Raw genomic sequence first — 56,762 nt, 5'->3', positions numbered from 1 at the left:
CAGCTCCACGCACTGGGCCGTCGGATTGGACGGGAAGCCAAGAATCATCATCTTCGGCTTTGGATAACTTTCGCGAATTGCCCGCTCCAGTTCATTGAAGAAATCCACCCCTTCCACCAGCGGCACCGAACGTACCTGGGCGCCGGCTATCACCGCGCCGTAGATATGGATCGGATAGCTGGGATTCGGCACCAGAACCGTATCACCATGATCAAGCGTCGCCAGCATCAGGTGCGCCAGCCCTTCTTTAGAGCCGATAGTAACAATCGCTTCGCTCTCCGGGTTGATATCCACCTGATAGCGATCCTGGTACCAGCGGGAAATGGCGCGGCGCAGACGTGGGATTCCGCGCGATGTGGAATAGCCATGGGTGTCCGGGCGCTGGGCCACGGTGCACAATTTTTCCACGATATGCGGCGGCGTCGGGCCGTCCGGGTTCCCCATACTGAAGTCAATAATATCTTCGCCGCGACGACGGGCGGCCATTTTCAGCTCGGCGGTAATGTTGAATACATACGGGGGAAGACGATCGATACGCGCAAAACGACGTACAGGACTGAAGTCAGCCATAGATTCCTCGAAGTAACGTAAGCGCCCGGACCGTCCGAGCGACGCTGCCACTGATGTGGCGTTGTTGAAAACATAACCTGGAAAATTTTGTGCTGTCGAGAGGGTTTTAAAAATATTTTATCTGAAATACAAAACGGGAAGTTTCATTCGAAACATATCTCTGTTTAAAATTCACAAAACGGCATAAATTAACAACAGCAAAACAAACCAATAACCTACCCCCTGATGGAGCATCTGACTATGTCCCTGCAAATCAACAACCTGCCCGACGCCATCCGCAGCATAAAACAGCAATTACGCGGCAATCTTCCTCAATACCGGGAAATTTTTGCGCAACTGGATGCCGACATCCGCCGACAGATCGCCATCCTGCACGACGAGCAGGCGCGTGGAGAAAGCCCGGTACCGCAAATTCACGCCGACGACATCCTTGAGCAGCGCATCAGCGAAGCGCAAAAAGCGCGGATTCGCCAGCGCGGCTGCTGCGTAATCAAAGGGGTTTTTCCTGGTGCGCAGGCCAGCCGCTGGAATGATGAAATAGGTCGCTATCTGGAGGAAAACGATTTTGTTGGTAAGTTGCAGAACGCCGCGGAAGATAACTACTTCGGCACCCTGGCCGCCAACAAACCGCAGATTTACGGCATTTACTGGTCGAAACCGCAGGTCGAGGCACGCCAGCACCAGCGGATGAAGGCCGCCCAGGTGTTTCTGAACAGCCTGTGGAAGACTGAGAGCCAGGGCAAACAGCACTTCGACCCCACCAGGGTCGTCACCTATGCCGACCGGACCCGCCGTCGCCCCCCGCGCTCCGGCTCTCTCGGGCTTTCACCCCATGTCGATAGCGGATCGGTTGAGCGCTGGCTGGATGAAAATTTCCGCCACGTCTACCGCCATGTCTTCAACGGCCAGTGGCAGCAGTACGATCCTTTCGACGCCGAAGCGCGTACCGAGGTGCAGGAGATAGCCTCGCCGGCGGTATGCTCAATGTTCCGCACCTTTCAGGGCTGGACCGCCCTGACGCCCCAGCGTAGCAACGCCGGTACACTGACGCTGCTGCCGGTGGCAAACGCCATGGCGTGGATTCTGCTGCGCGCCCTGCAGGACGACGTGCCGGAAGACGCCCTCTGCGATGCGCAGCCCGGGCGAGCGCTGTCCATTAACAAGCAGTGGCATCCCCTTTTGCTTACCGGGATTTCCTCAATTCCTGATATGGAGCCGGGCGACACCGTTTTCTGGCACTGCGATGTCATTCATGCAGTGGAAAATGAGCATAACGGTGAATTTGACAGTAACGTAATGTATATCGCCGCCGCGCCCTGGTGTGCCAAAAACGCCGCCTACCTGCAGCGCCAGTGGCCGGCATTTATCGACGGCAAGTCACCGCCGGACTTCGCGGCTGACGACTTTGAAGTTGATTTTCGTGGACGCGCCACAGAAAGTGATTTAACCGCGCAGGGAAAAGAACAGTTACAGGGCTAGCTAGCCCACGGGTTTGCCGGACACGAAAAAGATCCCCGCGCCAGCAGACTACTGTGAACCGGGGGTTAACTGGCGCGCGGGCGCTATCACAAAGCCCGCGCGCCGGAGCATTACAGTATCTGTCCCAGGGTCTGGCGCAGATGAGCGCCCGCCCCCAGCAGTCCAGGCTGATCGTGGGTGATCAGATACACCGGAATATCCTGCACATAAGCCCTGAAGCGCCCTTTATCTTCAAAACCGCCGCGGAAACCGGAAGCGGTAAAGAATTCCATAAAGCGCGGCACAATCCCGCCGGCAATATACACCCCGCCGAAGGTGCCCAGCGTCAGCGCCAGATTGCCGCCAAAACGCCCCATAATCACACAGAACAGCGACAGCGCCCGGCGGCAGTCAATACAACTGTCGGCCAGCGCGCGTTCGGTGACGTCTTTTGGCTGCAGATTTTCCGGCAGCCGGCCGTCGGCTTTAACGATCGCCCGGTACAGATTGACCAGCCCCGGACCAGAGAGGATGCGCTCGGCGGAAACATGACCCAGTTCGCCGCGCAGTTGTTCAAGAATGATGCCCTCTTCTTCGCTGTTGGGCGCAAAATCGACGTGCCCGCCCTCTCCGGGCAGACTGACCCAGCGCTTATCCACATGCACCAGATGCGCGACCCCCAGCCCGGTACCCGCGCCGTAAACCGCCACCGGCTTTCCGGCCACCGGCTGCGCGCCGCCGAACTGCACCAGGTGTTGCGGTTTCAGCATCGGGATCGCCATGGAAACCGCCGTGAAGTCATTAATGATTTCGAGGTGAGAAAATCCCAGGTTGCGTTTCATTTCGGCAATTGAAAACGCCCAGGTATGGTTAGTCATCGCCACCCAATCGCCGGTGATCGGGCAGGCAATCGCAATACAGCCATCGGTTACCCCGACAGACTGCTCTTCCAGATAGACCTGAATCACCGCCTCCAGGCTGGGATAGTCCAGGCCTGAATAGGTCTTCGCCCGGGAAATTTCCCCACTGTTAATGTCGCAGAGCGCCAGCCGCGCATTGGTTCCCCCGACATCACCTACCAAAGCAAATTTGGTCATTCTTCAACGGCTCCACTAAAGTCAAAACAAAACTACGCAACACTGTAGAATCAACCACCGGTAACAACAACGACCATCTCCCGTACAGGGTACAAAGGTTGAGAACGATCACATTTTTAGTTTAACGTTTCAGCACCCGTTGCAAAGCGCCTTCGCGCAGTCCGACTATCATCGGCAAATCGCAACGGGACACCAAAAGGACGTAACGCTATGCTCCATCCACGAGCCCGAATGATGTTGATGCTTGCCGTACCCGCAGTACTGATTGGCGCCGCCTCCAGTCTGATAATGTTGCTGGTGATGAAGCTGGCTACGGTGCTGCAACACATACTGTGGATCAACATGCCGGGCCGACTGGGGATTACCGGCGATTCCCCACTGTGGATCATCGCCATCCTGACGCTAACCGGCGTGGCGGTGGGGTTAGTGATTCGTCACTTTCCCGGCCACGGCGGCCCGGATCCGGCGACCGAACCGCTGATCGGCAGCGCCGTTCCGCTGTCCACCCTGCCGGGGCTGACGCTGGCGCTGATTCTGGGGCTGGCCGGCGGCGTCAGCCTGGGGCCGGAGCATCCGATCATGGCGCTGAATATTGCTCTGGCGGTAGCGCTGGGGGCCAGAGCCGTACCCGGCGTCAGCAAGCTGGACTGGACCATTCTGGCCTCCGCCGGCACCATCGGCGCGCTGTTCGGCACCCCGGTCGCCGCGGCGCTGATCTTTTCCCAGACCCTGAGCGGTAACGACGATGTCCCGCTCTGGGATCGTCTGTTCGCGCCGCTGATGGCCGCCGCCGCGGGGGCGATGACCACCGGGTTATTTATTCATCCGCATTTTTCCCTGCCGGTCGCGAACTACCCGCAGATGCACGTCGTGGATATCCTCAGCGGCGGCATCGTGGCGATAATGGCGATTGCGCTGGGTATGGTGGCGGTATGGTGTTTACCCAGACTGCACAGGCTACTGCACCAGCTCAAACATCCGGTACTGATTCTGGGCGCGGGGGGATTTACGCTGGGTCTGCTGGGGGTTGTCGGCGGCCCGGTCACCCTGTTTAAAGGGCTGGATGAGATGCAGCAGATGGCCCACAGCCAGATCTGGGGCGCCCCGGAATATCTGCGCTTCGCGCTGGTGAAACTGGCGGCGCTGGTAGTGGCCGCCGCCTGCGGCTTTCGCGGCGGACGTATCTTCCCGGCGGTCTTCGTCGGCGCCGCTCTCGGCCTGATGCTGCACGCCCACGTGCCGGCGGTCCCGGCAGCGATTACCATTTCCTGCGCGGTTCTCGGTATGGTACTGGTCGTCACCCGCGACGCCTGGCTAAGTCTGTTTATGGCGGCAGCGGTGGTGCCCAACCTCAACCTGCTGCCGCTGTTGTGTATTGTCATGCTGCCCGCCTGGCTGCTGCTGGCGGGCAAACCGCTAATGACCGCCCGCCGCAGCCGCCACGACTAACCGGAAAGCCTGCCGCTATTGCGCTGCTCCAGAGAGCGGGTCACCGCCGCCAGCAGCGCCGGAACATCGTCCCGGGGCAACATCACCTCCACCAGCGAGAGGGATAACGGGGCTTCCAGCCGCGCCAGCACCTCCCGCAGTTGTACCGTCTGGCTGACGCGCCAGCTGCGCGACTGCCCGCAAACCTGCATCGCCCGGGCCAGCGCGGTCCAGTCCCAGCCGGCAATATCGTTATAGCGCTGATTGGGGCCGTGAATAGCCCGTTCCACGGTGTAGCCGCCGTTATTCAGCAGCAGAATCACTGGCTTCAGGCCATCACGCAGCATCGATCCCAGCTCCTGGGCGGTCAGTTGCGCCGCGCCATCGCCGACAATCAGCACCACACGCCGATCCGGGCAGGCGGTCTGGGCCCCAAAAGCGGCCGGCAGCGTGAAACCGATGGATCCCCACAGAGGCTGAACAATAAATCGGCTATCCACGGGAAGACGCAGCGCCGCGGCGCCAAACGCCGCCGTCCCCTGGTCGGCCAGCACAATATCGCCAGGACGCAGAAAACGCTGAACCTAGCGCCAGAAACTTGTCTGGCAGAGCGCCCCGCTGGCAGGCTGCGGGGATTCCGGCGGCGCTAATCTGTCCGGCACCGCCTGTAGCCGTGGCTTACAAAGCTGGCGCACAATGGCCAGCGCCGTGGCGGCGGGAAACTCGCTGAACCAGCGATCGCCGATGCGCGTGGCATGGGGCTGGATCTCAATCGTGCGCTGCTCCGGTAACTGCTGGCTGAAGCCGGCGGTAATGGTGTCAGTAAATTTAACGCCGACGCAAATCACCACATCAGCCTCTTCAATGCACGCCCGAACCCGCGGTTCACTGGCGGCGCCGCTGTATGTGCCGACAAAACCGGGCGCCGTCTCGTCAAACAGCCCTTTCCCCATCAGCAGAGTGGCGTGTGGAAATGGCGTCTCCTGTACCCACTGCTGTAACGCATCCTGTAATCCGAAGCGCAGCGCCAGAAAGTCCGCCAGTAGCGCGATATTGGTCCCCTGAGCGAGTTTCTGGCGCGCACAGTCGCGGAAAGCCTCGCACAGCGCATCAGAGACCTGCGGCGGTGCGCTGGTGATAACGTTTTCAGGGGCCACGGCCGGCAACGCCGCGACATCGCCAGGCAGCATCAGATACCCGGGACGCCGCTCGCGCATCATCAATGTCAGCACGCGATCGATTTCCGCACAGGCATTGTCCGCCGTAAGCCGGGCGCTGGCGACGCACAGATGGGCGCTCATATGCGCGAAATGGCGAAAATCGCCGTCCCCCAGCGTATGGTGCATCACATCGCCGCGCTGCTGCGCCGTCAGGCAGGGGGCGCCGACAATATGCAATACCGGGACATATTCGGCATAACTGCCGGCAATACCGTTCAGGGCGCTCAGTTCGCCGACGCCAAATGTAGTCAACAGCGCCCCGGCGCCCTGACAGCGCGCATAGCCGTCGGCAGCATAGGCGCGTTCAGTTCATTAGCGCAGCCAACCCAGGTCAATGAAGGGTGATCAATAACGTGGTCGAGAAACTGGAGGTTGTAATCGCCAGGTACCCCAAACAGATGTCCGATACCGCAGCCTGCCAGCCTGTCCAGCAAATAATCCGCAACCGAATATGAGGCGTTCATAGCCCACTCCTGCCCATGAATACACTCTTTGAGTATTGAAGAGCGGCGATCGCTGTCCAGGATATATCGCCGTCTGGCCCGGAAAGCATAATTTACAGAGATGAGCACGGCACTTTACAGCCTTGACGCCGTGTGTAAACGTATACATTCCTCATCAGCAATAAATAAAAGGTCACGTTCATGGTTTACCAGGCAGATCCCGCCCGCTACCAGCAGATGGAGTATCGCCGCTGCGGCCACAGCGGTCTGAAGCTCCCCGCTATCTCGCTGGGGTTATGGCATAACTTTGGCGATACCAGCGCGCCGGATACCGGCCGCCAGTTGGTACGTCGGGCCTTCGATCTGGGCATTACCCATTTTGACCTGGCCAATAACTACGGGCCGCCGCCGGGCGCCGCGGAGCATCTCTACGGACGCCTGCTGCGCGAGGATCTCCATCCGTGGCGCGATGAGCTGATTATTTCCAGCAAGGCCGGTTATACCATGTGGGAGGGGCCCTATGGCGACTGGGGATCGCGCAAATACCTGATCGCCAGCCTCGACCAAAGCCTTAAGCGTCTGGGCCTTGAGTATGTGGATATTTTCTATCACCACCGTCCGGATCCTGATACTCCGCTACAGGAAACCATGGCGGCGCTGGATCATGTTGTGCGCCAGGGAAAAGCCCTGTATGTCGGGCTCTCCAACTATCCGGCGGCGCTGGCGGATCGGGCGACAGAGATACTTAATCAGCTCGGCACTCCCTGCCTTATCCACCAGCCGAAATACTCGATGTTTGAACGCCAGCCGGAACAGGGTCTGCTGGAGCTGCTGGCGCAAAAAGGGGTCGGGAGCATCGCATTTTCACCTCTGGCGGGAGGCCAGTTGACGGACCGCTATCTGAACGGCATTCCGGCCGATTCACGCGCCGCCAGCGCCAGTCGTTTCCTCAACCCGGAGCAAATCACCGCGGAAAAACTGGTTAAGGTACGACATCTCAATGCGCTGGCGCAGCGGCGCGGCCAGAAGTTGTCCCAAATGGCGCTGGCCTGGGTGATGCGTGACGATCGCGTGACATCGGTACTGATTGGCGCCAGCAAAACCAGCCAGTTGGACGATGCCGTCGGCATGCTGGCTAACCGCCAGTTCAGCGCCGAAGAGCGGGCCGCGATCGAGGCGATACTCGCCGATTAGTCTTTAGCAAAAAATGCGGTCAGCCGCAGATTAAGAGTCGCCCCAATCAACCGAATGTTTACGGTTCCGTAATATTACCGTAACAGGCCGCAACTGGCTGAGAAAGGAAGGAGAGGGGTATGCTCAGGTCTTTGATTCTTGCCGCCGCGCTGACGGCGCTGGCGCCGCTGGCCGCGACAGCCGGGGAGATCACCCTGCTGCCGTCCATTAAATTACAGATTGGCGATCGTGATAATTATGGCAACTACTGGGATGGCGGTCGCTGGCGCGATCGCGACTACTGGCAGCGTAATTATCAGTGGCGCGGCGATCGCTGGTGGCGGCACGATAATGGCTGGCACCGCGGCTGGGATAAAAAAGGCAAAGCCTGGGAGCGCGGATACCGGGCTGGCTGGAATGACCGCGACGATCGACGCGGCCCCGGGCGCGGACACGGGCGTGGCGGTCACCACCGCTAAGCCACGGCCGAACACCGTTCAGGCGCAAAAAGCCGACATATTTGTCGGCTTTTTTGTCGCTATTGACCGGCCCTGAATTTCACGGCCATGCCGCGCCAGCACGGCTCTTCAGGGTTCCAGGGTAACGGCCCGCGCAGCCCGGGGAATTTGCGGCGCGCCTACGGATATCACCCAATCAACGAGCCTATCAGTAACCAGCCGTTCAGCGCGACCACCAGCGCCACAATCCCCCAGCCGGCCTGCTTCACCAGTCGGGTATTGACCAGATCCCCCATTAACTGGCGGTTACTGGTAAATATCAGCAGCGGTACCAGCGCCAGCGCAATCCCGAAACTGAGCAGCACCTGGCTCATCACCAGAATCCGCGTCGGATCCATCCCCATCAGAATAACAATAAACGAAGGCAGCATCGTGATTGCGCGCCGCAGCCATAACGGAATGTAAAAACGCACAAAGCCCTGCATTACCACCTGCCCCGCCAGCGTCCCTACCACCGTGGAAGAGAGCCCGGCGGCCACCAGACTCAGGCCAAAAATGGTCGCCGCCGCATGGCTGAGCAGCGGTTCCAGCGTCAGATAAGCCTGATCGAGATCGGTGATGCCGGTATGTCCGGAGAAATGAAACGCCGCGGCGGCGGTAGCCATCATCGCCAGGTTGACAAACCCGGCAATGGTCATGGCGATCGCCACATCCCATTTTGTCGCAGCATAGCGCTCTTTCTGACTACCGCCGTGCAGATGTTGAGTCAGCGATGAGTGCAGATAAATCACGTGCGGCATGATAGTGGCGCCCAATACCCCGGCGGCGAGAAACACCGCCTGAGACGATGGCAGCGAAGGGATAGCAATCCCTCTGGCAAGCGCCGCCAGCTGCGGCCGGGAGAACACCAGTTCAACAATATAGGCGGCAGCCACAAACAGCAGCAGCCCGCCGATCACTTTTTCCAGTGGCTTTTGCCCGCGGCTCTGCAACATCAGAATCAAATATGTCGCAATCCCGGTCAGCACCGCGCCTTCCAGCAGCGACACGCCGAGGATCAATTTGAACCCAATCGCGGCGCCGATAAACTCCGCCAGATCGGTGGCCATGGCGATGATTTCCGCCTGAATCCAGTACAGCCATACCACCGGACGCGGGTAATGGTCGCGAATCTGCTCGGCAAGATTTTTCCCGGTGGCAATCCCCAGCTTCGCCGACAGCACCTGGATCATCATCGCCATCAGATTGGCCCACACCACCACCCACAGCAGCTGATAGCCAAAACTGGCGCCGGCCTGAATATTGGTGGCGAAGTTACCCGGATCGATATAGCCAATGGCGGCGACAAACGCCGGCCCCATCAGCGCCAGCCTGAGTTTACGCGCCGTCCGGCCCTGATTCTCGCCAACGCGACTGTTGGTCATTTTTCGCCTCAACAAATATAGCCTTTGCTATGTTTCATGCTAGCAAAATAGCCCGGTCTGGCAAGTTTGCCGCCTGCGGAAGTAGTGATTTCTCTGATAGCCTGAGTCAATGGCTGAAAAGGAAGGATGGCCAGAGGCTGAATTTATGCTGCGCGCCAGGAAAATCAATGTTGCACCCTGACGCATTTTATTAACCTTTACTATCTTTAATTAACATATCAGAAATGTATTGCCGATCACTATTTTGTCATTCAGTCACAGGACATCCCTATAGTGTGCATTTGATCTCGTTTTCTTATTGCTTGTTACATAGAATGTGCAACGAAATTCCATATGCCTCAAATTTGGAGCAAACATGTCCCGCGTCCTGCACTTTGTGTTAGCGCTCGCTGTTGTTGCGCTGCTCGCGCTTCTGGTCAGTCATGACCGTAAGCAAATACGGATCCGTTATGTGATTCAACTACTGGTCATTGAAGTTCTGCTGGCCTGGTTTTTCCTGCATTCCGAAGTTGGCCTCGGCTTTGTGCGCGGCTTCTCCGAAATGTTCGAGAAACTCCTCGGCTTCGCTAACGAAGGGACAAACTTTGTTTTCGGGAAAATGAACGATGAAGGTCTGGCCTTCTTCTTCCTGAAAGTATTGTGCCCCATAATCTTTATTTCCGCGCTGATCGGTATTCTGCAACATATTCGCATATTGCCAATAGTGATACGGTTTATCGGTACTGTGCTGTCGAAAATTAACGGCATGGGTAAACTGGAATCTTTTAACGCGGTTAGCTCGCTGATTCTGGGGCAGTCTGAAAACTTTATCGCCTATAAAGATATTCTCGGCAAGATGTCCCGCAACCGGATGTACACCATGTCGGCGACGGCGATGTCCACGGTCTCAATGTCCATCGTTGGCGCCTATATGACCATGCTGCAACCGAAGTATGTGGTTGCCGCCCTGGTGCTCAACATGTTCAGTACCTTTATCGTCCTGTCGCTGATTAACCCCTATCGCGTGGAACAGAGCGAAGAAAACCTGCAAATGACCAACCTGCACGAAGGCCAGAGCTTCTTTGAAATGCTCGGTGAATACATACTGGCGGGTTTCAAAGTGGCGATTATCGTTGCGGCGATGCTGATCGGCTTTATCGCGCTGATTGCCGGACTGAATGCCCTGTTTGCCGCGGTACTGGGCATCTCCTTCCAGGGTATTCTCGGCTACATATTCTACCCCATTGCCTGGGTGATGGGCGTACCGGCCAGCGAAGCGCTGCAGGTGGGCAGCATTATGGCGACCAAGCTGGTATCCAATGAGTTTGTGGCGATGATGGATCTGCAGAAAATAGCCGGCACGCTATCGCCGCGCGCCGAAGGCATCCTGTCGGTATTCCTGGTCTCCTTTGCCAACTTCTCATCGATCGGCATTATCGCCGGGGCAATCAAGGGCCTCAATGAAGAACAGGGCAACGTGGTTTCCCGCTTTGGTCTGAAACTGCTGTACGGCTCCACGCTGGTAAGCGTACTGTCGGCGTCGATTGCCGCTCTGGTACTGTAATTTCCCTGATAAAAACCGCAGCTTGCTGCGGTTTTTTTGTGCCCGCGCGTCAGGCGTCCAGCTGTTCGGTAAGCGGCTGTGGCCGGCCAATCAGGTAACCCTGCAGGTATTCCACTCCCAGCGACAACAAAATATCGCGCTGCTGCTGCGTTTCCACATACTCAGCCACCACCGACAGCGACTGCGCCTGAGCCAGTTCACAAATCGATTTGACGATCATAGCATCGAGGTTATTGGGGCCGATATCGCGCACGAAACAGCCGTCAATTTTGATGATATCGGCCTGGAGATTCTTCAGACGCGCATAGTTGGCATACCCGGTGCCAAAGTCATCAATCGCAATCCGCAGCCCGCTTTCGCGCAGTTGGTTAATGTTAGCGATGATCACCCCTTCGTCAGAAAACGCCTGCGCCTCCGTGACTTCAATGACAACGCTACACGGCGATACCCCTGCCGAACGGAACAGCGCGACAATATCGCCGGCAATATCTTTCTGCATCAGGGTATAGGGCATCAGATTGACAGAAAAACGCGCCTGTTCGCGGGTCGCCGGATGCCGGCTCAGCCAGGCGACCAGCTTTTCCAGCACCGCCATGTCAAAACGCACGCTCATGTTAAATTCGGCCACTACCGGTATAAATTTGTCCGGCGTAATGGTTTCATTCTCCACGTTCAAACGCGACAGGACTTCGTAATACCCTTCCCCATGACGATTATGAATCGGCTGCACATACAGTTGCAGTCCCTGCTCTTCCTGCAGCGCCTGCTTCACTTTATGCAGCATAAGCACCCGCTCGGTAGTCTGGCCGGTAACCAGCGCCTGGCGGTGATCGAGACTGAGCACGCGATTATTGGTGGCCTGCTCCGCCAGATAGCTTAACTGACCGAGCATCCGCTGTAGTTCATCCGGATCATAGTGGGAGACCACGCCCCAGGAAGCGCTGTATTCAATTTCCAGCACTGACTTGTGCCAGCTGATTTTGCGGCTGTTAAGCAAATTCACCATATGCGTCAGACGGCTTTCAGCCTCCGGACCGCGCAGGTAGAGCAATAATTCACATCCGGGTAACTGGAAAACAGTCTCGCCTTCGTGCAGTAGCGGGCGCAGTTCACTGGTGATCACCCGTTTGCAATGCACCCGCATCATCATGCCGTAATGGCGGCTTAAAAACTCCAGATTGCCCATGCGCAGGCAGCACAGGGTGCCGGTCTGATATTCCTGCAAATGGTTTTCCAACGCCCTGAGGTTCGGCAAACCGGTGAGCGGATCAGTCAACGCCTGGGAATAATAGACCCGGTGCGCCCATTCGCTCTTGTGGTACATCAGCGCCATATACAGCATGCATACTGTGAAAGAGATAAATACCGACAAAGTAAACGACAGCGCCATGCCGGTGCGCACACCAAACAGATAACCTTCGTTCCAGGTCAATAAAAACCAGGCGGCAATCGCCCAGCTAAAACTGATCATTCGCTGGCCGAGATGACGTATCCCGTGGGTAAAAAAGATAAAAATCAGCGGCACCAGATAACTGGAGATCAACAACGTACGGGTGGGGATACAAAACAACCCGACAATCCCCGCCAGCGCCGCTATCCAGCCAAGGGTATAAAGCCGCCGCCCCGGCAATAAATAAGGATTTTTACAGCGCCACCACAGCGCCCGGGCAAAACGGGGACTTAACGCCACCCGCAGCGGATAATAAAACAGGTTGGTAAAGATTAACGATGCGGCAATCAGATTAAGAACATCAATAATATTATAGAGTAATGAAGCATGACCAAAATAGACGGCGACCGGGGCTGGAAAGTCAATATAGCGGCCGGCCAAAAACATACTGGCTTTCATCAGACACGGCGCCGCGAAACACAGCCAGAATATCCTGATGCCCAGACCATCATTAGGCAACGCATAGCGCCAGCGCGATCCGAGAATGAAACGCACTATCGCGCTACACAGCAGCAGCGGCGCCGCAATGCACAGCATAAACACCATGATTTGCAGCGCGCTTAATGTGAAATGCATGCTCAACAGCACAAACAGTGAAATCACCAGCGGTAGCGCGGCAATCCGCCCGAAGACCAGAATCATCGCCACCATAAAGCTCAGGGGCAGCCAGGCAAGATAGAGCGTCTGGCCATCGAGCACTATTTTCGGGGAAAGAATGCGAACCAGCGGCATAAACACCAAAAATAACGCTAATGCGACAGCGAATTTTCTTATCTTATGGGCGTGACTGGTCATTAGCGTAGAATAGTTACCTTTGGTGATTTTATCGTCTGAATCATAAGTTCATTTTAATATATAAGCAAGGTAACTGAACCGTAAAACGATATATCTTACTCACCGGGGAATAAAAAAATAAATCTATACAAATGAAGGTAAAGAGTTAGCGCAGAAGAAAATAGAATGTGAATGAAAAGCCGGGGTTGTAAAGCAAATTCCCGACGAATAATAACCCCGCCGAAAAACAAAAACCCCCGCCGTAGCGAGGGTCTGAATTGGTGGAGCTAAGCGGGATCGAACCGCTGACCTCTTGCATGCCATGCAAGCGCTCTCCCAGCTGAGCTATAGCCCCTTTGACGCTGACTGTTCACTTTCCAAATCTGATGGGATGAAATTTGGTGGAGCTAAGCGGGATCGAACCGCTGACCTCTTGCATGCCATGCAAGCGCTCTCCCAGCTGAGCTATAGCCCCGTGTGAACATCTTGTCGTGTTGACGGGCGGCATAATATGAATTCCCACCCCCGGTGTCAACGGCAAATTTATTGTTATCAATCAACCGCTGAAAAAGCCAGCAAATCTGCGGCCTGCGCTCAATTTTCAACTGTAGATAGTTAAACCCGCCATGAGTTAAAGTAAGATGTTAAAGCTACAACAACCACTATCAGAAGCTGTTAACAAGGGATTTGCTGTGTTCAAGGAAAGAATGACGCCGGATGAGCTGGCCGCTATGACGGGTTTTAGTCGCCAGACCATCAACAAATGGGTGCGTAAAGAACAGTGGATAACCTCCCCTCGCCCTGGCGTTCAGGGCGGTAAAGCGCGACTGATCCACGTCGACGAACGGGTGCGGCACTTTATTCTCAGCGCCCAGCGAATGGCGGAACCCGGCGGCGCCACCTGGTTTACCAGCGAGACGCCGCTGGAGAACCTGCTGGTGACCTCGCTCAAAGAGATGACGCCCATGGAGCAGAAGCAGCTAACCTCACTGCTGCTGCGTGAAGGAATATCCGGCTTACTGACCCGTCTGGGAATCAGAAAATAACGCCCTGAGAATCATCACAATGCGATTAAAATCGAAAATGACCCCCGCGGAACTCGCCAGAGCCACCGGTTATACGCCGCAGACGATAAATAAGTGGGCGCGAAAATATGCCTGGAAGACATCGCCCCTGTCTGGAGTAAAAGGAGGACGGGCGCTGATTATCCATATTGATGAGCCGGTACGAGATTTCTTTCTTAACACCCGGCCAGCGAAGCGAACCATTCAGAATGCGGCGGCGGAACCCACTGTAAATTACCTCAATGAATATGACCGCCTTGAGCAGCAGTTTATGGATATTCTCAACATTCTCACCGAACAGCAGAGAAAAAAGCTGCTGGAGTTTTTGTTGCGTGAAGGAGCCCACGGCCTGCTCAGCCGTCTGGACATTCAGGCATAAAAAAGCCACCCGCTTCAGGTGGCCTGTAAGATGGCGGCTCAGCCGCGCGCATTACCGCTGGCGCGCGCGGCAAACTCAACCGGCGGCCATCGGTATCATTCACTACGGTTACTGTTGAGCTTCGCGATCGGCAATAAACGCCAGCGCCTGGTTAATGCGCGCAATGCTCCGGCTCTTGCCAATAGCGTGCACCGTAACATCCAGCCCCGGAGACTGCCCGGCGCCGGTTACCGCCACGCGCAATGGCATCCCTACCTTGCCCATACCCACTTCCAGCTCGTCCGCCGTCGCCTGAATCGCCTGATGGACATTCTCCGCCGTCCAGTCGCCAATGGCATTGAGCTTGTCGCGCACCACTTCCAGCGGCTGACGGGCTACCGGACGCAGATGTTTCTTCGCCGCGTCGGCGTCAAACTCACTGAAGTCTTCATAGAAATAGCGGCAGGTCTGGGCCATCTCTTTGAGCGTTTTGCAACGTTCGCCGAGCAGTTTCACCAGTTCCGCCAGTTGCGGGCCATTGCGGGTGTCGATACCTTCCTGCTCAATATGCCATTGCAGGTGGGTAGCCACATATTCTGGCGCCAGGGCGTTAATATAGTGATGATTCAGCCACAGTAATTTGTCAGTGTTGAACGCGCTGGCGGATTTACTGACCGCATTCAGAGAAAAGTACTGCTTCATCTCATCAATCGAAAAGATCTCCTGATCGCCGTGGGACCAGCCCAGTCGCACCAGGTAGTTAAGCAGCGCTTCCGGCAGATAACCATCGTCACGGTACTGCATTACGCTCACCGCGCCATGGCGCTTGGACAGCTTTTTACCGTCGTCGCCGTTGATCATCGAAACATGGGCATACACCGGTACCGGCGCATTCAGCGCTTTAAGGATATTGATCTGGCGCGGCGTGTTGTTGATATGGTCTTCGCCGCGGATCACATGTGTGATTTCCATATCCCAGTCGTCCACCACCACGCAGAAATTGTAGGTCGGTGAACCATCGGTACGACGAATAATTAAGTCATCCAGTTCCTGGTTGCTGAATTCGATCGGCCCGCGAATCTGATCGTCAAACACCACCGATCCTTCCTGCGGATTGGCGAAACGCACGACGCAGGGTTCATCGGCGGCGTGATGGCTATGATCGTGGCGGCAGCGCCCGTCATAGCGCGGTTTTTCCCCGTTCGCCATCTGCTCTTCGCGCAGTTGCTCCAGGCGCTCTTTCGAGCAGTAACATTTATACGCGCTACCCGCCTCCAGCATCTGATCAATGACCGCGTTATAACGATCGAAGCGTTTGGTCTGGAAGTAAGGACCCTCATCCCAGTTCAGGCTCAGCCAGTTCATGCCATCCATGATCGCGTCAATCGCCTGCTGGGTGGAGCGCTCGAGATCGGTGTCCTCAATACGCAGCACAAACTCACCGCCATGATTACGGGCAAACAGCCAGGAATAGAGCGCGGTACGCGCGCCACCAACGTGCAGATACCCTGTCGGGCTCGGTGCAAAGCGGGTTTTGATTTTCATTAAACGGCCTTATTACATAAAGGTGCCGGAAACCGGCAAATGCCTGGGAATATACGCTAACTCCGACGAACTGCGGGGCCACAAAACCCGGAAGCTCAGGCAGCGCGACCACCAGCCGGAACCGGTAACGCCATCGCGCCAGCCCCGTGAAGTCTGACGAGTATAAAAGTGGCCAACATTCTACCACTGTGGGGCAATTCCTCAATTGTTGATACCAGTATCACACCACCAGAATCCCCATTCTGATGGCAAATCAAACAGTCATAAGGGGTTTACGATCGTTTTGCCTAATTTTACGACGAACAAACAAAAACTTTGGAAAATGCGTTGACTCATTTTCAAGTCTCCCTATAATGCGACTCCACACAGCGGGGGTGATTAGCTCAGCCGGGAGAGCACCTCCCTTACAAGGAGGGGGTCGGCGGTTCGATCCCGTCATCACCCACCAGACTACTGAATGTAGTTTCCGCCGTGTAGACCAGAAGTTTGAGAAGTGGGTGATTAGCTCAGCCGGGAGAGCACCTCCCTTACAAGGAGGGGGTCGGCGGTTCGATCCCGTCATCACCCACCAATTTCTCACCGGTTGGACTTCTGGCAGGCAATATATAGCAGTACCGAAGTGGGTGATTAGCTCAGCCGGGAGAGCACCTCCCTTACAAGGAGGGGGTCGGCGGTTCGATCCCGTCATCACCCACCACTTCGGGTCGTTAGCTCAGTCGGTAGAGCAGTTGACTTTTAATCAATTGGTCGCAGGTTCGAATCCTGCACGACCCACCAATGTAAAAAGGCGCCCTAAAGGCGCCTTTTTGCTATTTACAATACTTAAAGATTCGAATCTGCAGCAGGTTCGAGTCGAACAAAGTGAGACAACGGAGCCGCTTGCGGCGACGGCCCGAAGGGCGAGCGTAAGCAAGTCATCCTGCACGACCCACCAGGGTAGAAAGGAGACCTGCAAGGCGCCTTTTTGCTATGCGCTGAATTCAACGCCTATTCCTGCTCCCCCTCTTCCCGCTCTGTCAGCGCCGTAATCAGCCGCATTGTCACCGGCGTAACCCGCTGTTCATCATATACAATGTACAAATCCGCCGCGATACGCGTGGCGAGCGGCCGAAAAACCACGCCCGGCCAGTTCATCTGCTGATAACTATCCGCCATCAGCGTAACCCCCATCCCCATGCTGATCAGCGCCAGCACCGTCTGGGGCTCCACCACCTCGCGGACAATCTCCGGCCAGAAACCTTCCTGCGCGCAGGCTTTCTGCAGAAATGACCAGTCCGAATGCACCGCCGGTAGCGTCACAAACGATTCATGACGCAGCTCTCCCAGGGAAATCACCTGCCGCCCGGCAAGTAAATGATCGGCAGGCAAAGCGACCCAGAAGGCCGCCTCATGCAGGCGGACACTTACCAGCCCCGGCGCCAGATCGTGGGCCATACGCCAGATCCCGGCGTCCAGTTCATGGCGTTCCAGCAATGCCTGTTGCAGGCCGGGAGATTTCTCGCGAAAACGGATTTCCACCCCGGGATGCTGCTCCATAAAGCGCCGAATCACCGGTCTGGCCCTTCCCCACAGCGCTGTGCCGACAATCCCCAGTTCGATCCGCCCCGACTCGCCGCGGCCAATTTGCTCCACCCGGGCCAGGGTCTGGCGGGTACGCGCCAGGAGCTGACGCGTCTCCTCCATCAGCACCTTCCCGGCATGGGTCAGGATAACGCTACGGGAGTGGCGTACAAACAGTTGAGTATTAAGCTGTTGTTCAAGCTCTTTAATATGCAGGCTGAGCGGCGGCTGAGACATATTAAGCCTCGCCGCCGCCCGGCCGAAATGCAGCTCTTCAGCCACAGCGAGAAAATAACGCAATAACTTGAGATCGGTGCGCGGCATACTTTCCATAAGCGGGGACGTTCCATTCCAGCCAGTTCACCCCCTGATATATTCAGGGGGCCTGATTAATGACTAAAAATCACCATACCGGAATACATCACCGGGTTCTCTGCGCCGCGACACACTTCCTAATGAATAAAATAGCGCACCGCCAGATAGCCGACATACATGAATACGATCGATAATACCCCGGGCAGCACATTGGGGGCCGGAATCGGCAAACGTAACAACGTAAACAGCGCGCCGATACCAAATCCAACCCCGGAAGAAAACAGAATCTCTTTCATTTATTACCTGCAAGTCCTTTTAATCAGTCAGTTTTTAATGTCCAGCCGGGGCCGTCGCCATTTTTTCCGGCTGATGCTTAAAACGAAAACAAAAATAGAAAACGACGGCCAGCGCCAGTGAATAGGCGGCAAACACCAGCCAGATAGTCTGCCAGTCTTTAACGCCATCCAGAGAAAAGTAATCCACCGCCATCCCGCTCAATAGCGACCCAACCCAGGCGCCGACGCCATTAACCATGGTCATAAATAACCCCTGGGCGCTGGCGCGAATATCCGCACTGACTTCCTGCTCCACAAATACCGAACCGGAGATATTAAAGAAATCAAAAGCGCAGCCGTAGACAATCATCGACATCAACAGTAATACCACGCCGGTAGCGGAAGGATCGCCCCAGGCAAACAGCGCAAAGCGCAGCATCCAGGCAATCATACTCATCAGCATGACCGTTTTAATGCCAAAACGTTTAAGAAAATACGGAATCGTCAGAATAAAGAACACTTCCGACATTTGCGATACCGAAAGAAGAATCGAAGGATATTTAACGACAAAGCTGTCGCTGAAAGCCGGGTCTTTTGCAAAATCATGCAGAAAAGGGCTACCGAAAATATTGGTGATTTGTAATACCGCCCCTAACAGCATGGCGAAGACAAAAAATACCGCCATACGTGGCTTTTTAAACAATACAAACGCCTGCCAGACGCTTTTTTTCTGCTGGCTATCGCCTTTACCGGCCACCGGAATTGCTGGCAGCGTCAAAGAATAACCAACCAGTAACAGCGAACTGCCACAGGCGATATAGAGCTGCAGATTGCTTAATTCCAGCCCCAGCAGGTTTATCGACCACATAGCGGCAATAAACCCCAGTGTGCCATAGACGCGGATCGGCGGGAAATGGGTCACCGTGTCCAGCCCGGCCTGCGCCAGGCAGGAGTAAGAGATGGTATTTGACAGCGCGATGGTCGGCATAAATGCCAGCGCGTTGACCAGCATCACCCAGAACATCAGTTCCGGGCTGTCAACCTGGGCGGCGTAAAACAGCGCGCCGGCCCCCACCAGATGGCATAGCAGATAGGCGCGATCGGCACGCAGCCAGCGGTCGGCGATAATACCGATCAGGCCAGGCATAATAATCGCCGCAATGCCTTTGGTGCTGTAAACCATTCCGACACTGGCGCCGCTAAAATTGAGCGTCTTAATCATGTAAGACCCGAGCGTCACCAGCCAGCTACCCCAGATAAAATATTGCAGAAACGACATGATTTTCAGCCGCACAGAAATTGCCATATATTCCTCCCTGAAGGAAAATCGCAGCGATTTATTTTGTTGCTACCGTTGGCGGCGCACTCAGGCCAGCCGGGCCAGAAAACCACAAATCAAGTCAATAAAATTTTGCCGCGACAGCGCCGCTGCCGTCAGCGTCTGCTCATGGGACAATTTCACCTCACCCAGCCCCTCCGCCAGGTTAGTGATTGCCGACACCGCCACCACTTTTAACCCGCAGTGCCTGGCGGAAATCACCTCCGGCACCACCGACATCCCCACCACATCGCCGCCAATAATTTGCATCATGCGAATTTCCGCCGCGGTTTCGAAATTGGGTCCTGGGTAAGAGACAAAAACCCCTTCAGACAGCGGAAAACCTTGTTCGCGAGCGACCTCCTGCAATACGGCGCGATAATCCGCATCATAGGCATTCGCCAGCGAGAAAAAACGCTCGCCGAACCGCTCATCATTCGGCCCGACCATCGGCGTTCCCGGCATAGTATTAATATGATCTTTCAGGGCCACCAGGCTACCCGGCCCTACTTCCGGGCGCAGAGATCCGGCGGCATTGGTACAGAACAGCAGTTCGCAGCCGAGCAGCTTAAAAGTACGGATCGCGTCAGTCAGTACTGACATCCCCTTCCCTTCATAGAAATGGCCGCGTCCATTCATGCAAACCACCGGCACGCCGGCCAGGGTTCCGAGAATCAGCTCCCCGGCATGCCCATGAACCGTACTGACCGGAAAACCGGGCAACTGGCGGTATGAGAGCGTTTGCGCATCGGTGATTTTTTCCGCCAACACCCCCAGACCGGAGCCGAGAATAAACGCCACCCGCGGGGTAAACCCGGGTTTAACGCCGCGAATGATATCTACACAATACCAGGGATTCTGAGAAAGAGATGTTCCGTGCATAGCAGGCTCCTGAAGAGTAAATGACAGATAACAGATTTACTCTCCGTTATAGTGAGCGTTTACGCAGATAACCAATACAGTTTCCACACGTCATCAATAGCGAAATTAAATCAATCGCCGATTTATTTCCCGCTTGTCACCGATATATAAAAAATATGGATTGTGAAAAATAGAGTATTGGTGAAGAGGTAATTCATCCTCTAATAATAGCGGTGCTGTTTTCCGGGCGTCCGGCTTAACGCGACTGGCGATATTTCATATGCGCAGGTGAGCGCTTGCTATGCCTGCGCAATCTGGCTGGCTTGAGCGATGTCACGGACGCTATCCGCTACGGGTAATAATTAATGGAATAATAAAGATGAAAGCACCCTTTTGCACCAGTCTGGGTCTCGCGCTACTGGCAATATCCTCAGTCGCCAGCGCGGAATTTAAAAGCGGTTTTATTAATGCCGGATTTCATTATCTCGACTGGAGCGACAATACCACTCACCGCACCGGTTCCAAATCCCATAAAGATGATTTTGGTTACCTGGAACTGGAAGGCGGCGCGAATTTTTCATGGGGCGAGATGTACGGTTTTTTTGACTGGGAAAACTTCTACCGGGGACGACACTCTCAACCCGGTAGCGAACAGCGCTACACCATGAAGAGTACCAATCGCATTAAAATTGGGGAGACGGGTTTCAATCTCTATCTGCACGGCTATGGCACTTACGGCTCCCCGGATCGCCGCAATTTTCACGACGATATGTTGCTGTACGGTATCGGATACAACGTCGCTGGCGCTGGCTACTGGTTTAAGCCGTTCATCGCCAAACGCTACACCGACCAGACCTGGTATCGCGGCGATAACGGTTATGTGGCCGGTTGGGTCGCCGGATACCGTTTCAAACTGGTGAACGAAACCTTCAGCCTCACGAACTGGAATGAGTATGAGTTCGCGAGGGCGGATAGCTACGCGAAAGGAAATGGCGGCAAAGAGGGGCTTAACGGCGCCCTGGCACTGTGGTGGCACAGCACGCCGCACCTGACGGCGGGGATCCAGTACCGCTATGCCGATAACAAACTGGGGGAAAGCTTCCTGCAGAACGCCCTGATTTACTCCATAAAATACCAGTTCTGAAATCTGACGGGAGGCCGGTTTCCCGGGCCGGGTGATTATGACTTTTCCTGCGCCTGAAACAGCGGCTCTCCCTGCCGGGCGGAGGTTAACATCTCCGCCTGCTTTCTTATCACATCCCAAATAGCCTGCGCGGCGCCGGACAGCGAGCGATTCTTACGCCGCACCAGCATCAACTGGCGCTGCACCGGCGGCTCAAGGCGTTTCACCACCAGATTTCGCCCCTCCGGCAGCGGTAACGCCAGCGCCGGCAGAATACTGATACCGATCCCCGCTTCGACCATCGGAAACAACGTTGCCGGATGGCCAATCTGCTGCTCAATCACCGGTTCCACGCCCTGCGCCGCCAACGCTTCATCGATCAGCGGCCGGCTACCGGAAGCGTAATCCTGTAGTACCAGACGCTCCGCCTGTAACGCCTGCCAGCTCACCGACGCCCGTTTAGCAAAAGGATGATCGCTGCGACACAGCAATAAAAACGGTTCCGACAGCACCACCTCGGTGTATAAATCGCTGGCTGAACCGGGGTCGATAACCATTCCGAAGTCCACCTCGCCGTGGCGGATACTCTCCAGCACCCAGCGCTGCGGCCGGTCATGCAGCACAAAGCGAATCGCCGGAAAGTCCAGCGCGCTGCGGGCGATAGCATGAGGAATAAGATGCGCCGAAATCGTCTGGCTGGCCGCCACCCGCACGGTGCCGCTCAGCGCCTGCCCCACCCGGCAGCTATCCAGCAGGGTGGTATTCAGTTCATCAAGCAGTCTTTCCAGCCGGCTGGCCAGTTGCTGACCGGCATCCGTCAGCAGCACTTCGCGAGTGGTTCTGTCCAGTAAGCGAACGCCTACCACACTTTCCAGCTCTTTCACGCTGTGGCTGACCGCCGACTGGCTAAGACCGATCGTCTCCCCAGCCCGGCTGAAACTCCCGGTGCGGGCGACGGCGACAAAGACTTTTAATTGCCGAAGTGTGTAATTCATCTAATCTGTTCATCTATGTATGCAATAAATCAATTTTATTTCTGAAATACCTTTACGCACAATAAAGGGCAAATAATGTTGAGGTTTTATGATGAAATTGTTGCGCATTGTCGATCCATTCACGTTAACGCTGGTGATTACCGTGCTGTTGGCAACCTTTTTGCCTGCCAGAGGCGACTGGGTAGGTTTTTTTGATGGATTAACCACCGCGGCCATCGCGCTGTTGTTTTTCATGCACGGCGCCAAATTGTCCCGGGAAGCCATTGTGGCAGGCAGCAGACACTGGCGGCTGCATCTGTGGGTGATGTGCAGCACCTTTATCCTCTTCCCGGTACTGGGCGTACTGTTTGTCCGCTGGGCGCCGGTGGACGTTAGCCCGGACATTTACACCGGCTTTCTGTATCTATGCATTTTGCCAGCCACCGTGCAGTCGGCCATCGCGTTCACTTCGCTGGCCGGCGGTAACGTTGCCGCGGCGGTGTGCTCGGCGTCCGCTTCCAGTCTGCTGGGGGTATTCCTCTCTCCGCTGCTGGTCGGTCTGTTGATGCATGTCCAGGGCGCCAGCGGCAATCTGCAGCAGGTGGGGAACATCATGCTGCAATTGCTGGTCCCGTTTGTCGTCGGCCATCTTTCGCGTCCGCTGATCGGTAACTGGGTGGCGCGCCATAAAAAGTGGATCAGTAAAACCGATCAAACCTCCATTTTGCTGGTGGTCTATACCGCTTTCAGCGAGGCGGTGACTCACGGTATCTGGCATAAAGTGGGGCTGGGAACTCTACTGTTTATTGTTGTGGTCAGCCTGGTACTGCTGGCGATAGTGATTGTGGTGAACATCGTGGTGGCGCGGCGCTGCGGGTTCAGCAAAGCCGATGAAATCACTATTGTTTTCTGCGGTTCGAAGAAAAGCCTCGCTAATGGCGTACCGATGGCCAATATCCTGTTCCCGGCGGCGACGGTGGGTATTATGGTGCTGCCGCTGATGATTTTTCACCAGATCCAGCTGATGGTGTGCGCAGTACTGGCCCGGCGTTATAAAGCCCAGGCCGAAAAGGCGGCTGCCAGCAGCCCCACGGCCCCGCTGCCGGCTTCCAAAGGCTAGTGGCGTTTCAGGGGGCGGACCAGATGGTCCAGCCCCTCAATTTTGATAAGCAACGTCAGCGCCATCAGCTCCCCAAGATGCCCTTTGGGGAATTCCCCTTTGCGCGAGAACCACAGCAAATACTCCTCCGGTAGGTCAATCAGCGCCCGGCCCTGGTATTTACCAAACGGCATCACGGTATTGGCTATCTCGATCAGTTGCTCTTTTTCCATGTCATTCACCCAGAAGACGCAGCATTTCCGCCTCGTCAATCACCTCAATGCCCAGTTCCTGGGCTTTGGCCAGCTTGGATCCCGCCGCTTCGCCGGCCACCACCAGATCGGTCTTTTTCGACACACTGCCGGCCACTTTCGCTCCCAGCGCCACCAGACGCGCTTTTGCGTCATCCCGCGACATCTGGCTCAGGGAACCGGTCAGCACCACGGTTTTACCGGCAAAGGGGCTATCGATCTCTTCGGCTCTGACCACCACCGGCGCCGGCCAGTGGATCCCGCATTTGCCGATCAGCTCAGCGATCACTTCCCGGTTGCTCTCTTCATTAAAGAAGTGGGATACATGGTTCGCTACCACAATCCCGACATCCGGCACCTGTTGCAGCTCCTCAACAGAGGCCGCCATCAGCGCCTCCAGCGAGCCATAGTAGGAGGCCAGCCCGGCAGCGGTGGCTTCGCCGACTTCCCGAATGCCGAGGGCGTAAAGGAATCGGGCAAAGGTGGTTTCCTTCGACTTCTCCAGCGCGTCAGCCAGATTCTGGGCCGATTTCGTCCCCATGCGGTCAAGGCCGGTTAACAGACCCGGGGTCAGATTAAACAGATCCGCCGGGGTATGGACATACTCTTTTTCCACCAGTTGATCGATGATTTTTTCCCCCATGCCGTCCACATCCATCGCCCGGCGTGAGACAAAGTGCTTCAGCGCCTCTTTACGCTGGGCGGCGCAAATCAGCCCGCCGGTACAGCGCGCCACCGCTTCGCCTTCCACGCGCTCCACATCGGAGCCGCAGACCGGGCAATGGGTCGGAAACAGCACTTCCCGGGCGTTCTCAGGACGTTCGGAGACCACGACCCCGACCACCTGAGGGATCACATCCCCGGCGCGGCGAATCACGACTTTATCGCCAATCCGCAGGCCAAGGCGTTCAATCTCATCGGCATTATGCAGCGTCGCGTTGCTGACCAGAACCCCGGCCACCTGCACCGGCTCAAGACGCGCCACCGGAGTGATGGCGCCGGTACGCCCGACCTGAAACTCAACGTCGCGCACCACCGTCATCTGTTCCTGAGCGGGGAACTTAAACGCCACCGCCCAGCGCGGCGCCCGGGCGACAAAGCCAAGCTCCTCCTGTAGCGCCAGCGAGTCGACTTTAATCACTACGCCGTCGATATCAAAACCGAGTGTCGGGCGCGCCTGCCCGACGCTGTGGTAGAAATCCAGCACCTGTTCTGCCGTATGGCAAATGCGCACCCGATCGCTGACCGGTAGCCCCCACTGCTTAAATTGCTGTAAACGCGCCATATGGCTGGCCGGCAGGGTACCGTCTTCCAGCAACCCGACGCCATAACAGAAAAAAGTCAGCGGGCGTTTTGCGGTTATGCGCGGATCCAACTGGCGCAATGAGCCGGCGGCGGCATTACGCGGGTTAGCAAATACCTTACCGCCAGTGCGCCGCGCCTCTTCATTGATCTTTTCAAACCCCGCCTGCGGCAGAAAAACCTCGCCGCGCACTTCGAGGCGCCGGGGAATATTTGCGCCGTTGAGTTTCAGTGGGATCGCGCGAATCGTCCGCACATTGGCGGTGATGTTCTCGCCGGTGGTACCGTCGCCGCGGGTCGATGCCTGCACCAGCACGCCCTCCTCATACAACAGCGATACCGCCAGACCGTCCAGTTTCAGCTCGCAGCAAAAGTCCACCTCTTCGCTACGCTTCAGGCGGTCATGGATACGTTTGTTGAACGCCAGAAAACTCTCTTCATCAAACACGTTATCCAGCGACAGCATCGGTATTTCATGGCGCACCTGGGTAAATTCGCTGAGCGGCGCCGCCCCAACCCGCTGGGTGGGAGAATCCGGCGTGATCAGCTCCGGGTGCGCGTCTTCCAGCGCCCGCAGTTCGCGCATCAGCCGGTCGTATTCGGCGTCCGGAACCTCCGGCGCATCAAGCACATGATAGAGATATTCATGATGGCGAAGGGTGGTTCGCAGTTGATTCAGTTGTTGTTCGATTGATTCCATAACAGGCACCATCAATGATAAAAAACCCCCGTCAAGAGCGGGGGTTGAGACTGATAACTATCCTCTGCCCTGTGGTAACACTACCGGGCCCGGAAAATCAACAGGTTGATTTTTGCCCGTTAACCACAAAGCCCAAAAAATCACCTTTTTTGGGCTTTGACAGTAATTAACCCCCGACAGGCGGGGGTTAAGAAAAGAGCGACCTGCCACGCAATTTAGTGCGCGCCAATCACATCGCGAATACGATCCTGATACTCGCGCAGCTTCTGCGGCGTCATCATCCGGCGCTGATCGTCGAGCACCACGCCACCCACTTCATCGGCAATATGCTGAGCGGACTGCAGCATCAGCTTGAAGTTTTGCAGCGCATCGCCATAGGAAGGCACCTGCATAAACATCGTCACGCCCGGGGTCATAAAATCGCTCATGGTTTCCGGATCGAACGATCCCGGCTTCACCATATTGGCCAGGCTGAACAGCACGGGACCGCTGCCGTCGGGGCTGAGATGACGATGGAAGATGTTCATATCGCCGAAGATAAAACCGGCCTGTTGAATGCTACTGAGCAGAGCATCGCCATTCAACTGGCTACCGGCATGGGCCGCCACGTTCATGACAATCACCGTCTCTTTCGGCGTCGGTTTTTCCTGTACTGGCGCCGGCTGGGCTTCCGGTTCAGGCTGCGCTTGCGCAACCGGCTGCGGCTCAGGCTGCGGCGCAACGGGCTGCTGCGATGGCTGAGCAACGGGCTGTTGATGTTGATGCAACGGCGGAGTCGGCTGCTGCGGCACAGGCTGACGAGGAGGCTGCTGCGGCTCGTGGGCGACAGGTTGCGGCTCACGGACCGGCTGCTGGGTTAGCGGCGGTTCAGGGGTTTCCTGACGCTCCCACTCCGGCTGCTGCGGTGCGGCAGGCTGTACGGGTTGCTGCTGGCGCGGCTGAGGCGCGCCGTAAGGCGGCTGGTAATTATGCTGCGGCGCCTGAGGCTGACGCGGCGGCTCTGGATCCCTCGGCTCCTGTGCCGTGCCCATGCGACGCACGCGCACTTCCCCGACACCGTCGTTGTCGTAACGCCTTTCTTCGTCGGCATCGTCGTCGTCATCGCGCTGCGATTTCATCCGCTTCAGCGGACGATCGCGAAAAACGGAAGAACGCTCCTTACGGCTGGTCCACAGGCCGTGCACCAGTAAGGCTATTATGGCTATCGCGCCAACAATGATTAATATCAGACGCAAGTCCTGCATCATTATATTCTCTGTTGTTCTAACACCTTGCCACCGCGGCAATCATTTATTCACTAAGAGTATTTGCCCATCCACATAAGTGCAAGTGCGCTCTGGGTTTTCAGTACGTAAAGATGAGCTAAAACGTGTTTTTTGCTGTTTTTTCGACCATTTCACCGCTGGTTATCCGCAACAGCTCCGTTATGATAAGCGGGGAACTTCTGGCCCAAAAGACGAATCTATCTGAAACAACAAAAGTATCACTGGCTGTATAGAGGAGTATCGCCACTTCATGGTCACACAATCCCCCACCCCGCGCAGCGGTTTGTATTATTTTTCCGAAGGCTGGAAACTAATTCGCGAGCCCGGTATTCGCCGTTTTGTGGTGCTGCCGCTGCTGGTAAACATTGTCCTGATGGGCGGCGCCTTCTGGTGGCTGTTCACACAGTTGGGCGAGTGGATCCCCGCCCTGCTCTCTTATGTTCCGAACTGGCTACAGTGGCTGAGTTACCTGCTCTGGCCGATAGCGGTCCTGTCGATCTTTCTGGTTTTTGGTTATCTGTTTTCCACCATCGCCAACTGGATAGCCGCGCCGTTTAACGGCCTGTTGGCGGAACAGCTGGAAGCCCGGCTCACCGGCGCCACCCCGCCGGATACCGGCGTCTGGGGCGTAATGAAAGATGTGCCGCGGATTATGAAACGCGAATGGCAAAAATTTATCTGGTACCTGCCGCGGGCTCTGGTTTTGTTGCTGCTGTACCTGATCCCGGGTGTCGGCCAGACGCTGGCGCCGGTGTTATGGTTCCTGTTCAGCGCCTGGATGCTGGCTATTCAGTACTGCGACTACCCCTTCGACAACCACAAAGTGCCGTTTAAAGAGATGCGTGTGGCGCTGCGCGAGCGCAAATTCATCAATATGCAATTTGGCTCGCTGGTCAGTCTGTTTACCCTGATCCCGGTACTGAATCTGGTGATCATGCCGGTCGCCGTGTGCGGCGCGACGGCGATGTGGGTGGATCTCTACCGTAGTAAACACGGGAGTTGGCGGTAACGTTTTATGCCGCACGGCTGGTCTTGCAGAAGCCCGAAAAACGCTGTTTTTTGGGCTGTTACATTACTGCGTAGCACGTAATCCCGGCTGCGATTCTGTTTCCCTGCGGCCTGACGCGCCTGACACCCCATCCAGCGGCCATCTTATGCCGGCTCTTATTCCATACCGCTCATCATTATTTCACATCAGCATAACGATATGCTAAATCCTTACTTCCGCATATTTCCTGAGCGGGTATGCTGAAGTGGTTCCCAAAATTCATACTGTTAAGGACACGCCATGAGCAAGATTTATGAAGATAACTCGTTAACCATCGGCCATACCCCGCTGGTTCGCCTGAACCGCATCGGCAACGGACGCATTCTGGCCAAGGTTGAATCCCGCAACCCCAGTTTCAGCGTAAAATGCCGTATTGGCGCCAACATGATCTGGGATGCCGAGAAACGAGGCATTCTCAAACCTGGCGTGGAACTGGTTGAACCGACCAGCGGTAACACCGGCATTGCCCTGGCCTACGTCGCGGCGGCTCGCGGCTATAAGCTGACGCTCACCATGCCGGAAACCATGAGTATTGAACGCCGTAAACTGCTCAAAGCGCTGGGCGCTAACCTGGTGCTGACCGAAGGGGCAAAAGGCATGAAGGGCGCGATCCAGAAAGCGGAAGAGATCGTCGCCAGCGATCCGGCCAAATATATCCTGCTGCAGCAGTTCTCCAACCCTGCCAACCCGGAAATTCATGAGAAAACCACCGGTCCGGAGATTTGGGAAGATACCGACGGCCAGGTAGATGTCTTTATCGCCGGCGTCGGTACCGGTGGGACATTGACCGGGGTCAGCCGCTACATCAAGAACACCAAAGGTAAAAAAGATCTGATCAGCGTAGCCGTTGAGCCCAGCGATTCGCCGGTGATCACCCAGGCGCTGGCCGGAGAAGAGATCAAGCCAGGCCCGCATAAAATTCAGGGCATTGGCGCCGGATTTATTCCGGGCAACCTCGATTTGAAGCTGGTAGATAAAGTCGTTACTATCACCAACGAAGAGGCGATCGCCACCGCGCGTCGTCTGATGGAAGAAGAAGGTATTCTGGCAGGTATCTCCTCCGGAGCGGCAGTAGCCGCCGCGCTGAAACTTCAGGAAGACGAAACCTTTACCAATAAGAATATTGTGGTTATCCTTCCTTCCTCGGGTGAACGTTACCTCAGCACCGCGCTGTTTGCCGATCTGTTTACAGAGAAAGAGCTGCAACAGTGATGCCAGACTGGCGATATTGCTGAAAAAAGCACCCACCAGGGTGCTTTTTTGTGGTACACATCAAACTTTCACCCACCCCGGCATTGCTTCACTTCTCAGGGTCTGGTATTTAACCAGACAAATTATTTCGATGCGCGAAATTAATCGGTGAAAGCCTCACCCCTGCTGAATCGATTTAACGATTTGGTTACCGAGGTTTTTTCGCGGCATAATAGATAACGACGTGCGAAACGCGCTATCGTATCTTTATCGTCTACCGCTTTCTGCGCTATGTCGCTTTGACTACAGCGCTAACATTACAGGCTAAAGTGTGGCCGCCAGGCTAGACTTTAGTTCCACAACACTAAACCTATAAGTTGGGGAAATACAATGTTCCAGCAAGAAGTTACCATTACCGCTCCGAACGGTCTGCATACCCGCCCTGCCGCTCAGTTTGTTAAAGAAGCCAAAGGCTTCACTTCTGAGATCACTGTGACTTCCAACGGCAAAAGCGCCAGCGCGAAAAGCCTGTTTAAACTGCAAACTCTGGGTCTGACCCAGGGCACCGTAGTAACCCTCTCCGCCGAAGGCGAAGATGAGCAGCAGGCTGTTGAGCATCTGGTAAAACTGATGGCTGAACTCGAGTAAGCTGCGGCTACAGGTTTTTATTAAAAAAATCAGTCACAAGTAAGGTAGGGTTATGATTTCAGGCATTTTAGCATCCCCGGGTATTGCTTTCGGCAAAGCACTTTTGCTGAAAGAAGATGAAATTGTCATCGACCGGAAGAAAATTTCTGCTGACAAGGTTGACCAGGAAATTGAGCGTTTCATGAGCGGCCGGGCAAAAGCCTCTGAGCAGCTGGAAGCGATTAAGACCAAAGCTGGTGAAACCTTTGGTGAAGAGAAAGAAGCCATCTTCGAAGGCCACATCATGTTGCTGGAAGATGAGGAGCTTGAGCAGGAAATCATAGCCCTGATTAAAGATAAACTCGTCACTGCCGATGCGGCGGCGCACGAAGTTATCGAAGGTCAGGCCACTGCCCTGGAAGAGTTAGATGACGAATACCTGAAAGAGCGCGCCGCCGACGTGCGCGATATCGGTAAACGTCTGCTGCGTAACATCCTCGGCCTGGCGATTATCGACCTGAGCGCTATTCAGGACGAAGTGATTCTGGTCGCAGTTGACCTGACGCCGTCCGAAACCGCACAGTTGAACCTGAAAAAGGTCCTCGGCTTTATTACCGATCTGGGCGGTCGTACTTCCCATACCTCAATTATGGCGCGCTCTCTGGAACTGCCGGCGATTGTCGGTACCGGAAGCGTCACCACCCAGGTGAAAAACGACGACTATCTGATTCTCGACGCGGTAAACAACCAGGTTTACGTCAACCCGAGCAACGATCAGATCGAAGCGCTGCGCAAAGTACAGGCGCAGGTTGCCGAAGAGAAAGTCGAACTGGCTAAACTGAAAGACCTGCCGGCGATCACCCTTGATGGTCACCAGGTGGAAGTTTGCGCCAACATCGGTACCGTGCGCGACGTCGCCGGCGCTGAGCGCAACGGCGCGGAAGGCGTGGGCCTGTACCGCACCGAATTCCTGTTCATGGACCGTGACGCTCTTCCGACGGAAGAAGAGCAGTTCCACGCTTACAAAGCGGTGGCGGAAGCCTGCGGCTCTCAGGCAGTTATCGTTCGCACCATGGATATCGGCGGCGACAAAGAGTTGCCGTACATGAACTTCCCGAAAGAAGAGAACCCGTTCCTCGGCTGGCGCGCCATCCGTATTGCGTTGGATCGTAAAGAGATCCTGCGCGATCAGCTGCGCGCCATCCTGCGCGCTTCCGCTTTCGGAAAACTGCGCATTATGTTCCCGATGATCATCTCTGTTGAAGAGGTGCGTACGCTGAAGAAAGAGATCGACATCTTCAAGCAGGAACTGCGCGATGAAGGCAAAGCCTTCGACGAATCCATTGAGATCGGCGTCATGGTGGAAACTCCTGCGGCAGCCACTATCGCCCGTCACCTCGCCAAAGAGGTGGATTTCTTTAGTATTGGTACTAACGACCTGACGCAGTATACTCTGGCTGTTGACCGTGGGAATGATATGATCTCTCACCTTTACCAGCCGATGTCTCCGTCTGTCCTGAACCTGATCAAGCAAGTGATTGACGCGTCTCATGCAGAAGGTAAGTGGACCGGTATGTGCGGTGAGCTTGCTGGTGACGAACGTGCTACACTACTGTTGCTGGGGATGGGTCTGGATGAATTCAGTATGAGTGCCATTTCTATCCCGCGCATCAAGAAGATTATTCGTAATACCAACTTCGAAGATGCGAAGGTGTTAGCAGAGCAGGCTCTTGCTCAACCGACAACGGACGAGTTAATGACGCTGGTTAACAAGTTCATTGAAGAAAAAACAATCTGCTAATCCACGAGATGCGGCCAAAATTACTGCTTAGGAGAGAAGGTTAATGGGGTTATTTAGTAAACTGTTCGGCGACAAAGGTAACAGCGACGCCGGCACCATTGAAATTGTAGCTCCACTGTCTGGCGAAATCGTCAACATCGAAGACGTACCTGACGTGGTGTTTGCTGAGAAGATTGTCGGCGATGGTATCGCTATCAAACCAACCGGTAACAAAATGGTAGCGCCGGTTGATGGCACTATCGGCAAAATCTTTGAAACCAACCATGCCTTCTCTATCGAATCCGATAGCGGCATTGAGCTGTTCGTCCACTTCGGTATCGATACTGTCGAGCTGAAAGGCGAAGGTTTCAAACGTATCGCCGAAGAAGGCCAGCGCGTGAAGAAAGGCGATGTGGTCATTGAGTTTGATCTGCCGCTGCTGGAAGAAAAAGCCAAATCGACGCTGACGCCGGTGGTGATTTCCAACATGGACGAGATCAAAGAGCTGATCAAGCTGTCTGGTAGCGTGACCGTGGGCGAAACGCCGGTAATTCGCATTAAGAAGTAATTGCTGCCCCAACTTTAAAGCGGCGCCTGATGGCGCCGTTTTCATTTCCAGACCATATCCGAACGGCAATGCGCTATTTTGCTATGGCGCGGAAACTTTCCGTCTCGCCTTTCGTCTAACAACACTACGTATCTCAATCAAGGAACATTCATGTCTATCAGGAAGATGCTGTTACTGCTGAGTACCCTGCTGGTTATGTCGCCAGTCTGGGCGGCGCTCAATGCCCATGAAGAGGCCCGGATTAACGCCATGCTGGCGGAGCTCGCGAAGCAACAGGACATTGTGTTCGTGCGCAACGGTAGCGAGCACAACAGCGCCGAAGCCGTTTCCCATCTACAGCTGAAACTTAAAAACACCCGTAAACGCATCAACAGCGCAGAGCAGTTTGTTGATAAGGTTGCCTCGTCATCCTCGATCAGCGGCAAACCCTATCTGGTGAAGCGCGGCGACCAGCAAGAAAATGCGCAGGTGTTTTTGCGCCGACTGCTGGCGGAGTCAGACAAAACCCTCGCGCAATCAGCGCCGTCGTCATAGCGCGCCATCCCCACGCCGCTATGGCGCGGGGTTAGTGATCAACGGTGAGACGACAGGTTAAATCCCCGCCCCCTGGGCATAACTCTCTTCGCTAAAGACACCGGTGGACAAATAGCGATCGCCGCGATCGCAGATAATCGCCACCGCCACCGCGCCGGGATTCTCCCGCGCCACCCGCAGAGCGCCAGCTACCGCGCCGCCGGAGCTGACGCCGCAAAAGATCCCTTCACGCATCGCCAGCATACGCATGGTTTGCTCGGCTTCCGCCTGGCTGATATCCAGCACCTGATCCACCAGTTCCGCCCGGAAAATGCCCGGCAGATAAGCCTGCGGCCAGCGGCGAATCCCCGGAATGCTGCTGCCCTCCGCCGGCTGTAGCCCGACAATCGTCGGCGCCGGATTTTGTTCGCGTAAAAAGCGGCTGACTCCAGTAATGGTCCCCGTGGTCCCCATACTGGAGACGAAATGCGTGATCCGCCCGTCAGTCTGACGCCAGATCTCGGGTCCGGTGGTGCGATAATGAGCCAGCGGGTTATCCGGATTATTAAATTGATCGAGGATGTAACCTTCACCACGCTGCGCCATCTCCTGGGCCAGATCGCGGGCGCCTTCCATCCCCTGCTCCCGGGTAACCAGAATCAGCTCCGCCCCATAGGCGCGCATGGCGGCTTTACGCTCCATACTCATGTTATCCGGCATCAGCAACTTCATCCGGTAGCCTTTCAGCGCGGCGATCATCGCCAGCGCGATCCCGGTGTTGCCGCTGGTGGCTTCAATCAGCACATCCCCGGGACGAATGGCGCCGCGTTTTTCCGCTTCGGTAATCATCGACAGCGCGGCGCGATCTTTTACCGACCCCGCCGGGTTATTGCCTTCCAGTTTTACCCAAATTTCACTGCCGTTGTCCGGCGCGCTGCGCTGTAGCCTGACCAGAGGCGTGTTGCCAATCGTGTTTTCTAATGTCATGACGCTGTTTGTCCATACAAAAAGGGCGGCTACATGGGCCGCCCGCTCATCGTGTCCGTTAAACTATCAAGCGCTCTGCATCAGGGCAACACTCTGGATACGCTCTTGCTGGTGGTAAATCCGCGCATTCTGCAACCCAATGAACAGCCGCTCGCCGCGTGACGGGGCGATTTCTTCACGCAGCACCACCGTCAGCGGTTCGTGATACCAGCCCAGCGGCTGCACCACCAGTTGCATGTAGTGGCCGCGCGGACTGACCTCTATCACCTGCACCGGCAGCGGCGAATCGAGGCTGGTGCGGCGGCTGACGTCCACCTCCCAGGGGCGCAGAAACAGGTCCACCTCCCCCTGATACGCCGGGGTGAAACCCATCGGCCAGCGGTGAGCGCCGACGTGGAACTGACTGCCGCGAATGGTGCCTTTCAGGCGATTCACTTCGCCGAGGAACTCCAGCACAAAGCGCGTGGCCGGCTCACGCCACACCGCTTCCGGCGTATCAACCTGCTCAATGTTGCCCTGGCTCATCACCACCACCCGGTCAGCGACTTCCATCGCCTCTTCCTGATCGTGGGTGACGAACACGCTGGTAAATTTCAGCTCTTCATGGAGCTCGCGCAGCCAGCGGCGCAGCTCTTTACGTACCTGGGCGTCGAGGGCGCCGAACGGTTCATCGAGCAGCAGAATCTGCGGCTCGACCGCCAAAGCGCGGGCCAGCGCCACGCGCTGTTTCTGACCGCCGGATAGCTGCGCCGGATAGCGATCCGCCAGATGGGCCAGTTGCACCATTTCCAGCAGTTGGGTCACTTTTTGTTTAATTGCTGCGGCATTGGGCCGCTCACGACGCGGCAGCACTGTCAGGCCGAAAGCGATATTGTCAAATACCGTCATGTGGCGGAACAGCGCATAGTGCTGGAAAACAAACCCCACTTTGCGATCCCGGGCGTGCAGCCGACTGACATCGGTGCCATGGAAGCTGATCCGCCCGCTGGTCTGGTGTTCGAGCCCGGCAATAATCCGCAGCAGCGTCGTCTTACCCGAACCGGAAGGCCCGAGCAGCGCCACCATTTGACCAGAGGGAATATCCAGCGAAATATTATTCAGCACCTGAGTGCGGCCAAAAGATTTCTTAATGCTGGCAATTTCAATGCTCATGACTTCCCTCCTGCTGCAGACGCTTCTCCTGGTTCGCCAGGCGCCACTGCAGCGCGCTTTTCATCAACAGAGTCAGGATCGCCATCAGCGTCAGCAAGGCGGCGGCGGTAAATGAGCCCACCGCATTGTAATCCTGCTCCAGTAATTCAATTTGTAACGGCAGCGATAGCGTCTCGCCGCGAATCGAGCCGGAAACCACCGACACGGCACCAAACTCGCCAATCGCCCTGGCATTGGTGAGCACCACGCCATACAGCAGCGCCCAGCGGATATTGGGTAACGTCACGCGGCGAAACATCTGCCAGCCGGACGCGCCGAGCAGTATCGCCGCCTCATCTTCCTGGCTGCCCTGGCTGAGCATCACCGGCACCAGCTCGCGCACCACAAACGGGCAGGTCACGAAGATGGTCACCAGCACCATGCCCGGCCAGGCAAACATGATTTGCAGGTTGTGGGCATCCATCCAGTCGCCCAGCGGGCCGTTGGAACCATAAAACAGCAGGTATACCAGCCCCGCCACCACCGGCGAAACGGCAAACGGAATATCCAGCAGGGTCAGCAACAGCTGGCGCCCGGGGAAATTAAAGCGCGTCACCAGCCAGGCCAGCAGGGTACCAAACACCAGGTTTACCGGTACGGTGATCAGGGCGATCAGCACCGTCAGCCAGATAGCGTGCAACATGTCCGGGTTAGCGAGATTACTCAACGCCGGCATCAGCCCTTTGGAAAAGGCCTGCACGAAGATATAAACCATCGGCACCACCAGAATAAAGGCGGACACCACCACGCCGGTGCCGATCAGCACCCACTTGCCCCAGTTGATCCGGGGCCGCTCGAAATGATTCAGTTGGCTCACGTTAGACATACTCAGTGCCCCACCACGCGCCGGCCAAAGCGACTTTGCAGAGTATTAATGCTGAACAACAGCAACAGCGAAGCGGCAAGGATCACGGAGGCAATCGCGCTGGCCGCCGGGTAGTCAAACTCCTGAAGGCGCACAAAGATCATCAGCGACGTGACTTCGGTTTTCCAGGCGATATTCCCGGCAATAAAGATAACCGCGCCAAACTCGCCGAGGCTGCGGGTAAAAGAGAGCGCCACGCCGGCCATTAGCGCTGGGGACAGCTCCGGCAACACCACTTTGCGGAAACTCTGCCAGCGAGTGGCGCCGAGGGTTTCCGCCGCCTCTTCATATTCCGGCCCCAGCTCTTCCAGCACTGGCTGAACGGTGCGCACCACAAACGGAATGCTGGTAAACGCCATCGCCACGGCAATCCCCAGCCAGGTGTAGGTCACTTTGATCCCCAGCAGCCCCAGCCATTCGCCGTAAAAGCCGTTCACCGAAAACAGCGACGCCAGCGTCAGGCCGGCAACGGCGGTCGGCAACGCAAACGGCAGATCCATTAACGCGTCCAGCAGACTGCGCCCCGGAAACTGGTAGCGGGTGAGGATCCATGCCATCAGCATGCCAAAGACGCCGTTGAACACCGATGCCACCCCGGCGGACAGCAGCGTCACTTTATACGCCGCTACCACCTGCGGATTGCTTATCACTTCCCAGTACTGCGCCCAGCTCATCTGCGCCAGTTGCATCACCAGCGCGCTGAGGGGCAATAACAGAATCAGGCACACGAACAACAGACTGGTGCCGAGGCTTAATGTAAATCCCGGCAAAACCCTTCTGGATGAAGCAGCAAACATTTACTTACGCCCCGCCGCCAGCAGTTTGTCCAGTTCGCCGCCGCTGCTGAAATGCGTTTTCATCACTTCGCTCCACGAGCCAAACTGATCTTCAACCCGGAACAGCGCGGTCTGCGGGAATTTATCCTGCAGTTTTTCCATCAGTTGCGGGTTATTCACCCGATAGTAATAATCGGTGATGATGGTTTGCGCCTGTGGGCTGTAAAGGTATTTCAGGTAATCCTGGGCCGCTTTCTCGGTACCGTTGGCTTTGACGTTCTTATCCACCCACGCCACCGGGAATTCCGCAAGGATATTCACCTTCGGCACCACCACTTCGAAGCCCTGCTGAGCATACTGGTTGCGGATGTTGTTCACTTCTGATTCAAAACTTATCAGCACATCCCCGAGACCACGCTCAACAAATGTGGTAGTGGCGCCGCGGCCGCCGGTATCGAACACTTCGACATTCTTCAGGAACTGAGTCATAAACTGTTCGGTTTTGGCTTTATCGCCGCCATCGGCTTTATCCGCCGCGCCCCATGCCGCCAGGTAGGTATAACGGGCATTACCGGACGTTTTCGGGTTCGGGAATATCAGCTTCACGTCCGGACGCACCAGATCGCGCCAGTCGTGAATATTTTTCGGATTGCCCTTGCGCACCAGGAACGCCATGGTCGAATAGAAGGGCGAGCTGTTGTTCGGCAGGCGGCTTTGCCAGTTGGCCGGGATCAGGTTGCCTTTGTCGTGCAGGATCTGCACATCGGTAACCTGGTTATAAGTTACAACGTCGGCTTTTAAGCCCTGCAGAATAGCCAGCGCCTGTTTCGAAGAACCGGCGTGAGACTGCTTAATTATCAGCTTATCGCCGCCGTTTTGCTGCGCCCACTGCTGTTCGAACGGCGTATTCAGGGCGGCGAACAACTCGCGGGAGACGTCATAAGAGCTATTGAGCAGCTCGGTGGCCTGAGCCTGACCCGCCAGTACCAGCGAGACAGTAAGCGCTGTCCATAGAGTTTTCACTGACTTAACAGCCATGGTTTCCCCCTTGTTGTAGCTTGCCCGCTCTTAATCCGTCTACCGGTGAGCAAGTGTTCATGATGTAATAACGTTGATACTCAGATGGCACCAGTGTATTTATAACGAGCGGCAAAGCTGTAACGCTTTTATATACCGTTTAGCGATTTACAAGTGCTAAACGGTATATGCTTCTGAAACGCCGTCGCCAGCGGATGGGGATTGAGAGTACGCAGGGGAAATCAGACACGGCAAACGCCGTGTCCGGGGGAAAATTACAGAGAGATCAGGGTGTCGAGGGACGGCGCAAAGTAATAGCCGCCGGTGACCGCTTTGGTGAAGCGCAGCATCGCATCACGCTTGCCGTCAGCTTCGCCGAACATGCTCTGCAACTGTTTTTCAATGTAGTGCAGCCGCGCGCAGTAGGCGCAGAAATACAGTCCGTGAACGCCGCTAGCGGTGCCGTAAGGCAGGCTCTGGCGCACAATCTTCATGCTCTTACCGTCTTCTTCCAGATCGACGCGGGTCAGGTGGGAGGTCACCGGACGCTCATCGCCGTCAATCTCTTCATTGGCCTCTTTGGTGCGGCCAATCATCATCTGCTGCTCTTCAATGCTCATACGGTTGAGCTGCTGAAGGTTATGCTCCCAGCGCTGAACCAGCACATAGCTGCCGCCGTCATCAATACCGCCATTAATCACCGAGGCATCGCGACGCAACGCTTCGCCAGCCGGGTTCTCGGTACCGTCGACAAAACCGCTCAGATCGCGCTCTTCCACCCAGCGGAAGCCATGAGTCTCTTCCTCAATTTTCAGGGCGGAACCAAACACCTCCAGCGCCATCTGGGCCACCGAGAAGTTAACATCGTGACGCAGAGAAAGAATGTGGATCAGCACATCATGCTGCGTCGCCGGGGCCAGCCCTTTGCCCAGCGGCGTAAAATTTTTCAACTCCTGCGCGCTGTTGGCATCGCCCAGCTGGCGCCACAGGTCATGACCGAAAGCGATAACAGCGCCAAGATGGACATCAGGAAATTTTTCCTGAAACGTGACCAGCCGATCGCAAAATGTCCGGCAGCCCTGGCGCAGAGCATCCAGCGCCCCCTCTTCGACCGTCGCTTCGAGCCAGATAGCGGCACGACAATGTTCTGGCAAAATGCCGCTTTGAACCTGAGACATGAATCCTCCTGAAAATACGCCCCCCGCACCGGCGAGTGGCTAAAACCGCGCGATGATAGCGCCATTTTATCCGCGCCGCTTTGCGGCGGCGCAAAAATGATGGCGCATTCTAACGGCGCCAGACAATTTTATTAAGTGTCCAGCTCTTTAAAGTATCGTCGGACGGCATCAACCCTTCCGGGCCGCGCCATTGCCCGGCGAACAGATACTCAATATGCTGGCTGCCCGGCGCTTTACACACCACCAGCATTTGCTCATCGCCGCTGCCTTGCTGGCAGGCGCCGTAGGCTTTGTCATACAGTTCGTGGAATGGCGTGCCGATAGCCACCCCGCCGTCGGTTTTAATCGCTTCGTCCAGCACGGTTATCTCGCTGACGCTGCGATCGCCTTCCACCACCACGGCCAGTTTACTATCGCGCAGCGCTTCGAAGTAGCGCACCATATTGCCGTTTTCCATACGCATACCGCTGCGCACCCGGTAGTCGCTGCCAAGCCCCTTTTCAATCGCCTCGCTTTCCAGCGGCGTCAGCGCATTCAACCCCCCCACCCCTTTCTCGCTAACGGCGAGGGATGATCCAAACCAGTTCCAGGGCGCCATCTTCGACCACTGAATATTCGACAGCGTGGAGCAACCGCCCAGCAGTAACGGCAGAGCGACGGTAAGTACCCGCAGTGTTTTCATCCCGATTCCTTCTTGTTCAGTCATCAATTCGTCTGAATCCTGGAGTCCGCTGAGAGAGAAAAGTTCCCCCCGGCTATGATTCTCCGTAAAAACAGGCGCGCAGACGACGGTTAGTCAGCAGCCACCAGGCGGCAAACAGATCGGCCGCTAACAACAACAGCGCGGCAAGAGACACCTCGTCGCTGCGCCAGATTAACACGGCTTGCCATCCCACCAGCGCCAGTTGTAGCACAATCAGCAGCCGATACCAGGCGCGCCACAACTGCGGCCAGCGCTGGCGATAGCCGGCCAGCAAAAATGCCACCACCGCCGGAATACCCGGCAACAGGCTGAGCAAAAAAGTGCTTCTGTCCGGCCAGAACAGACTCATCAGCGCCTCTCCCTGCTGCCGGGAAGCGCCGGCCATCAGTAACAGCACCCAACTGCGCGCCTGAAGCAGCAAAACGAGATAGAATAACCAGGGTAATTTCAGATTACCGTTCTGGTCATAATCTGAAGGCAAATAGATCATTAGCGGCAATACACCCGTTCAGTAACCACAACCGTGGCATTCTATAATGCTTGTCCCTGGCAGACACTGCCTGAATAACAAAAGGAGATTGATTCATGAAGCAAACTGCACTGGCAATTCTGGTTGGCGCCGCTCTCTGCGCCGCCCCGGCACTGGCGCAAAAAGGCGGCTTCTCCGGCCCGGACAGCCGTTCAGCACAGGGCGGTTTTGTCGGCCCCAGCGCCAACGCTTCTAACGTGGCCCAGGCCAAAACCCTGCGCGACGACAGCTGGGTGGCGCTGGAAGGCAATATTACCCAGAAAGTGGGTAAAGAGCGCTACGAATTCCGCGACAGTAGCGGCACCATTGTGGTGGAAATCGACGATCACATCTGGGGAGGGGTAACCGTCACCCCGACCGACAAAGTGCGTATTGAAGGTGAAGTGGATAAAGACTGGAACTCGGTGGAAATCGACGTCAAAAGTCTGCGTAAGCTGCCCTGACCTGCAGAACGTTCAGGAATCGGCCAGGGCGCTTCCCTGGCGGGTTCCCGCCGTCTGCGCGCCGCCCGATCAATATTCCTGATCTTCAATCAGCCGCTTACCCAGCGTTATGGTGTCCTGATGATCGTAGCCAAGGCGCTCATACATCCCAATCACCACATCGTTATCTTCACGCACCGTCAGATTAATTTTCGGGCATCCGCGGGCGATAAGCTTTTTTTCCAGCCGGTTGAGCAACGCATTGGCGATACCGCGGCCGCGAAAGTCCGGATGCACTCCCAGATAGTAGGCTGAACCCCGGTGGCCGTCATAGCCGCCCATCACTGAACCGACCACTTCACCTGCGACCTCCGCCACCAGAAACAGATCCGCGCCATACTGCATTTTGCGCTCAATATCCATTTCCGGATCGTTCCAGGGACGCAGAAGATCGCAGCGTTCCCACAGCGTGACCACTTCATCGAAATCTTCCTGGCGAAAAACGCGTATCTCCATGGTTTTCCCCGTTACTGTTAACCTGACTGGCTGATTATGGCGTCTACGCCGGAAATAGCCAATATCTACCGCATCGCCAGGCAAAAAGTGGCATAATGCCCCGTTCATACCCTGAAATGAAAAGTTAAACATTTCGTATAAAGGCGGGTCGTTATCCCCCGGGTGATGAGCTATAAACACGTACCTATGGATTCATAAAATCAATATTTGGGCCGCATGAGCAAAATTAAATCATTGACGCTACTCACTTCACGCCGCCAGCTACTTGTGACGGGACTGGCGGCCATGACATTAACCGGCATCAATAAGGCGCTGGCCAGGGAAGAGAGCAAAGCGCTGAAAACCACCACCGGCCACAGCAAGCCTGCCGCCAAAAAAGCCGGCGCTAAACGCATTGTGATGCTCGACCCTGGCCACGGCGGTATTGATACCGGCGCCATTGGCCGTAACGGCTCTCTGGAAAAACACGTGGTGCTGGCGATTGCCAAAAACGTCCGCTCGATTCTGCGCAGTAAAGGTATTGATGCGCGCCTGACCCGCTCCGCGGATGAATTTATTCCGCTTTATGACCGGGTCGAGATCGCCCATAAACACGGCGCCTCACTGTTTATGTCGATTCACGCCGACGGTTTCACCAACCCGTCCGCCGCCGGGGCGTCGGTATTTGCGCTCTCTAACCGCGGCGCCAGTAGCGCGATGGCGAAATATCTCTCCGAACGGGAAAACGCCGCCGACGATGTGGCGGGCAGTAAAGTAAAGAATAAAGATCACTACCTGCAGCAGGTGCTTTTCGATCTGGTCCAGACGGATACCATCAAAAACAGCCTGACGCTGGGTTCCCACGTTCTGCGCCAGATCAAACCGGTACACAGGCTGCACAGTAAAAGTACCGAGCAGGCGGCCTTCGTGGTGCTGAAATCGCCGTCGATTCCTTCGGTACTGGTGGAAACCTCGTTTATCACCAATCCGGAAGAAGAGCGTCTGCTGGGCACCACGGCCTTCCGCCAGAAAATCGCCGCCGCCATTGCCGCCGGCGTTGTCAGTTACTTCAACTGGTTTGATAATCACAAAGCCCACGCTAAACGCGGTTAATTGCCATGACACAGCCTGATATCCACACCGTTAAAACCTGGCTACTGCAGCTTCAGGAGACTATTTGTCAGCAGCTCAGCGATACTGACGGCGGTGCCTTCGCCGAAGACGTCTGGCAGCGTCCCGGCGGCGGCGGTGGGCGCAGCCGCCTGCTGCGCGAAGGGCAGATTTTTGAACAGGCGGGGGTCAACTTTTCCCACGTTCACGGCGAGGAAATGCCGGCCTCGGCCACCGCCCACCGTCCGGAGCTGGCCGGCCGCAGTTTCCAGGCGATGGGCGTTTCGCTGGTGGTGCATCCGCGCAACCCCTATGTGCCCACCAGCCACGCGAACGTCCGTTTCTTTATCGCTGAAAAGCCCGACGCCGCTCCGGTGTGGTGGTTTGGCGGCGGTTTCGATCTCACCCCCTGTTACGGTTTTACCGAAGATGTTCAGCACTGGCACCGTACCGCCCGCGATCTTTGCCAACCCTTCGGCGCGGAGATTTACCCGCGCTATAAAAAATGGTGCGACGACTACTTCTTCATTAAACACCGCAATGAAGCGCGCGGCGTTGGCGGGCTGTTTTTCGACGATCTGAATACCCCGGACTTTGACCACTGTCTGCGCTTTGCACAGGCGGTGGGCGACGGCTACCTGGCCGCCTATCTGCCAATTGTCGAACGGCGTAGCGCCATGGCGTGGGGAGAGCGGGAACGTCAGTTTCAGCTCTATCGCCGCGGGCGCTACGTGGAGTTTAATCTGGTCTGGGATCGCGGCACCCTGTTTGGGCTACAAACCGGCGGGCGCACGGAATCGATCCTGATGTCGATGCCGCCTCTGGTGCGCTGGGAATACAATTATCAGCCTCAGCCGGGCAGCCCGGAAGCGGCGCTGTACCGCGACTTCCTGCCGGTCAGAGACTGGATATAACCCCTGCGCGGCCGCCAGTCGCTGACAAAAAAGGAAAACCCACGTTTTTCTCCTTTGTCAGCAATGAGCAGGGAACCCTGACGGGTTCCCTTTCTGACTTTTGCAGCGACTGCCTTACAGCGGCGTAGTCTGAGCTTCCACCACCGCCAGCGCCACCATATTGACAATCCGCCGCACCGAGGCGATCGGCGTCAGGACATGCACCGGTCGGCTAACTCCCATCAGCACCGGCCCTACCGTCACCCCTTCGGAGCTGGAGACGCGCAGCAGGTTATAGCTGATACGCGCCGCTTCCATATTCGGCATAATCAGGATATTGGCGGAGCCTTTCAGCGGGCTGTCCGGCATCCGCTCGTTGCGAATGCTTTCCACCAGCGCCGCGTCACCGTGCATTTCACCGTCAATAGCCAGCTCCGGCGCCCGCTCGCGCACCATCTGCAGGGTTTTACGCATCTTCAGCGCCGCCGGGCAGTCGGAAGAACCGTAGTTGGAGTGGGACAGCAGCGCCACCTTCGGCTCAATACCAAAGCGGCGCACCGTTTCCGCCGCCATGATGGTGATCTCGGTCAGTTGTTCCGGCGTCGGATCGTCATTGACATAGGTATCGGCAATAAAGGTATTGCCGCTCGGCAGCAACAGCGCATTCATCGCCCCCGCCGTCGCCACGCCGTCGCGATAGCCGAACAGTTTTTCGACAATCGTGAAGTGCTCGTGGTAATCCCCGACGGTGCCGCAGATCATGCCGTCCGCTTCGCCGAGGTGCACCATAATGGCGCCGATCACCGTACCGTTGCTGATCACCGCCCGCTGGGCCTGTTCCTGGCTGATGCCGCGGCGCTTCATGATGTTGTAATACTCGGTCCAGTAAGTCTTAAAGCGCGGATCGGATTCGTTATTGACGATCTCAAAATCCTTACCGGCCTGAATATGCAGCCCCTGTTTCTTGATGCGCATTTCAATAACGCTCGGGCGGCCGATGAGAACAGGCTTCGCCAGCCCGAGCGTCACCAGTTCCTGAGTAGCGTGCAACACCCGCGAATCTTCCCCTTCCGCCATCACAATACGCCGCGGATCTTTACGCGCCTGGGAGAAGATCGGCTTCATAAACAGGTTGGTCTTATAGACAAACTCGGTCAGTTTTTCGATGTAAGCGTCGAAGTCCTCGATCGGACGCTTCGCCACCCCGGAATCCATCGCCGCTTTCGCCACCGCCGGCGCGATTTTAACAATCAGCCGCGGGTCAAACGGTTTGGGAATAATATATTCCGGCCCGAAGGAGAGCTCCTGGTCGCCGTAAGCGGAAGCGACGACTTCGCTCTGCTCGGCGTGCGCCAGTTCGGCGATGGCGTGTACCGCCGCCAGCTTCATCTCTTCGTTAATCGCGGTAGCGCCAACGTCCAGCGCACCGCGGAAAATGAACGGGAAGCAGAGTACGTTGTTGACCTGGTTGGGGTAATCGGAACGGCCAGTGCAGATGATGGCGTCCGGGCGCACCTCTTTGGCCAGCGGCGGCAGGATTTCCGGTTCCGGGTTAGCCAGCGCCAGAATCATCGGCGCCTTCGCCATTTTCTTCACCATCTCCTGGGTGAGCACTTTCGGCCCCGAGCAGCCAAGGAAAATATCCGCCCCTTCAATCACATCGTCGAGGGTGCGGCGACCGTCATCTTCCACCGCATAGGCCGCTTTGGTTTCCGCCATGTTCGGCTCGCGGTCTTTATAAATCACCCCCTTCGAGTCACAAACCACGATATTGGGTTTGTGCATCCCCAACGCTACCAGCAGGTTCATACAGGCAATAGCCGCCGCGCCGGCGCCGGAAACCACCATCCGCACATCAGAGATATTTTTTTCCACCACCCGCAGGCCGTTAAGAATTGCGGCGGTACTGATGATCGCCGTGCCATGCTGGTCGTCATGGAATACCGGGATATTCATGCGCTCGCGCAGCTTCTGCTCAATGTAGAAGCATTCCGGCGCTTTGATATCTTCAAGGTTAATACCGCCGAAGGTCGGCTCCAGCGCCGCCACCACGTCGATAAATTTGTCAGGATTGAGCTCATCCACTTCGATATCGAACACGTCAATACCGGCGAATTTCTTGAACAGCACCCCCTTGCCTTCCATGACCGGCTTACCGGCCAGCGCGCCGATATTCCCGAGGCCCAGCACCGCGGTGCCGTTGGACACCACCGCCACCAGGTTACCGCGGGCGGTGTATTTGTAGGCGGCCAGCGGATCTTTTTCGATTTCCAGACAGGGAGCCGCTACCCCGGGCGAATAGGCCAGCGCCAGATCGCGCTGAGTGGCAAGGGGCTTGGTAGGAGAGACCTGAATTTTCCCTGGCACAGGAAATTCATGGAAATCAAGGGCACTTTGTTTTAATTGTTCATCCATCATTGGTTCCTTCACATCATTACGGGAGGATAATGCGCGCGATAGCCTTGCGAACTCGAAAGCACCGCCCAGTATCGCTGTTCACGGTCTGGCAAACTTTGAGGAGTACCAAACTATCAACATTCCGCGCCGGTGTTGTTAGTGCTTTATAGCCAACATGTTACCAGGTCGTACCGGCATTGCTATGCCTGTCTGCTATGCTTTTTTGTTATGGGTTGATTTTTTCACACCAGGAGGCGTCAGAAAACGCCTGATAACATGTTGAATTTCATGGAGCATTAGCATGAACCAGCTAGAAGGCATCAGACAATTCACCACCGTCGTCGCCGACAGCGGCGACATTGAATCCATTCGCCAGTATCAGCCACAGGACGCGACCACCAATCCCTCGCTGCTGCTGAAAGCCGCCGGACTGGCCCCCTATCAGCATCTGCTGGATAACGCGCTGGACTATGCCCGGGCGCGCAGTCACGACCGCGAGCAACAGGTAGCGGAAGCCTGCGATAAGCTGGCGGTTAATTTCGGTTGCGAAATCCTCAACATCGTACCGGGACGCGTCTCCACCGAAGTGGACGCCCGGCTCTCCTTCGACAGCGAAAAAAGCATCGCCAAAGCGCGCCGGCTAATCGAACTGTACGCCGAACAGGGCGTCGATCCCTCGCGGGTACTGATCAAACTCGCCGCCACCTGGGAAGGCATCCGCGCCGCGGAACAGCTGGAGAAAGAAGGGATTAACTGCAACCTGACCCTGCTGTTTTCCTTTGCGCAGGCCCGGGCCTGCGCCGAGGCCGGCGTCTATTTAATCTCGCCGTTCGTCGGGCGCATTTATGACTGGTACCAGGCCCGGGAGCCCCTCGATCCCTATGTGGTGGACGAAGACCCGGGGGTGAAATCGGTACGCAACATCTACGACTATTACAAACAGCACAACTACGACACGGTGGTGATGGGCGCCAGCTTCCGCCGCACCGAGCAGATCCTCGCTCTGGCAGGCTGCGACCGCCTGACCATCTCCCCGGCGCTGCTCAGGGAGCTCCAGCAGCGCGAGGAACCGGTGATCCGCCAGCTTATCCCCTCTTCCCAGGGATTCCACCGTCCGTCGCCGCTGAGCGAAGCGGAATTCCGCTGGCAGCATAACCAGGATGCCATGGCGGTGGAAAAACTCGCCGAAGGTATTCGGCTGTTCGCCGTCGACCAGCGCAAGCTGGAAGATTTACTGGGCGCCCGACTGTAATTTTTGCCACCACGGAGTCACACATGTCATCTCGCAAAATGCTTGCTAACGCGATTCGCGCCCTGAGTATGGACGCGGTACAAAAAGCCAACTCCGGCCACCCGGGCGCGCCGATGGGCATGGCGGATATTGCCGAAGTACTGTGGAACGATTTTTTACGCCATAATCCGGCCAATCCGCACTGGTATAATCGCGATCGGTTCATCCTTTCCAACGGTCACGCCTCTATGCTGCTCTACAGTCTGTTGCACCTGAGCGGCTACGATCTGCCGATGGAGGAGCTAAAGAATTTCCGTCAGCTCCATTCCCGGACTCCCGGGCACCCGGAGCATGGCCTGACACCCGGCGTGGAAACCACCACCGGCCCGCTGGGCCAGGGGCTGGCCAACGCCGTGGGTATGGCGATTGCCGAACGCACGCTGGCGGCCCAGTTCAACCGCGACGGCCATGAGATAGTCGATCACCATACCTATGTCTTTATGGGGGATGGCTGTCTGATGGAGGGGATCTCCCATGAGGCCTGCTCGCTGGCGGGAACCCTCGGGCTGGGGAAACTGATCGGCTTCTATGACCACAATAAGATTTCCATCGACGGCGATACCGACGGCTGGTTTACCGACGATACCGCCCGGCGTTTTGAGGCCTATCACTGGCATGTTGTCCGCGACATCGATGGTCACGATCCGCTGGCTATCAAAAAGGCTATTTTTGAGGCCCACAGTGTCAAAGATAAACCGTCGCTGATTATCTGCCGCACGGTGATAGGTTTCGGTTCGCCGAACAAGGCCGGTAAAGAAGAGGCTCACGGCGCGGCGCTCGGCGCTGAAGAGGTGGCCCTGACGCGTAAAAATATCGGCTGGGACTATCCGCCGTTCGAGATCCCCAAAGAAATTTACCACGCCTGGGACGCCCGTGAGAAAGGCGAACAGGCGGAGCGCCAGTGGAATGCCCGCTTCACTGCTTATCAGCAGAGCCACCCGGCGCTGGCGGCGGAATTTACCCGCCGCATGACCGGGGCGCTACCGGAAGGCTGGCAGGCAACGCTGCAAAACTATATTTCCGGGCTGCAGGCCAGTCCGGCGAAAATCGCCACCCGTAAGGCGTCACAAAATGCCCTTAATACCCTGGGCCCGCTGCTCCCGGAATTGCTCGGCGGCTCTGCGGATCTGGCGCCCAGTAACCTGACGCTGTGGTCCGGTTCGCGCACACTGATGGAGGACCACGCCGGCAACTATATTCACTACGGGGTGCGGGAATTCGCCATGACCGCCATCGGCAACGGCATCGCCCTGCACGGCGGCTTTGTGCCCTATACCGCCACCTTTCTGATGTTCGTGGAATATGCCCGCAACGCCGCCCGTATGGCGTCGCTGATGAAAGCGCACCACATCATGGTCTATACCCACGATTCCATTGGTCTTGGCGAAGACGGACCAACGCACCAGGCGGTTGAACAGCTCGCCAGCCTGCGCCTGACGCCGGGCTTCAGTACCTGGCGCCCCTGCGATCAGGTGGAAACCGCGGTGGCCTGGCAGGCCGCCGTAGAGCGCCGCGACGGCCCGACGGCGCTGATCCTCTCGCGCCAGAATCTGGCGCAGCCGGAGCGCAGCCCGCAACAGGTGGCGGATATCGCCCGCGGCGGTTATATCCTGAAAGCCTGTGACGGCAAGCCGGATCTACTGCTGATCGCCAGCGGTTCCGAAGTAGAGATAACATTACAGGCCGCCGAACAGCTCAGCGCCGCTGGGCGCCGGGTGCAGGTCGTCTCGCTGCCTTCCACCGATGTCTTTGACGCGCAGGAAGAAAGCTATCGCCAGACGGTTCTGCCGGACGACGTCGATGCCAGGGTGGCGGTGGAGGCCGGTATCGCCGACTACTGGTATAAGTATGTGGGCCGCAAAGGCGCGGTGGTAGGGATGACCCGCTTCGGCGAATCCGCGCCGGCGGACAAGTTGTTCCCGTTCTTCGGGTTCACGGTGGAAAATATTGTCAAAAAGGCCGAGGCGCTGCTGTAGCGCGCACAGCGATCCGGGAAACCGGATCGCTATTTGGTCACCCACAGCGTGGGCCAGGCATCGGGACCATGCCAGCCGTCGCAGCTGGCTTCCGCCGCATAGCGCGTCAGGCGAAAACGCTGGCCGTCAAACCGCCAGCGGGTGGCGATACCGCAATCGCCAATACCGCGCCACTTCGCAAGCGTGGTCAATTCGCGGGTATGCTCATCATAGCGGGCGTTCATTAATTCCAGCTCGCGCCCCTCGCCATTCGCCAGCGCAAAGGGCAGGCGCAGCCGCACAGGCCGGGCGACGAACGGCTGGCGGCGTGTCACCACCCACGCCATGTCGATAACATTGTAAGCGCCGGCTTCACAGCCCACCATCAACAGCGCCCGGGCGTCGCTGAGGACATTCACCCGCACTTCGCGGCGCACCGGGTCCAGCGAGCAGTCGCTGTTATTCATACGCCGAGCGCCATAATCCAGCAGATCGCTGAGCTCCTGGTGCGTGAGCGGCGTCGGGGGGGCATCCGGAATGGCCACCTCACGCAGTGCCGGAGCTGGCGGAACCTCCAGCGGCGGTTCATCGCCGCGGCTGATCCACGCCGTTTCATTCCCTACCCGCTGTTGGCGATCGTCCATAAAATGCAGCGCCGCCTTGAGTCCGGCAAGCGAGATATTCTGCCCGCTCCCCTCCAGGGTTATCGATGCGGCGTCCTGAATTTCGGCGAGGAAAGCGCCTATCGTATCCGGGTCCTGGGTCTGTAGCCGATATGGCAGTATCTGCCAGCTTCCCGCCAGCGCCAGTGGCGTATCGTCAAGCAACAGCCGCGACGCCATATCCCGTTGGTCGACGGGCGGCGTTACAAGCCCGCCAAGATCGATACGCAGCGCGGCGTCGATACGCGCGCCGGCGCTGCGGCTGATACTCATCACCAGCCCCTGGTGGGCGCCGGTATTGCGCGCCAGGCAAAAATTCTGGTTATTGCAGGTGACCTGCCAGTCGGAGAAGGCTTTCTGAACCGGATCGGCCAGCGCTGGCGGCGCCAGCAGTGACACAAACAGAAACAGTATTTTTAGCCGATGGCCCATGAACAGAAAACCCTGAAGGTGAATACGAACGTGGATACAGTGCAAACTGCCTGACTATCTTCGGCTCCGCGCCCGTCGCACTCAATCAGATTTTTCGGATACCCAGGGCGGGAAATCCGGGCTTAACGCTTTAAATTATCTGCACTTATTCCATGATGCCGCGCAACTGCAGTTGCTGTAACAGAATAACCGTTTTACCGTCGCAGATTTCGCCGCTGGCGATCATCGCCAGCGCCCGGGTAAACGGCATCTCCAGCACCTCGATTGACTCATCTTCAATGCCGCCTCCGGCGCTGGCGCGCTGGGCGTCGCTGTACTCAGCGATAAAAAAATGTAGCTGTTCCGTCACGCCGCCAGGAGACATGTATAGCGCAAAAAGTTTTTCTACCGCGCCGACCGCGAAACCGGTCTCCTCAATGGCCTCTTTACGGGCGCAGGCTTCCGGCGCATCGTTATCCAGCAAACCGGCGCAGGTTTCGATCAGCATGCCGTCCTGGTTGCCGTTAACCCAAGTCGCGACGCGAAACTGGCGGGTAAGCACTACGGTTTTTTTGCTGCGGTTATACAGCAATATCGTCGCTCCGTTGCCACGGTCATAGACCTCGCGACGCTGGCGCACCACCTGGCCGCGGTCATTAGTAACCTCGCAGGTAATGTTGCGCAGAATGAAGTAATTATCAGAAAGGATTTTGTCTTTGATAACGGCAATTTTCAGCGCCATAGCCACTCCGTGAACCACTTTTTCTTCGGCTTATACTACGTCGCCCGGCGCCATTTGTCGTGACCGACAAAGAAAAGCCCCGCAACGCGGGGCCTCGGCTACGGATAACGGAGCAAAAAACGCCGTGTTTGCTCCGTTGTGATTATCAACGGTAAATCAATAACCGGTGTCGATACCGGTCATATCCGGCAGCTTATGCGCAATCCCTTTATGGCAGTCGATACAGGTCTGGCCGTTTTTGATCGCCTGATCGTGCATCGTCGCCGCAACGGTTTTCTGTGCGGTCAGGTCCATAAATTCGAAATTATGGCAGTTACGGCACTCCTGCGAATTATTGCTCTTCATACGCCGCCATTCGTTTTGCGCCATCGTCAAACGGTGCTCATCGAACTTCTGCGGCGTATCAATCAGGCCAAAGATCTTGGCGTACAGCTCTTTGCTGGCCTGGATTTTACGGATCATCTTCGGCACCCATTCATGAGGCACATGGCAATCCGGACAGGTGGCGCGTACGCCGCTGCGGTTGTTGTAATGCACCGTCTCCATGTACTCTTCGTAGACGTTGTTGCGCATTTCATGACAACTGATACAAAACTCTTCCCGGTTGCTCATCTCCATACCGGTGTTAAACCCGCCCCAGAAGATAATCCCGGCGGCGAAGCCCCCCAGCAGCAGGGTACCCAACGCCAGCCGACTCGGGCGCCAGAACCACTGCCACAGCCGACGAATCAGGCCTGGTTTTTTTTCATTAGCCATACTTTCCCTCACTTACCAAAGCCTTTCGAGGGCGTAAAGGTATTATCAATGATTGGCGGCGCATCGGTTTGCGGCACGTGGCACTGCAGGCAGAAGTAGCGTTGCGGCGCCACGCCGGACAGAACTTTGCCATCCCGATCCATAAAGTGGGTCGGGCTGATACGCGGCGACCCGGTGACGCGATAGGTATCCACACCGTGACACTGCAGACAGCGGTTGGTATTGGTGGTGACCTGATAGCCGTCGATGCTGTGTGGGATCATCGGCGGCTGGTTAACGTAATTCAGCGCCATTTTCTCCTGCTGTTTGGGCATACGGATCGAGCCTTCCGAAGTACCGGAGACCTCCGGCGACTGAGTGAGATCCACATCGCTCGCCGCCCATACAGCGCCACTTACTGTCAGCACAATGGCCGACAACCACAGAGAAATTCCTTTTGGCAGGACATGGGTTTTCATGATTTCGCTCCCGAACTCCAACGTATTGTAATTTTGAGAACCTCTTCGGCGCAGACATCCACGCAGCGACCGCAGGCCATGCAATCGCGACTGGTCACCTCCACCGGGCTCTCTTTATCCAGTACCGGCGCCCGCAATACCTGGGGTTCCGGGCAGACGTGAAAACAGTCCATACAGCGCGTACATTTCGCCCTGTCGACCGCTTTCACGGTAACAGCCCCTTTGCTCCCCAGGACGCCGTACAGCGCGCCCAGCGGGCAAAGATGCCCACACCAACCGTGTTCCACGATCAGCAGATCAAATAAAAACAGCGCCACCATTAGCCAGATACCGGCGCCGAACCCAAAGATCAGCCCGCGCCCCATCAGAGAAACCGGGTTGATCCACTCCCAGATCAGCGTCCCGCTGATGGCGCTGCCGAGCAGCACCAGCACCAGCAACACGTAACGCAGCCAGCGCGGCAAGGTCGCGGATGGCTGAATATCCAGACGCCGGCGCAGCCAGGCCGCCAGATCGGTCAATGGGTTAACCGGACACACCCAGCTACAGAACAGGCGCTTACCGGCCAGGGCATAGCATCCGGCAATAATCGCCGCGCCAACCAGCGCCAGCGTCGCCGGCAGGTGGCCGCTGAACAGGCTTTGCAGAACCATCAGCGGATCGCTGAGCGGCACCGTATCCAGAAGCAGGCTGCCGCTGTAGTTACCATGCAGGATCCACAGACCGAACCACGGACCGGTAGAAAACATCACCAATACCAGCAACTGGCTCAGGCGGCGCAGCATCAACCAGCGATAACTACGCCACCATCCTTTGGCCGCCAGCGCGTCTTTTCCGGCTTCAGACTTACGGTTTGCCATTGCTCCCCTCCAGCCAGCCAAATCGATAATGTTTCCCCAGTTCCCCTTTCGCCAGCGTACGCGGCAGCACTTTTATCGCCGCCTCATCCAGGACACAGGCGTGCTCGCATTTTCCGCAGCCAGTACAGGCGTCGCTGTGGACGATGGGCAGAAAACGCGCGTGTTTCCCGGTGCGCGTATTACGCTCCATCTCCAGGGTAATGGCTTCGTCAATCAGCGGGCATACCCGGTAACAAACGTCGCAACGTAGCCCCTGGTAGTTAAGGCAGTTTTCCTGGTCAAGCAGCACCGCCAGCCCCATCCGCGCGTCATCAATCGACTTGATTTCGCTGTCCAGCGCGCCGCTCGGACACACTACGGCGCAGGGCACGTCATCACACATTTCACAAGGAATTTCCCGGGCCACAAAATACGGCGTCCCGGCCGCCGCGCCAGACACCAGCGTGGTCAGCTTCAGCGTGTCGTACGGACAAGCCTGGACACACTGGCCGCAGCGGATGCAAGCGCTGGAGAACGCCGGCTCATCCAGCGCCCCCGGCGGCCGCAGGTGCACGCCGCTGGCGCGGCTGGTCTGCTGCTGCAGCCCCAGCACCATCGTTACGGCGGTCAGCCCCCCCGCCGCGCGCGCCACGTCGCGCAAAAAGCGGCGGCGTGACGGCTGTCGGGAATCCTTGCGAGACATGATGTGTTACACCCTTTCCAGTTTAACGGCGCACTTCTTGAAATCCGTCTCTTTGGAGAGCGGATCCGTCGCGTCGAGGGTTAACTTGTTCACCAACTGTGCGGCGTCAAAGAAGGCCATATACACCAGCCCCTGCGGCGGACGGTTACGACCGCGGGTTTCCACCGACGACACCACTTCTCCACGCCGTGACATCACTTTGACTTTATCGCCGCGGCGCAGGCCGCGATTCTTCGCATCCAGCGGATGGATAAACAGGACTGATTCCGGGAAAGCGCGGTGCAGTTCCGGCACGCGGCGCGTCATGCTACCGGTATGCCAGTGCTCCAGTACGCGTCCGGTGGACAGCCACAGGTCGTACTCTTTATCCGGCGCTTCCGCGGCAGGTTCAAACGGCAGGGCGAAGATCACCGCTTTGCCATCCGGCTTACCGTAGAATTTGTAGCCCTCGCCGGCTTTCACATACGGGTCATTGCCTTCGCTGTAGCGCCACAGGGTCTCTTTACCGTCCACCACCGGCCAGCGCAGACCGCGCGCTTTGTGGTAGTCGTCGAACGGCGCCAGGTCGTGACCGTGACCGCGGCCAAAGGCGGCGTATTCTTCGAACAACCCTTTCTGGAGGTAGAAGCCCACATCGCGAGATTCATCGTTCAGTTGACCTTCGGCCAGTTCGCTGAGCGGAAACTTGCGCACCGCGTCATTGGCATACAGCACATCGAACAGCGTCTTACCGCGATATTCCGGCTTCTGAGCGATCAACTCTTCCGGCCAGACCTCTTCCACTTTGAAACGTTTAGAGAACATCACCAGTTGCCAGAGATCGGATTTCGCCTCGCCCGGCGCCGGAATCTGCTGACGCCAGAACTGAGTGCGGCGCTCGGCGTTGCCATAGGCCCCTTCTTTCTCTACCCACATAGCGGTAGGCAGCATCAGGTCTGCCGCCAGGGCGCTGACCGTCGGATAGGGATCGGAGACAATCACAAAGTTGCGCGGATCGCGCCAGCCCGGCATACGATCTTCATCAATATTCGGCCCGGCCTGCATGTTATTGGTACACATGGTCCAGTAAACATTCAGTTTGCCGTCCTTCAGCGCCCGGTCCTGGGCCACGGCGTGTAAACCGATCTTCGGCGGGATAGTACCGGACGGGATCTGCCACATTTTTTCAGTGATATCGCGGTGTTTCTCATTAGTCACCACCATATCCGCCGGCAGACGGTGAGCAAAAGTACCTACTTCGCGCGCGGTGCCGCAGGCTGAAGGCTGGCCGGTCAGAGAGAAGGGACCGCAGCCCGGCTGGGAGATTTTACCGGTAAGCAGATGGATGTTGTAACACAGGTTGTTGGCCCACACGCCGCGAGTGTGCTGGTTGAAGCCCATGGTCCAGTAAGAGATAACGCGTTTTTTCGGGTCGGCATACAGCTTCGCCAGCGCTTCCAGTTGATCCTTCGGCACGCCGCTCATTTCAGCGGTTTTGTCCAGCGTATATTCGGCAACGAAAGCCTTGTACTCTTCGAAGGTCATCGGATCGGAACCGTCGCCGCCAGGATTTTTCGCCGCTTTTTCCAGCGGGTGTTCGGGGCGCAGGCCGTAACCGATGTCCGTTACCCCGCGGCGCAGGTTAACGTGTTTCGTGAAGAAGTCCTCATTTACCGCGTCATTCTGAATAATGTAGTTAGCGATATAGTTGAGGATCGCCAGGTCGCTCTGCGGAGTGAAGACCATGCCATTATCCGCCAGCTCAAAGCTGCGATGCTGGAAGGTGGACAGTACCGCGACGGTGACATTGGGATCTGACAGACGACGGTTAGTGATACGCGACCAGAGGATCGGGTGCATCTCCGCCATGTTGGAGCCCCAGAGCACAAACGCGTCGGCCTGCTCGATATCGTCATAGCAGCCCATCGGTTCATCCATACCGAAGGTACGCATAAAGCCGACCACCGCCGACGCCATACAGTGGCGGGCGTTAGGATCGAGGTTGTTGGAACGGAAGCCGGCTTTAAACAGCTTGGAAGCCGCATAGCCTTCCCAGACGGTCCACTGGCCGGAACCGAACATGCCGATCGCTTCCGGGCCTTTCTCTTTCAGGGCCGCTTTGAACTTCTCTTCCATGATATCGAAGGCTTTTTCCCAACTGATCGGGGCAAATTCGCCGTTCTTATCGAATTCACCGTCGGTCATACGCAGCATCGGCTGGGTCAGGCGATCTTTACCGTACATAATCTTGGGCAGGAAGTAGCCTTTAATACAGTTCAGACCGCGGTTAACCGGCGCATCCGGATCCCCCTGGCTGGCCACCACGCGGCCATTCTGGGTGCCGACCAGCACGCCACAGCCGGTGCCGCAGAAGCGACACGGCGCTTTATCCCATTTAATGGCATCCGCTTCCCCTACCACGGCGCGGGCGACGCTGGGTACACTGATACCGGCCGCCGCTGCAGCCGCGGCGACGGCGTTAGCTTTCATGAAGCTACGACGACTCAGTTTCATGGTGTTTCCTCACCTTGTTCATCCTGCTGGTGATAGACCAGCGATACTGCCAGCACGCCCGCGAACTGGCGAACTGACTCAATATTGTCCAGCAATGTGTTACTGTTATCGGCCTCGAGTACGGCAATCATTTTTCCGGTTTCGGCATCGCTGGCGGCAACTTCTCCCCCTTCCAGCGCATTGATGGCATTGCTGATTATCGACATATCCCGGGGATGGGCCTGTACCACCAGGCTACAAACATGCCAGTTAGCGTTCATCGTGGTTCCTCATTTGAATAGCGGAAGCCGGGCATCCGGCAATACAGGCGCCACAGGCCGTGCAGTCGGCGGGTTCGATTTCTGGCCGCGCCGTACCGGATAGCGTCGGGCGAAAGCGAATCGCCCGGGTTTCGCAAGTGTCTTCACAACTACGGCACTCGATCTGATGTCTGGCCAGACAACTGTCGTTGACAGCTATCCGGTAGTGCCATGGTGTGGTTTCCCTGGTGCTGAAAAGCGCCTGAGGACAGGCGCTGGCGCAGGCATAACAGAATGTACATTCGCCGTTGCTGAAATTGACTTCCGGGTAACCGCCTGCGCCGCGTTCAATCACGCGCGTTTCACAGGCCGTAATACAGGCGTTGCAACGAGTACAGTGATCCACAAAGTGGTGTTCGTCGCCGCTCCAGGGAGGGCGAAACGGAATTGCTGGTTTCTTCCAGCTCCCCGTTAACAGGCCACGTCGGGAGAGTTCAGCCATTGCACACCTTCACATCACATACTGGTATTCACCAGAAAAAACATGCGGATAAAATTCCGCCAGATTTATAAGGATTTTATTATGTGTAACATTAAGTTAATGGGGGGGTATACGGCATCCCTATTTAGGGGTAAATCACGGCGTTCGATCAAAACTGGTCCGATTTTCGCGATAGTTTGTTCTATAATCGCTATATATTTAAATACATAACGATTATTTGTCGGGGAAACGGTGGGGTTTTGTTGTAGGTTTTTGTGAGGCTTTTCGTTCAGGTTATGTGTTTGAGAGTTGTTGTTTTCCGTTTACGCGGTGAATCTGAAGCGCCGCTTTTTTCCGTTCATGGTGTCAGTCGGGAATGTGTCTGATGCATTGC

Annotated in this window: 52 protein-coding genes, 6 tRNA genes, 1 other RNA gene and 1 pseudogene (1 of these 60 running past the window's edge); 25 read left to right on the top strand and 35 right to left on the bottom strand. The window is 56.6% G+C overall.

The genetic code is table 11. The features are described from left to right. Positions 1-570, bottom strand: the 5' end (the start) of a protein-coding gene (alaC, locus tag AQ981_RS15700) for an alanine transaminase (protein WP_058912687.1). The gene continues 672 nt to the left of window position 1, outside the view; 570 of the gene's 1,242 nt are visible here — the first part of the coding sequence; its start codon is at positions 568-570; its stop codon lies beyond the left edge, outside the window. Positions 571-810: 240 nt separating this feature from the next. Here alaC and AQ981_RS15695 point away from each other — a divergent pair, with 240 nt between their 5' ends. After that, positions 811-2,049 (top strand): DUF1479 domain-containing protein, encoded by a 1,239-nt coding sequence (locus AQ981_RS15695; protein WP_058912686.1) that lies wholly within the window; start codon positions 811-813, stop codon positions 2,047-2,049. Between the two features lie 110 nt (positions 2,050-2,159). Here AQ981_RS15695 and glk read toward each other — a convergent pair whose 3' ends face one another. Beyond that, the gene (glk, locus tag AQ981_RS15690) at positions 2,160-3,125 is read right to left on the bottom strand and encodes a glucokinase (protein WP_058912685.1); all 966 of its coding nucleotides are present in this window, start codon (positions 3,123-3,125) and stop codon (positions 2,160-2,162) included. 210 nt (positions 3,126-3,335) lie between these two features. Here glk and AQ981_RS15685 point away from each other — a divergent pair, with 210 nt between their 5' ends. Further along, complete coding sequence (locus tag AQ981_RS15685) at positions 3,336-4,574, top strand: ion channel protein (RefSeq protein ID WP_058912684.1); 1,239 nt, start codon at positions 3,336-3,338, stop codon at positions 4,572-4,574. Here AQ981_RS15685 and AQ981_RS15680 read toward each other — a convergent pair. Beyond that, a pseudogene (locus AQ981_RS15680) lies at positions 4,571-6,237 on the bottom strand (alpha-keto acid decarboxylase family protein). The gene AQ981_RS15685 and the pseudogene AQ981_RS15680 sit on opposite strands and share 4 nt — an antisense overlap. A 180-nt stretch (positions 6,238-6,417) precedes the next feature. Here AQ981_RS15680 and mgrA point away from each other — a divergent pair. Both mgrA and AQ981_RS15670 read left to right on the top strand, forming a co-directional pair. Continuing rightward, positions 6,418-7,410, top strand: coding sequence for an L-glyceraldehyde 3-phosphate reductase (mgrA, locus tag AQ981_RS15675; RefSeq protein ID WP_058912683.1), 993 nt, complete (start codon positions 6,418-6,420; stop codon positions 7,408-7,410). A 119-nt stretch (positions 7,411-7,529) separates the two neighbouring features. After that, the gene (locus AQ981_RS15670) at positions 7,530-7,868 is read left to right on the top strand and encodes a DUF2502 domain-containing protein (protein ID WP_058912682.1); all 339 of its coding nucleotides are present in this window, start codon (positions 7,530-7,532) and stop codon (positions 7,866-7,868) included. 167 nt (positions 7,869-8,035) lie between these two features. Here the strand turns inward: AQ981_RS15670 and AQ981_RS15665 are convergent, their stop codons facing one another. Beyond that, positions 8,036-9,271, bottom strand: a complete 1,236-nt coding sequence (locus AQ981_RS15665; RefSeq protein ID WP_058912681.1) for an Nramp family divalent metal transporter — start codon at positions 9,269-9,271, stop codon at positions 8,036-8,038. Positions 9,272-9,626: 355 nt separating this feature from the next. Here AQ981_RS15665 and AQ981_RS15660 point away from each other — a divergent pair, with 355 nt between their 5' ends. Continuing rightward, positions 9,627-10,814, top strand: coding sequence for a NupC/NupG family nucleoside CNT transporter (locus AQ981_RS15660; RefSeq protein ID WP_058912680.1), 1,188 nt, complete (start codon positions 9,627-9,629; stop codon positions 10,812-10,814). Positions 10,815-10,863: 49 nt separating this feature from the next. Here AQ981_RS15660 and AQ981_RS15655 read toward each other — a convergent pair whose 3' ends face one another. From AQ981_RS15655 to AQ981_RS15645, 3 genes are all read right to left on the bottom strand, one after another. Further along, positions 10,864-13,059 carry an EAL domain-containing protein gene (locus tag AQ981_RS15655; protein ID WP_058912679.1) on the bottom strand — a complete coding sequence of 732 codons (2,196 nt, stop codon included), beginning with the start codon at positions 13,057-13,059 and terminating at the stop codon, positions 10,864-10,866. Positions 13,060-13,317: 258 nt separating this feature from the next. Further along, a tRNA-Ala gene (locus AQ981_RS15650) sits at positions 13,318-13,393 on the bottom strand. 44 nt (positions 13,394-13,437) lie between these two features. Next, positions 13,438-13,513 (bottom strand) — tRNA-Ala (locus AQ981_RS15645). Between the two features lie 217 nt (positions 13,514-13,730). Between AQ981_RS15645 and AQ981_RS15640 the strand changes: the two genes are divergently transcribed. Together AQ981_RS15640 and AQ981_RS15635 are read left to right on the top strand one after the other, a co-directional pair. Beyond that, on the top strand, positions 13,731-14,084 hold the full coding sequence (locus tag AQ981_RS15640; RefSeq protein ID WP_071608913.1) for a YfeC-like transcriptional regulator: 354 nt from the start codon (positions 13,731-13,733) through the stop codon (positions 14,082-14,084). A gap of 19 nt (positions 14,085-14,103) precedes the next feature. Continuing rightward, positions 14,104-14,481 (top strand): YfeC-like transcriptional regulator, encoded by a 378-nt coding sequence (locus AQ981_RS15635; protein ID WP_058912677.1) that lies wholly within the window; start codon positions 14,104-14,106, stop codon positions 14,479-14,481. Positions 14,482-14,589: 108 nt separating this feature from the next. On the opposite strand, the gene gltX is transcribed toward AQ981_RS15635, so the two are convergent. Further along, complete coding sequence (gene gltX / locus AQ981_RS15630; RefSeq protein ID WP_058912676.1) at positions 14,590-16,005, bottom strand: glutamate--tRNA ligase; 1,416 nt, start codon at positions 16,003-16,005, stop codon at positions 14,590-14,592. Between the two features lie 372 nt (positions 16,006-16,377). Here gltX and AQ981_RS15625 point away from each other — a divergent pair. The 5 genes from AQ981_RS15625 to AQ981_RS26170 all read left to right on the top strand — a co-directional run bounded on the left by AQ981_RS15625 (position 16,378) and on the right by AQ981_RS26170 (position 16,939). Then, positions 16,378-16,453: transfer RNA gene (locus tag AQ981_RS15625), tRNA-Val, on the top strand. Positions 16,454-16,500: 47 nt separating this feature from the next. Beyond that, a tRNA-Val gene (locus AQ981_RS15620) sits at positions 16,501-16,576 on the top strand. Between the two features lie 50 nt (positions 16,577-16,626). Then, positions 16,627-16,702 (top strand) — tRNA-Val (locus AQ981_RS15615). A 4-nt stretch (positions 16,703-16,706) separates the two neighbouring features. Then, positions 16,707-16,782, top strand: a tRNA-Lys gene (locus AQ981_RS15610). Between the two features lie 31 nt (positions 16,783-16,813). Next, positions 16,814-16,939: non-coding RNA, RtT sRNA (locus AQ981_RS26170), on the top strand. 53 nt (positions 16,940-16,992) lie between these two features. Here AQ981_RS26170 and AQ981_RS15605 read toward each other — a convergent pair. From AQ981_RS15605 to xapA, 4 genes are all read right to left on the bottom strand, one after another. Beyond that, positions 16,993-17,898: a LysR family transcriptional regulator gene (locus AQ981_RS15605; RefSeq protein ID WP_058912675.1), complete on the bottom strand. Its 906-nt coding sequence runs from the start codon at positions 17,896-17,898 to the stop codon at positions 16,993-16,995. A gap of 119 nt (positions 17,899-18,017) precedes the next feature. Beyond that, the gene (locus AQ981_RS15600; RefSeq protein ID WP_058912674.1) at positions 18,018-18,176 is read right to left on the bottom strand and encodes a XapX domain-containing protein; all 159 of its coding nucleotides are present in this window, start codon (positions 18,174-18,176) and stop codon (positions 18,018-18,020) included. A gap of 34 nt (positions 18,177-18,210) precedes the next feature. Next, a complete protein-coding gene (locus AQ981_RS15595; RefSeq protein ID WP_058912673.1) occupies positions 18,211-19,461 on the bottom strand; it encodes a nucleoside permease in 1,251 nt (416 codons plus the stop codon). A gap of 60 nt (positions 19,462-19,521) precedes the next feature. Then, on the bottom strand, positions 19,522-20,355 hold the full coding sequence (gene xapA, locus AQ981_RS15590; RefSeq protein WP_058912672.1) for a xanthosine phosphorylase: 834 nt from the start codon (positions 20,353-20,355) through the stop codon (positions 19,522-19,524). Between the two features lie 358 nt (positions 20,356-20,713). Here xapA and AQ981_RS15585 point away from each other — a divergent pair, with 358 nt between their 5' ends. Then, positions 20,714-21,478, top strand: a complete 765-nt coding sequence (locus tag AQ981_RS15585) for a nucleoside-specific channel-forming Tsx family protein (protein WP_058912671.1) — start codon at positions 20,714-20,716, stop codon at positions 21,476-21,478. Positions 21,479-21,513: 35 nt separating this feature from the next. Here AQ981_RS15585 and AQ981_RS15580 read toward each other — a convergent pair whose 3' ends face one another. Next, positions 21,514-22,452, bottom strand: coding sequence for a LysR family transcriptional regulator (locus tag AQ981_RS15580; protein ID WP_058912670.1), 939 nt, complete (start codon positions 22,450-22,452; stop codon positions 21,514-21,516). Positions 22,453-22,543: 91 nt separating this feature from the next. Here AQ981_RS15580 and AQ981_RS15575 point away from each other — a divergent pair, with 91 nt between their 5' ends. After that, complete coding sequence (locus AQ981_RS15575; RefSeq protein ID WP_058912669.1) at positions 22,544-23,551, top strand: bile acid:sodium symporter family protein; 1,008 nt, start codon at positions 22,544-22,546, stop codon at positions 23,549-23,551. Here AQ981_RS15575 and AQ981_RS15570 read toward each other — a convergent pair. From AQ981_RS15570 to zipA, 3 genes are all read right to left on the bottom strand, one after another. Continuing rightward, positions 23,548-23,763, bottom strand: coding sequence for a DUF3820 family protein (locus AQ981_RS15570; protein ID WP_058912668.1), 216 nt, complete (start codon positions 23,761-23,763; stop codon positions 23,548-23,550). The two genes, AQ981_RS15575 and AQ981_RS15570, sit on opposite strands and share 4 nt — an antisense overlap. Position 23,764: 1 nt before the next feature. Then, positions 23,765-25,783: an NAD-dependent DNA ligase LigA gene (gene ligA / locus AQ981_RS15565; RefSeq protein ID WP_058912667.1), complete on the bottom strand. Its 2,019-nt coding sequence runs from the start codon at positions 25,781-25,783 to the stop codon at positions 23,765-23,767. Between the two features lie 215 nt (positions 25,784-25,998). Beyond that, positions 25,999-27,030, bottom strand: a complete 1,032-nt coding sequence (zipA, locus tag AQ981_RS15560) for a cell division protein ZipA (protein ID WP_058912666.1) — start codon at positions 27,028-27,030, stop codon at positions 25,999-26,001. Between the two features lie 268 nt (positions 27,031-27,298). Between zipA and cysZ the strand changes: the two genes are divergently transcribed. From cysZ to AQ981_RS15530, 6 genes are all read left to right on the top strand, one after another. Then, entirely contained in the window at positions 27,299-28,057 is a 759-nt protein-coding gene (gene cysZ, locus AQ981_RS15555; RefSeq protein WP_058912665.1) for a sulfate transporter CysZ, read from the top strand. Positions 28,058-28,336: 279 nt separating this feature from the next. Continuing rightward, positions 28,337-29,308, top strand: coding sequence for a cysteine synthase A (gene cysK / locus AQ981_RS15550; protein WP_058912664.1), 972 nt, complete (start codon positions 28,337-28,339; stop codon positions 29,306-29,308). A 369-nt stretch (positions 29,309-29,677) separates the two neighbouring features. Next, positions 29,678-29,935, top strand: coding sequence for a phosphocarrier protein Hpr (gene ptsH / locus AQ981_RS15545; protein WP_058912663.1), 258 nt, complete (start codon positions 29,678-29,680; stop codon positions 29,933-29,935). A gap of 52 nt (positions 29,936-29,987) precedes the next feature. Beyond that, the gene (gene ptsI / locus AQ981_RS15540) at positions 29,988-31,715 is read left to right on the top strand and encodes a phosphoenolpyruvate-protein phosphotransferase PtsI (protein ID WP_058912662.1); all 1,728 of its coding nucleotides are present in this window, start codon (positions 29,988-29,990) and stop codon (positions 31,713-31,715) included. A gap of 43 nt (positions 31,716-31,758) precedes the next feature. Then, positions 31,759-32,262 (top strand): PTS glucose transporter subunit IIA, encoded by a 504-nt coding sequence (gene crr, locus AQ981_RS15535; RefSeq protein WP_058912661.1) that lies wholly within the window; start codon positions 31,759-31,761, stop codon positions 32,260-32,262. A 156-nt stretch (positions 32,263-32,418) separates the two neighbouring features. After that, complete coding sequence (locus AQ981_RS15530) at positions 32,419-32,796, top strand: YfeK family protein (RefSeq protein ID WP_058912830.1); 378 nt, start codon at positions 32,419-32,421, stop codon at positions 32,794-32,796. A 57-nt stretch (positions 32,797-32,853) separates the two neighbouring features. Here AQ981_RS15530 and cysM read toward each other — a convergent pair whose 3' ends face one another. The 8 genes from cysM to AQ981_RS15490 form a co-directional block, all read right to left on the bottom strand. Continuing rightward, positions 32,854-33,762, bottom strand: coding sequence for a cysteine synthase CysM (cysM, locus tag AQ981_RS15525; protein WP_058912660.1), 909 nt, complete (start codon positions 33,760-33,762; stop codon positions 32,854-32,856). 66 nt (positions 33,763-33,828) lie between these two features. Continuing rightward, positions 33,829-34,914, bottom strand: a complete 1,086-nt coding sequence (gene cysA / locus AQ981_RS15520) for a sulfate/thiosulfate ABC transporter ATP-binding protein CysA (RefSeq protein WP_058912659.1) — start codon at positions 34,912-34,914, stop codon at positions 33,829-33,831. Further along, positions 34,904-35,779 (bottom strand): sulfate/thiosulfate ABC transporter permease CysW, encoded by an 876-nt coding sequence (gene cysW / locus AQ981_RS15515; protein WP_058912658.1) that lies wholly within the window; start codon positions 35,777-35,779, stop codon positions 34,904-34,906. The genes cysA and cysW overlap by 11 nt, the downstream gene beginning before the upstream one ends. Positions 35,780-35,781: 2 nt before the next feature. Continuing rightward, positions 35,782-36,615 carry a sulfate/thiosulfate ABC transporter permease CysT gene (cysT, locus tag AQ981_RS15510; RefSeq protein ID WP_058912657.1) on the bottom strand — a complete coding sequence of 278 codons (834 nt, stop codon included), beginning with the start codon at positions 36,613-36,615 and terminating at the stop codon, positions 35,782-35,784. Further along, a complete protein-coding gene (locus AQ981_RS15505; protein ID WP_058912656.1) occupies positions 36,616-37,632 on the bottom strand; it encodes a sulfate ABC transporter substrate-binding protein in 1,017 nt (338 codons plus the stop codon). Positions 37,633-37,886: 254 nt separating this feature from the next. After that, positions 37,887-38,789, bottom strand: a complete 903-nt coding sequence (locus tag AQ981_RS15500; RefSeq protein WP_058912655.1) for a Dyp-type peroxidase — start codon at positions 38,787-38,789, stop codon at positions 37,887-37,889. 109 nt (positions 38,790-38,898) lie between these two features. Beyond that, positions 38,899-39,471, bottom strand: coding sequence for an RpoE-regulated lipoprotein (locus tag AQ981_RS15495; RefSeq protein ID WP_058912654.1), 573 nt, complete (start codon positions 39,469-39,471; stop codon positions 38,899-38,901). A 73-nt stretch (positions 39,472-39,544) separates the two neighbouring features. Then, positions 39,545-39,982, bottom strand: coding sequence for a DUF2919 domain-containing protein (locus AQ981_RS15490; RefSeq protein WP_058912653.1), 438 nt, complete (start codon positions 39,980-39,982; stop codon positions 39,545-39,547). A 95-nt stretch (positions 39,983-40,077) separates the two neighbouring features. Between AQ981_RS15490 and AQ981_RS15485 the strand changes: the two genes are divergently transcribed. After that, positions 40,078-40,464: a YgiW/YdeI family stress tolerance OB fold protein gene (locus AQ981_RS15485; RefSeq protein WP_058912652.1), complete on the top strand. Its 387-nt coding sequence runs from the start codon at positions 40,078-40,080 to the stop codon at positions 40,462-40,464. A 69-nt stretch (positions 40,465-40,533) separates the two neighbouring features. On the opposite strand, the gene AQ981_RS15480 is transcribed toward AQ981_RS15485, so the two are convergent. Then, positions 40,534-40,959, bottom strand: a complete 426-nt coding sequence (locus tag AQ981_RS15480; protein WP_058912651.1) for a GNAT family acetyltransferase — start codon at positions 40,957-40,959, stop codon at positions 40,534-40,536. 216 nt (positions 40,960-41,175) lie between these two features. Here AQ981_RS15480 and amiA point away from each other — a divergent pair, with 216 nt between their 5' ends. Beyond that, positions 41,176-42,051, top strand: a complete 876-nt coding sequence (gene amiA / locus AQ981_RS15475) for an N-acetylmuramoyl-L-alanine amidase AmiA (protein ID WP_058912650.1) — start codon at positions 41,176-41,178, stop codon at positions 42,049-42,051. A gap of 5 nt (positions 42,052-42,056) precedes the next feature. Further along, positions 42,057-42,962 carry an oxygen-dependent coproporphyrinogen oxidase gene (hemF, locus tag AQ981_RS15470; RefSeq protein ID WP_058912649.1) on the top strand — a complete coding sequence of 302 codons (906 nt, stop codon included), beginning with the start codon at positions 42,057-42,059 and terminating at the stop codon, positions 42,960-42,962. A 114-nt stretch (positions 42,963-43,076) separates the two neighbouring features. Here the strand turns inward: hemF and maeB are convergent, their stop codons facing one another. Beyond that, positions 43,077-45,356, bottom strand: coding sequence for an NADP-dependent oxaloacetate-decarboxylating malate dehydrogenase (maeB, locus tag AQ981_RS15465; protein ID WP_058912648.1), 2,280 nt, complete (start codon positions 45,354-45,356; stop codon positions 43,077-43,079). Between the two features lie 283 nt (positions 45,357-45,639). Between maeB and tal the strand changes: the two genes are divergently transcribed. Next, a complete protein-coding gene (gene tal / locus AQ981_RS15460) occupies positions 45,640-46,590 on the top strand; it encodes a transaldolase (RefSeq protein ID WP_058912647.1) in 951 nt (316 codons plus the stop codon). 23 nt (positions 46,591-46,613) lie between these two features. Continuing rightward, positions 46,614-48,605, top strand: a complete 1,992-nt coding sequence (gene tkt / locus AQ981_RS15455) for a transketolase (RefSeq protein ID WP_058912646.1) — start codon at positions 46,614-46,616, stop codon at positions 48,603-48,605. Between the two features lie 29 nt (positions 48,606-48,634). Here the strand turns inward: tkt and AQ981_RS15450 are convergent, their stop codons facing one another. From AQ981_RS15450 to napF, 9 genes are all read right to left on the bottom strand, one after another. Beyond that, positions 48,635-49,678, bottom strand: coding sequence for a DUF1176 domain-containing protein (locus tag AQ981_RS15450; protein WP_058912645.1), 1,044 nt, complete (start codon positions 49,676-49,678; stop codon positions 48,635-48,637). A 145-nt stretch (positions 49,679-49,823) separates the two neighbouring features. Beyond that, positions 49,824-50,399: a GDP-mannose pyrophosphatase NudK gene (gene nudK, locus AQ981_RS15445; protein ID WP_058912644.1), complete on the bottom strand. Its 576-nt coding sequence runs from the start codon at positions 50,397-50,399 to the stop codon at positions 49,824-49,826. Positions 50,400-50,555: 156 nt separating this feature from the next. Further along, positions 50,556-51,155, bottom strand: coding sequence for a cytochrome c-type protein NapC (napC, locus tag AQ981_RS15440; RefSeq protein WP_058912643.1), 600 nt, complete (start codon positions 51,153-51,155; stop codon positions 50,556-50,558). Between the two features lie 8 nt (positions 51,156-51,163). Next, complete coding sequence (gene napB, locus AQ981_RS15435) at positions 51,164-51,613, bottom strand: nitrate reductase cytochrome c-type subunit (RefSeq protein ID WP_058912642.1); 450 nt, start codon at positions 51,611-51,613, stop codon at positions 51,164-51,166. Further along, positions 51,610-52,473: a quinol dehydrogenase ferredoxin subunit NapH gene (napH, locus tag AQ981_RS15430; RefSeq protein ID WP_058912641.1), complete on the bottom strand. Its 864-nt coding sequence runs from the start codon at positions 52,471-52,473 to the stop codon at positions 51,610-51,612. Before napH ends, napB begins: the two co-directional genes overlap by 4 nt. Further along, entirely contained in the window at positions 52,460-53,155 is a 696-nt protein-coding gene (gene napG / locus AQ981_RS15425; protein WP_058912640.1) for a ferredoxin-type protein NapG, read from the bottom strand. The genes napH and napG overlap by 14 nt, the downstream gene beginning before the upstream one ends. Positions 53,156-53,161: 6 nt before the next feature. Next, a complete protein-coding gene (napA, locus tag AQ981_RS15420) occupies positions 53,162-55,648 on the bottom strand; it encodes a nitrate reductase catalytic subunit NapA (RefSeq protein ID WP_058912639.1) in 2,487 nt (828 codons plus the stop codon). Further along, on the bottom strand, positions 55,645-55,908 hold the full coding sequence (gene napD / locus AQ981_RS15415; protein WP_058912638.1) for a chaperone NapD: 264 nt from the start codon (positions 55,906-55,908) through the stop codon (positions 55,645-55,647). The genes napA and napD overlap by 4 nt, the downstream gene beginning before the upstream one ends. Next, positions 55,898-56,389, bottom strand: coding sequence for a ferredoxin-type protein NapF (napF, locus tag AQ981_RS26165; RefSeq protein ID WP_071608912.1), 492 nt, complete (start codon positions 56,387-56,389; stop codon positions 55,898-55,900). Before napF ends, napD begins: the two co-directional genes overlap by 11 nt. Between the last annotated feature and the right edge of the window lie 373 nt (positions 56,390-56,762).

Source organism: Entomohabitans teleogrylli (assembly GCF_001484765.1).
In the GTDB taxonomy this organism is placed as follows: domain Bacteria; phylum Pseudomonadota; class Gammaproteobacteria; order Enterobacterales; family Enterobacteriaceae; genus Entomohabitans; species Entomohabitans teleogrylli.
Note: the sequence above shows the minus strand (reverse complement) of the source record. Positions and strands in the feature narration are given on the sequence as shown.

What these genes read in the sequence shown, in the direction of transcription:
- napD (WP_058912638.1), bottom strand. Translation starts at nt 55,908, where the DNA reads ATGAACGCTAACTGGCATGTTTGTAGCCTGGTGGTACAGGCCCATCCC.
- cysM (WP_058912660.1), bottom strand. Translation starts at nt 33,762, where the DNA reads ATGACATTAGAAAACACGATTGGCAACACGCCTCTGGTCAGGCTACAG.
- glk (WP_058912685.1), bottom strand. Translation starts at nt 3,125, where the DNA reads ATGACCAAATTTGCTTTGGTAGGTGATGTCGGGGGAACCAATGCGCGG.
- napG (WP_058912640.1), bottom strand. Translation starts at nt 53,155, where the DNA reads ATGTCTCGCAAGGATTCCCGACAGCCGTCACGCCGCCGCTTTTTGCGC.
- AQ981_RS15580 (WP_058912670.1), bottom strand. Translation starts at nt 22,452, where the DNA reads ATGAATTACACACTTCGGCAATTAAAAGTCTTTGTCGCCGTCGCCCGC.
- AQ981_RS15655 (WP_058912679.1), bottom strand. Translation starts at nt 13,059, where the DNA reads ATGACCAGTCACGCCCATAAGATAAGAAAATTCGCTGTCGCATTAGCG.
- cysA (WP_058912659.1), bottom strand. Translation starts at nt 34,914, where the DNA reads ATGAGCATTGAAATTGCCAGCATTAAGAAATCTTTTGGCCGCACTCAG.
- ptsH (WP_058912663.1), top strand. Translation starts at nt 29,678, where the DNA reads ATGTTCCAGCAAGAAGTTACCATTACCGCTCCGAACGGTCTGCATACC.
- napC (WP_058912643.1), bottom strand. Translation starts at nt 51,155, where the DNA reads ATGGCTAATGAAAAAAAACCAGGCCTGATTCGTCGGCTGTGGCAGTGG.
- AQ981_RS15665 (WP_058912681.1), bottom strand. Translation starts at nt 9,271, where the DNA reads ATGACCAACAGTCGCGTTGGCGAGAATCAGGGCCGGACGGCGCGTAAA.
- napF (WP_071608912.1), bottom strand. Translation starts at nt 56,389, where the DNA reads ATGGCTGAACTCTCCCGACGTGGCCTGTTAACGGGGAGCTGGAAGAAA.
- ptsI (WP_058912662.1), top strand. Translation starts at nt 29,988, where the DNA reads ATGATTTCAGGCATTTTAGCATCCCCGGGTATTGCTTTCGGCAAAGCA.
- AQ981_RS15605 (WP_058912675.1), bottom strand. Translation starts at nt 17,898, where the DNA reads ATGGAAAGTATGCCGCGCACCGATCTCAAGTTATTGCGTTATTTTCTC.
- crr (WP_058912661.1), top strand. Translation starts at nt 31,759, where the DNA reads ATGGGGTTATTTAGTAAACTGTTCGGCGACAAAGGTAACAGCGACGCC.
- gltX (WP_058912676.1), bottom strand. Translation starts at nt 16,005, where the DNA reads ATGAAAATCAAAACCCGCTTTGCACCGAGCCCGACAGGGTATCTGCAC.
- cysW (WP_058912658.1), bottom strand. Translation starts at nt 35,779, where the DNA reads ATGTCTAACGTGAGCCAACTGAATCATTTCGAGCGGCCCCGGATCAAC.
- cysZ (WP_058912665.1), top strand. Translation starts at nt 27,299, where the DNA reads ATGGTCACACAATCCCCCACCCCGCGCAGCGGTTTGTATTATTTTTCC.
- AQ981_RS15450 (WP_058912645.1), bottom strand. Translation starts at nt 49,678, where the DNA reads ATGGGCCATCGGCTAAAAATACTGTTTCTGTTTGTGTCACTGCTGGCG.
- tal (WP_058912647.1), top strand. Translation starts at nt 45,640, where the DNA reads ATGAACCAGCTAGAAGGCATCAGACAATTCACCACCGTCGTCGCCGAC.
- napH (WP_058912641.1), bottom strand. Translation starts at nt 52,473, where the DNA reads ATGGCAAACCGTAAGTCTGAAGCCGGAAAAGACGCGCTGGCGGCCAAA.
- nudK (WP_058912644.1), bottom strand. Translation starts at nt 50,399, where the DNA reads ATGGCGCTGAAAATTGCCGTTATCAAAGACAAAATCCTTTCTGATAAT.
- AQ981_RS15485 (WP_058912652.1), top strand. Translation starts at nt 40,078, where the DNA reads ATGAAGCAAACTGCACTGGCAATTCTGGTTGGCGCCGCTCTCTGCGCC.
- AQ981_RS15500 (WP_058912655.1), bottom strand. Translation starts at nt 38,789, where the DNA reads ATGTCTCAGGTTCAAAGCGGCATTTTGCCAGAACATTGTCGTGCCGCT.
- hemF (WP_058912649.1), top strand. Translation starts at nt 42,057, where the DNA reads ATGACACAGCCTGATATCCACACCGTTAAAACCTGGCTACTGCAGCTT.
- napB (WP_058912642.1), bottom strand. Translation starts at nt 51,613, where the DNA reads ATGAAAACCCATGTCCTGCCAAAAGGAATTTCTCTGTGGTTGTCGGCC.
- AQ981_RS15635 (WP_058912677.1), top strand. Translation starts at nt 14,104, where the DNA reads ATGCGATTAAAATCGAAAATGACCCCCGCGGAACTCGCCAGAGCCACC.
- amiA (WP_058912650.1), top strand. Translation starts at nt 41,176, where the DNA reads ATGAGCAAAATTAAATCATTGACGCTACTCACTTCACGCCGCCAGCTA.
- AQ981_RS15505 (WP_058912656.1), bottom strand. Translation starts at nt 37,632, where the DNA reads ATGGCTGTTAAGTCAGTGAAAACTCTATGGACAGCGCTTACTGTCTCG.
- AQ981_RS15600 (WP_058912674.1), bottom strand. Translation starts at nt 18,176, where the DNA reads ATGAAAGAGATTCTGTTTTCTTCCGGGGTTGGATTTGGTATCGGCGCG.
- AQ981_RS15695 (WP_058912686.1), top strand. Translation starts at nt 811, where the DNA reads ATGTCCCTGCAAATCAACAACCTGCCCGACGCCATCCGCAGCATAAAA.
- xapA (WP_058912672.1), bottom strand. Translation starts at nt 20,355, where the DNA reads ATGCACGGAACATCTCTTTCTCAGAATCCCTGGTATTGTGTAGATATC.
- AQ981_RS15575 (WP_058912669.1), top strand. Translation starts at nt 22,544, where the DNA reads ATGAAATTGTTGCGCATTGTCGATCCATTCACGTTAACGCTGGTGATT.
- AQ981_RS15670 (WP_058912682.1), top strand. Translation starts at nt 7,530, where the DNA reads ATGCTCAGGTCTTTGATTCTTGCCGCCGCGCTGACGGCGCTGGCGCCG.
- ligA (WP_058912667.1), bottom strand. Translation starts at nt 25,783, where the DNA reads ATGGAATCAATCGAACAACAACTGAATCAACTGCGAACCACCCTTCGC.
- tkt (WP_058912646.1), top strand. Translation starts at nt 46,614, where the DNA reads ATGTCATCTCGCAAAATGCTTGCTAACGCGATTCGCGCCCTGAGTATG.
- zipA (WP_058912666.1), bottom strand. Translation starts at nt 27,030, where the DNA reads ATGATGCAGGACTTGCGTCTGATATTAATCATTGTTGGCGCGATAGCC.
- AQ981_RS15495 (WP_058912654.1), bottom strand. Translation starts at nt 39,471, where the DNA reads ATGAAAACACTGCGGGTACTTACCGTCGCTCTGCCGTTACTGCTGGGC.
- AQ981_RS15585 (WP_058912671.1), top strand. Translation starts at nt 20,714, where the DNA reads ATGAAAGCACCCTTTTGCACCAGTCTGGGTCTCGCGCTACTGGCAATA.
- AQ981_RS15595 (WP_058912673.1), bottom strand. Translation starts at nt 19,461, where the DNA reads ATGGCAATTTCTGTGCGGCTGAAAATCATGTCGTTTCTGCAATATTTT.
- AQ981_RS15685 (WP_058912684.1), top strand. Translation starts at nt 3,336, where the DNA reads ATGCTCCATCCACGAGCCCGAATGATGTTGATGCTTGCCGTACCCGCA.
- AQ981_RS15490 (WP_058912653.1), bottom strand. Translation starts at nt 39,982, where the DNA reads ATGATCTATTTGCCTTCAGATTATGACCAGAACGGTAATCTGAAATTA.
- cysT (WP_058912657.1), bottom strand. Translation starts at nt 36,615, where the DNA reads ATGTTTGCTGCTTCATCCAGAAGGGTTTTGCCGGGATTTACATTAAGC.
- AQ981_RS15480 (WP_058912651.1), bottom strand. Translation starts at nt 40,959, where the DNA reads ATGGAGATACGCGTTTTTCGCCAGGAAGATTTCGATGAAGTGGTCACG.
- maeB (WP_058912648.1), bottom strand. Translation starts at nt 45,356, where the DNA reads ATGGATGAACAATTAAAACAAAGTGCCCTTGATTTCCATGAATTTCCT.
- mgrA (WP_058912683.1), top strand. Translation starts at nt 6,418, where the DNA reads ATGGTTTACCAGGCAGATCCCGCCCGCTACCAGCAGATGGAGTATCGC.
- AQ981_RS15660 (WP_058912680.1), top strand. Translation starts at nt 9,627, where the DNA reads ATGTCCCGCGTCCTGCACTTTGTGTTAGCGCTCGCTGTTGTTGCGCTG.
- cysK (WP_058912664.1), top strand. Translation starts at nt 28,337, where the DNA reads ATGAGCAAGATTTATGAAGATAACTCGTTAACCATCGGCCATACCCCG.
- napA (WP_058912639.1), bottom strand. Translation starts at nt 55,648, where the DNA reads ATGAAACTGAGTCGTCGTAGCTTCATGAAAGCTAACGCCGTCGCCGCG.
- AQ981_RS15570 (WP_058912668.1), bottom strand. Translation starts at nt 23,763, where the DNA reads ATGGAAAAAGAGCAACTGATCGAGATAGCCAATACCGTGATGCCGTTT.